Here is a 56,763-nt window from a genome sequence, read left to right as displayed (position 1 = left end):
GCAGCACCGTCCGCTCCCGCCGGTCCAACTCGGCGGCCAGGGAGGGTTCGAGGCCGGTCTCGTCGCCGAGCGGCAGATGGACGAGGACGGCCAGCCGCAGCCGTTCCGCTTCGGGGACGACGATCTCGGGGACGCCGCAGGCGACGAGCCCGTCCAGCAGGACGACCGTCCCGTCCGGCAACTCCCGCAGGGTGCGGGCGAGTTCGGCGCGGTCGGCGGCCCCGGGCCGCGGCCAGTCGCCGCCGACCGCGTGCTTGTGCACCTGCCAGCCGAAGCCGGGCAGGTCCAGACTGACGCGCCGGTCGTAGGCGTTGCCGCCGCTCGGCGCGGCCGGGTCGTCGACGCCGCCCGGCATGACGAAGTGCACGCTGCGCAGGGACATGGGGATGATCTCGGCGTTCTTGATCGCGGAGTGCTGTACGGGGACGTAGTCGAGCCGGGCCCGGTCCATGGTCGTGTCGGTCACAGCGCACGCTCGTAACTCGCCCAGGCGATGTGCGACTCGTGCAGGGTGACGGTGATGCCGGCGATGCCCCGGGCGCCCTCGCCGAGGGCGCCCTTCTCGATCCGCGCGGCGAGCCGGTCGGCGATCACCTTGGCGAGGAACTCGGTGGAGGTGTTGACGCCGGCGAACTCGGGCTCGTTGTCGAGGTTGCGGTAGTTCAGCTCGCTGACGACGGCCCCGAGTTCCTGGGTGGCGAGTCCGATGTCGACGACGATGTTGTCGTCGTCCAGCTGTTCGCGCCGGAACGTGGCGTCCACCAGGAACGTCGCTCCGTGCAGGCGCTGCGCGGGCCCGAAGACCTCGCCGCGGAAGCTGTGGGCGATCATGATGTGATCGCGGACGGTGACACTGAACAACGGACGACCCTCCAGGTGCGGCGCGTCTGGTCCCCCTGCTGCTCCCTGCCGGGGGATGCCGTGTAGTACGGCTCTTCGCTTCCCCGTGTTCAGCCGCCTCTCACTCTTTTCTCAGGTCAGGGGTACCGGATCCGGTGGCAGAGGGCCGGAATGGCGCCGTCTGCCAGCTTCGGCAGTACCCCGGGCAGCTCCTCGAACACGCTTTCCCCCGTGATGAGCGCGTCGAGCGCGGGATCGGCGAGCAGTTCCAGCGCGAGGGCGAGCCGGTCGGCGTAACTGCGGCCGGCCCGGGCCGGGGAGACGGTGCCGACCTGGCTGCCGCGGATCGTCAGCCGCCGGGAGTGGAAGGCCTCGCCGAGCGGGAGGCTCACCTTCCGGTCGCCGTACCAGCTCAGTTCGACGACGGTGCCCTCGGTGGCGAGGAGTTCCAGGGCGCGGGCCAGGCCCTGTTCGCTGGCGCTGGCGTGGACGACGAGGTCGCGTTCGCCGGTGGCGTCCGCGGGCAGCGCGAAGTCGACGCCGAGGGCCTGGGCGGTCCTGGCGCGGGCGGGGTCGGCGTCGACGAGCTGGACGCGGACGCCGGGGAAGCGGGCCAGCAGGGCGGCGACCGAGCAGCCGACCATGCCGCCGCCGACGACGGAGATCCGGTCGCCGATCATCGGCGCCGCGTCCCACAGGGCGTTGACGGCGGTCTCGACGGTGCCGGCGAGGACGGCGCGTTCGGCGGGCACGGTGTCGGGGACGACGGTGACGGCGCCGGCCGGGACGACGTACCGGGTCTGGTGCGGGTACAGGCAGAAGACCGTACGGCCGACGAGCTCCTGCGGGCCCTCCTCCACCTCGCCCACGTTGAGGTAGCCGTACTTCACGGGGGCGGGGAAGTCGCCCTCCTGGAAGGGCGCGCGCATGACGGCGTACTGGCTCTGCGGCACCCCGCCGCGGAAGACGAGTGTCTCCGTGCCCCGGCTGACCCCGGAGAACAGGGACCGCACGAGCACCTCACCCTCCCCGGGCTCCGGCAGCGGCACCTCCCGTATCTCTCCGTGACCCGGACGGCCGAGCCAGAACGCGCGGGCGAGGCGCTTCATCGGCTTCCTCCTGAACGATCGGGAAGTGGTTCACGTACCGAGGTGTGCACAGGCCGCGCACAGTACGCGGCGTTGATCGACTCTGTCACATGGCCGGAGGGTGTGCGGTGGCCCTGAACAACACTTACGACGCGAGGCTGGTCCAGCAGGAGACCGCTGTGGGAGCGGGTCTGCAGATCCTGTTGCTGGCCCTGCTCGGCACGGCGATCGGCATGGGGCCGGCGGGCTGGGTGACCGGCCTCGTCTTCGCCGTCGCCACCTGGGCGGTGCTCTCCAGGGCCCTGCACCGCACCCGACCGCGGTCGTTCGGCCCGGCCAACCGGGTGACCCTGGGCCGGGCGACGCTGGTGGGCGGGGTGACGGCGCTGGTGGCGGACTCCTTCGAGAGCTCGCCGCCGGTCACCGTCTTCGTCGGCCTCACGGCCGTGGCGCTGATCCTGGACGGCGTGGACGGCAAGGTGGCCCGGGCCACCGGCACGTCGACGCCGCTGGGAGCCCGCTTCGACATGGAGGTCGACGCGTTCCTGATCCTGGTGCTGAGCGTGTACGTGTCGATGACCCTGGGCCCGTGGGTGCTGCTGATCGGCGCGATGCGCTACGCGTTCGTCGCCGCGGCCCGCGTGTGGCCGTGGCTGAACGCGCCGCTGCCGCCGAGCACGGCCCGCAAGACGGTCGCCGCGCTGCAGGGGGTCTGCCTCCTGCTGGCCGCCTCCCGCTATCTGCCGTACACGGCCTCGCTCGCGGTGGTCGTGCTGGCGCTGGGCTCGCTGGTGTGGTCCTTCGGCCGGGACGTCCTGTGGCTGCGCCGCACCTCCCGGGTCCGGGAGGGCGAGGTCGAGGAGATGCTGGACGGCCTGGCGGCGGTGAAGGAGCCGGTGGCGTCCTGAACGGCGTCAGCCCTCCAGGGAGTAGCGGTACACGGACGACTCCCGGACCGTGAACCCCAGCCGTTCGTAGAGCCGGTTCGCCGCCTCGCGGCCGGGCCGCGAGGTGAGATCCACGGTCCGCGCCCCCGCCTCCCGGGCCAGCCGCAGCGCCTGGCGCATGAGCAGCCCGGCGACTCCGTGACCGCGGGCCGCCGCGTCCACGACGACGTCCTCGATCCGGGCCCGCAGCCCGGACGGCACCGGGAACATCACCAGGGTGAGCGTGCCGACGACGACGCCGTCGGCCCGGGCGACGAGCACCGTGTTCGCGTCGAGGGCCAGGACACGGCCGAGGGCCGCCCGGTCGAGGGGCGCGGCGGACCGCGACAGCTGCGGCAGCAACCGGCCGAAGGCGTCGACGAGTTCCGGGTCTGCTTCCTTGACGGTCTGCACCTCGATGTCCATGGCGTGGACCCTATCGGCGCGGCAGGAGCACGGCCGCCGCGGCCGGTACGGCGGCCGCCAGCAGCGAGGTGGCCGCCGGGGGCAGTGCGCTGTCGAGGAGGGTGCCCGTGGCCGCGCCGCCGGCCAGGACGACCAGGCCGGCGAGCGAGGACAGCGCGCCCGTGTACAGGCCGAGGCGGCCGTCGTCCGCGAGGTCGGGCAGCCAGGCGCGGGTGGCGGGGGCGACGAGCATCTGGCCGAGGGTGAGCAGGATGACGAACCCGGCGCCGTGACGAGGCCCCCTCCCGTCGCCATCAGTGTGAAACCGGCCGCGATCAGCAGCAGGCCGCCCGTCAGGCACCGGCGCGGGGTGAGGCGGGCCGCCGCCCAGCGGGTGACGGGGAGTTGGGCGGTGACGACCAGCAGGGACGAGCAGCTGGTTGTAGGCGAGCAGGTGGGCGCCGTAGGCGCAACACAGCCCCAGGAAACGGGTGTTGCGTACGAGGAGCACCAACCCGCCCCTCACACGTGTGCGTTCGCGCCCCGGTATGTGCTGGGGCAGCAGCCGGGCGTGTCCGGCGAGGACGAGCCCGAAGATCCCCGCACCCGCCAGGCACACCCACGCGGAAATCCACCGCCAGCAGCACCGCCCCCAGCAGCGGACCCGCGAACGCCCCCGCCTGCCCGGCGACGGTGAACAGCGCCGGCACCCGGGTCCGCGGCCCGCCGCCCGTCTCCTCCAGTGCCACCGCCTGCCGGGCGACCTCCGGCTCCACGGCGGGCGAGAACAGCGCCGCCGCGAACCCGACGAGCAGCACCGCCCCGATGACGGCCCAGGTGGAGCGCGCGTACCCGAGCCAGGCGAACCCGGCGATCCGCAGCGCGCACCCGGCGAGGACGACGGGCCGGATGCCGTAGCGGTCGGCGAGCATCCCGCCCACCACGAACAGCCCCTGCTGGCTGAAGGTCCGCAGCCCGAGGACGAACCCGACCAGCCACCCGGCCATGCCGATCGCGCCCTCCAGATGCTCGGAGAGGAACGGCAGGACGGCGAAGAAGCCGACGTCGAAGGTGAGTTGGCTGAGGACGAGCAGCCGCAGCAAAGGGGTGAGGCGGGTGCGGTGTGCCGTCGCCGAGGCGGTCGTCATACGACGGCCACCGCCCGCCCGCGTCGCCGTCGCACTCCCCCACCCAGGCTCACCGCCAGCGCGCCGAGCAGGGCGAGGACGGCGGCCGGGGCGAGGACGGCCCAGGGTGCCCGCTCGGCGTAGGGCTGGTTCTCGGCGAGGAGCAGACCCCACTCCGGTGACGGCGGCTGGGCGCCCAGGCCGAGGAAGGCGAGCGAGGCGAGCGCGAGGGCGATGCCGGGCAGGCGCAGCAGGGCGTGGCGGACGACCGGGGGCAGCACGGCGGGCAGCAGTTCGTGGCGCAGGAGGTGACCGCGGCCGGCGCCCAGGCCCCGGGTGGCGGTCAGGTGGAGCGCGGCGCGCTCCTGCCGCAGCAGCGCGGAGGTGTGGGCGGCCAGCGGCGCCCAGGCGACAACGGCCACGGCGAGTACGGGGGTTGCGGGGCCGTTGCCCGCGACAGCGGTGACGAGGAGGGCGCCGAGGACCGGTGGCAGGGCGTTGACCGTGTCGGCGAGCGGCCCGGACACCCGCGGTACGAGCCCCAGCAGGACGCCCGCCACCAGCGCCGCCGTCCCGATCGCGAGGGCGAGCAGGAGGGTGTCGAGGGCGCCGTGTGCCACCCGGGCCAGCAGATCCCGGCCGAGGGCGTCGGTGCCGAACGGGCGGGCCCAGGAAGGGGGTTGCAGGCGCCGGGCGGTGTCCAGGGCGAGCGGGTCGCGGGGCAGGCCGAGCGCGACGACGGCGAGCAGGAGGCCGCCGTACAGGAAGGGCCGTCCCCGGGCGGGCGGGGTCGGCCGGTGCAGGGACGGCAGGGCGCCGTCGGGCAGGGCGGGGCCGATCAGCAGGCGGGCCGCGAGCCGTGCGGCGGCCGTCGCGGCGGCGGCGAGCAGGAGGAGGACGAGGGTGCATGCCTGCAGGACGGGCAGGTCCTGGGCGAGGGCGGACCGGAGGGCGGTGCGGCCGAGGCCGGGGATGTCGAAGATCTGCTCCACGGCGACGGAGCCGCCGGTCAGCCCGACCGCGAACAGGCCGGCGTTCGGCAGCAGTCCGGGCAGGCAGCGGCGCACGGCATGGCGGGCGATGCGCCGAGGGGGCAGCCCGCGTGCGGCGGCGGCCAGCGCCCAGGGCTCGGCGAACGCGCCGGGCAGCAGGTCGTCGAGGAGCCGCCCGAGCACGGCTCCGGCGGGCAGTCCGAGCGCGAGCGCGGGCAGCACGGCCCAGCGGGGGCCGTACCAGCCGAGGGCGGGCAGCCAGCCCCACCGCACGCCCACGACGGTGGCGAGCACGGAGGCGGTGAGGAACTCGGGCAGGGCGGCGATCACGGCGGACGCGGTACCGGCCCTGAAGCGGGACCGCCGCTGGGCCACAAGGCCGGCGACCGGTCGTCGCGGGCCGTCTTCCCGCGTCCGCGCCGGCCACCCGGCGACACGGGCGCGTCGCCCGCCGCACCGGCGCAGGAGACGAACGAGCCGTGGGTCGTCGCCGATCGCGTGCCGGCGCAGCGTCGGGGCGCACACCAGGGCCGCCGTGGCGACGGCGGCGGTGAGGGACACCGCCATCAGCAGCAGGGACACGCCGAGCGCCTGGAGCACGGTGGGCGTCACCTCCGCACCGGAGATCCACGACCGCCCCATGTCGCCGCGCGCCAGCCCGCCGGCCCACTGCGCGAGCAGCCTCAACGGACCCACGTCAAGCCCGAGTTGGCCCCTGACGTCGGCGAGTACGTCGGGTGTGGCCGCACGGTCGGCCGAGCGGGCCCTGAGGACGGTGAGCGCCGGGTCGGTGCGCGAGAGCCAGGGCAGCAGGCCGACCCCGCACACGACGGTGGCGGCGAGCCCGGCGCGCCACAGCAGCGTGCCAAGGGTGTCTCTCATGTCAGCGGTGCGTCCCCATCCCGACGAGGGTGCGCTCGTACGGGTCGAGGAGCGCGCCGCGGACCGTGGCGGCGACGCCGGTGACCAGCCGCTGGTGGACCAGCGGGACGACGGCGTCGGTGGCGAGGACCGCCGCCTCGGCGGCCAGCGCGGCCCGCTGCCGCCCGGCGGTGTCGGCGGTGCCCTCGGCGCGGGCGACGGCCCGGTCGACGGCCGGGTCGCACAGCCGGGCCAGGTTGTAGCCGCCGTCGCAGGTGAAGTCGCTCGCCAGGACGGCGACCGGATCGCCGGTGTCGACGAGGGTGTTGCGGGCGAGGACGAAGGCGTCGAACCGTCCGGCCAGCGCGTCGCCCTCCAGCCGCGAGTACTCCCGCACGACCAGCCGTACGGTGAACCCCGCCCGCTCCAGCTGCTGCTTCAACACCTGCGCCACCTCGGGCAGTTCGGGCCGGTTGTCGTACGTGGCGAGGGTGATCCGCGTGCCGCCGGGCGCCGTGGCCCGGGCCCGCCCGGCCGGCTCCCGCCGCCCGCTCCCGGCCCAGGTGACGGCCGGCCCGTAGATGCCGTGACCGGCGTCGGCGTACCCCTCGTACACGCCCTCGGCGAGCACGGACGCGTCGACGGCCCGGCGGGCGGCGGCCCTCAGCCCGGGGTCCTTCATGGGCCCGGTGCGGGAGTTGAGGAGCAGGCTGGTGGTGCGGGTCGTGGCGGTCTCCCGGCGGGTGGCCTTGTCGAGGGTGGCGGCCTGCGCGACGGGGATCGCCTCGGCGAGGTCGACCTGCCCGGTGCGCAGGGCGGCCGCGCGGGCGGTGCCGTCGGCGACGAACGTCACGTCGATGCCGGGGGATCGCGCGAGGCCGCCCCAGTGGTCGTCGTAGCGGTCGAGGCGGGCGGAGGCGGTGCCGGTGACCTGGGTGAGCTCGAACGGCCCGGTGGCGGTGCCGACCGGATCGACGCGCCCGCCCTTCCCTCCGTACGCCTTCTTGGAGAAGACGGCGAGGCTGGGGCTGGACAGCCGCAACGGCAGGACGGGATCGGCCTGAAGGGTGTCGATCCGCACGGTCCTCGTGCCCTCCGCCCTGGCCGTGAGGCGCACGCCGGAGAGCGCGGCGGGGGCGGGCCTGGCCCGGGTGGCGTGGGTCAGGGCGGCGGCGACCGCGGCCGGGGTGACGGCGGTGCCGTCCTGGAAGGTGGCCTCGCGCAGGGTGAACAGCCAGGTGCGGTCGTCCGCGCGCCGCCAGGACGCGGCGAGCGCGGGGGTCGCGGCGCCGTTGCCGTCCAGGGCGGTCAGGCCCTCGGTGACGCCGAGCCGGCTGAGGAGGGTGGCGTCGTCGCCGTACGGGGACAGCCCCTCCGCGGGCGGAAAGGCGAGGGCGACGCGCAGCCGGGACCCGGAGCGGGTGGTGTCGCCACCGGACGCGTCCGGGGAGACGAAGCACCCGACGAGGCCCGGCGCGAGCGCCAGGGCGAGCAGCGGACGGAGGCGGCGCACGGCGGTTACCGCCCCATCGGTATCTCGAAGTGCACGATCCCCTGACCGCCGGGGTCCTCGCGCTCGTCGTGCACGGCCTTCCCGAGCGACCGCCAGAACGCCTCGGCACCCGCGACCGCCGGATCGGTGTGCAGATAGACGGCCTCGTATCCCCCGTCGGCGACCGCGAACGCGACCAGTTCCCCGACGAGCCGCCGCGCGAGCCCCCGCCTGCGGTGCCCGGGCCGGACGTAGACGCGCCGCAGCTGCGCGGTCCGCCCGGACGGGTAACGCGCGGCGAGGTGCCGGGGGTTGGGCGGATGGGCGGGCCCGCGCGAGTCGAGGGCGGCGGTGGCCACGACGTCACCGCCGGCCGGATCGAGCGCCACGAGAAGCGTGTGCCGCGGCGGCGCCAGATAGGCGCCGCCCGGATCGATCACGTCACCGTGCCAACGGGGCACGTACCCCGTACCGAAGTCCCGGTACAGGGTGTCGAGCATGACGGCCCGAGCACCACCGAGGTCGTCCGGGCCCGCGGCCCTGATGCAGTAGTCACGCACTTGCACATCATATGCATTTAACGTGTCATGCGGCCCGCCTCCCCCGCTCCCGGTGCGCCCGGACGATCTCCGCGTACCGGTGGCCGCTGCCCTTGATCGTGCGGGCCTGTGTGCGGTAGTCGACGTGGACCAGGCCGAACCGCTTGTCGTAGCCGTACGCCCACTCGAAGTTGTCCAGCAGCGACCAGGCGAAGTAGCCGGCCAGCGGGGCGCCCTTGCGGGTGGCGGAGGCGCAGGCGGCCAGGTGGTCGATCAGGTACTGCTGGCGTTCCGGGTCGTCGATCGTTCCGTCGGGGCGTACGACGTCGGGGTAGGCGGAGCCGTTCTCCGTGATGTACAGGCGGCGGACGCCGTACTCCTCGGTCAGGCGCAGCAGGAGCGTCTCGATGCCGCTCGGGTCGACCTCCCAGTCCATGCCGGTGCGCGGGACGCCCACGCGGCGCACCGCGCGGACGTGGGGCGCGGGGGCGGAGGGGTCGTCGGCGACCGTGGCCGGCATGTAGTAGTTCAGGCCGAGCCAGTCCAGGGGGGCGGCGATGGTCGCCAGGTCGCCGTCACGCTCGGGGAGTTCGACGCCGTACACCTCCCGCATGTCGGCCGGGAAGCCGCGGCCGTGCACCGGGTCCAGCCACCAGCGGTTGACGTGACCGTCCATGCGGCGGGCGGCCCGCACGTCCTCGTCGCGGTCGGTGGCCGCGTGGACCGTGGAGAGGTTGGTGACGAGCCCCACCTGGGCGGTGCCGGAGGCGGCGCGGATCGCCTGCGCCGCGAGGCCGTGGCCGAGGAGCAGGTGGTAGGAGGCGCGTACGGCGGCGGTGAGGTCGGTCAGGCCGGGGGCCATCCGCCCCTCCAGGTGGCCGATCCACGCCGAGCAGAGCGGCTCGTTGAGCGTGGCCCAGTGGTGCACCCGGTCGCCGAGGCGTTCGGCCACGACGGAGGCGTACTCGGCGAACGCGAGGGCGGTCTGCCGCTCCGGCCAGCCGCCGCGGTCCTGCAGGACCTGGGGCAGGTCCCAGTGGTAGAGGGTGACGGACGGGGTGATGTCCGCCGCCAGCAGGCCGTCGATCAACTCGTCGTAGAAGGCGAGGCCCTTGGGGTTCACCGGCCCGTCGCCGCCCGGCAGCACGCGGGGCCAGGCGATCGACAACCGGTAGGCGTTCACGCCCAGTCGGCGCATCAGGCCGATGTCCTCACGCCAGCGGTGGTAGTGGTCGCAGGCCACGTCGCCGTGGTCGTTGCCGTCGACCTTGCCGGGGGTGTGCGAGAAGGTGTCCCAGATCGACGGGGAGCGGCCGTCCTCGGCGACGGCTCCCTCGATCTGGTACGCCGATGTGGCCGTGCCCCACAGGAAGTCGGGCGGGAACGCGGCGAGGTCGATGCGGTCGGACACGGAAGTCCCTTCGGTATCAGCGGAGTCGGTCACTTGACGGCACCGGCCGTCAGCCCGGCGACGAGGTAGCGCTGCAGCAGCAGGAAGCCGGCGACCACGGGCACGCTGACGACGAGCGAGGCGGCCATGATCTGGTTCCAGTACACGTCGTTGAGGGTGGAGTAGCCCTGGAGGCCGACGGCGAGGGTGCGGGTGGTGTCGTTGGTCATGACGGACGCGAACAGGACCTCGCCCCAGGCGGTCATGAAGGCGTAGACGGCGACCGCGACGATGCCCGGGATCGCGGCCGGTACGACCACCCGCAGCAGCGCGCCGAGCGGGCCGCAGCCGTCCACCAGGGCGGCCTCGTCCAGGTCTCTCGGCACGGAGTCGAAGTACCCGATCAGCATCCAGATCGAGAACGGCAGGGAGAAGGTGAGGTAGGTCAGGATCAGTCCGCCGCGCGAGCCGAACAGGGCGATGCCGGTGGCGTTGCCGATGTTGACGTAGAGCAGGAACAGCGGGAGCAGGAAGAGGATGCCCGGGAACATCTGCGTGGACAGCACGGTGACGGTGAAGACGCGCTTGCCGCGGAAGTCGTAGCGGCTGACGGCGTACGCGGCGAAGACCGCGACCACCACCGAGCACACGGTCGCCGAGACGGCCACGACCAGCGAGTTCACGAAGTACCTCGCCAGCGGGACGGTCGACCAGATGTCGATGTACGGCCGGATCGTCAGACCGCTGGGCAGCCAGCGGAACTTGCCCGTGACGTCGGCGAGCGGCTTCAGCGAGCTGGAGACCATCACGTACACCGGCACCAGCACGAAGCCGGTGAGCAGGGTGAGGAAGACCCGCCGGGACCACAGGAAGGAACTCGGCGGCGCCATGGGCGACTTAGACATCGGCGGTCCTCCGTCCGCGCGAGGTGAGCACCAGGTACACGCCCGTGACGAGGAGCAGGAACAGCAGCAGGAGCACGGACATCGCGGATCCGGTGCCGAAGTTCCAGGTGACGAAGGAGGCTTGGTAGATGTGGACCGAGATGAGGTCCGCGGCCTCCGGAGCCGACTTGCCGAACAGGACGTACGGCGTGTTGAAGTCGTTGAACGTCCACAGGAACAGCACCAGGACCAGGACCTGGTTGACCGGGCGCAGGGACGGCAGGGTGATGCGGCGCAGCTGCTGCCACAGGCCGGCGCCGTCGAGGGCGGCGGCCTCGTACAGCTCCCGGGGGATGTTCTGGAGTCCGGCCATGACGATGAGGAAGGCGAACGGCCAGCCCTTCCACACGGACACGGTCAGCAGGGCGTAGAAGCTGTTGTCGCCGATCAGCCAGAAGGACGGTTTGCCGGTGAGGTGCAGCTGGTCGTGCAGGACGTGGTTCACCAGGCCGTTGTCGTGCTGGAACATGAACACCCAGGTGATGACGGCCGCGTAGACGGGCAGGGCGTACGGCACCAGGAACAGCGCGCGCAGCAGGCCGCGGCCGCGGAAGGTGTCCTGCATGTAGACGGCCGCCGCGGTGCCGATCAGCCAGCACAGGCCGACCGAGAGCAGGGTGAAGCCGACGGTGACGAAGAAGGAGTGCAGCAGGGCCTCGCCGACGGGGGCGTCGAAGTCCACCGACACGCGGTAGTTGTCGAAGCCGGCCCAGGGCGCGGTGCCCCAGTCGCGGATGTAGAACTGGGTGAGCTCCTTGAAGCTCATCACGATGCCGATGACCATCGGCACCAGGTGGACCAGGAGTTCCAGCAGCAGGGCGGGCAGCAGGAGCAGGTACGGCAGGCCGACGCGGCGGATCCGCCCGGTGCGGCGGCGCCGTGGCCGCGCCGCCGCACCGGGGGAACTCCCCCTCAGTGGCTCCTCGAGGGTCGTGGTGGTCATCGTGCTCACTTCGCCGGCATCTGCTGCTGGGCCTTCTCCAGCGCGGACTTCACCGAGTCGGTGGTGATCGCGCGTCCGGCGGCCGCGTCGGCGAACAGGCTCTTGACGGCCGTGCCGACCGCGGTCTCGAACTGCGACTCGTCGGCGACCTGCGGCAGCGCGGCGGCGCTGGTGGCGAGGGTCTGCTTGAGGACGGCGTTGGCGGGGGTGTTGAAGGCCGCGTCCTGCTGCGCGGACTTGACCGGCGGGATGGAGCTGTACGCCGTGTTGAGGATCTTCTGTTCGGCGTCGCTGGTCATGAACTTCACGAACTTCGTGGCGCCGTCGAGGTTGTCGGTGTTCTTGAAGACGGCGAGGTTGATGCCCGCCACCATCGAGTTGACCTGGGTGCCGGTGCCCGGGGTGCCGGACTGCACGGGCACGGGCGCGATGCCGTACGCGCTCTCGTCCATGCCCTGCGACTTGAGGTTGGCGGAGGCGGACTGCCACAGCAGCATCGCCTGCCTGCCCTTGGCGAAGTCGCTCACCGACTGGTTCTGGGCGTACTCGGCGTCGCCGGTCGGGATGACCTTGTCCTTGGCCATCAGGTCGACGTACTGCTTGACCGCGTCGACCACCTTGGGGTTGGTGAAGTCGGGCTTGCCGTCGGCGGTGAAGAAGTCGCCGCCGTGCTGCTTGGCGAAGACGAAGACGTGGTGGATGTTCTCCGAGAGGTTCGAACCCTCCGCGCCCAGCGGTGACTTGCCCTTCGCGGCGATCTTCTTGCCGTCGGCCACCAGCTCGTCCCAGGTGGCCGGGGGCTTGGAGATGCCGGCGTCGGCGAAGATCTGCTTGTTGTAGTAGAGGGCGTAGGCCATCGAGTACAGCGGGACGGCGGCCGGGTCCTTGTCCGTGGCGCCGGTCGAGCCGAGGGCGGAGTCGACGAAGCGGTCCTTGCCGCCGATCTTGGCGAAGTTCTTCGCGTCCCACGGCAGCAGCGCGCCGGTGGCCTGCAGGGAGGCGCTCCAGGTGTTGCCGATGTTCAGCACGTCCGGGCCCTGGCCGGAGGTGGTCGCGGTGAGGATGCGGTTGAGCAGGTCGGACCAGGGGACGACCTCCAGCTTCACCTTGATGCCGGTCTGCTTCTCGAACTTGTCGAGTTCGGGCTGGAGGACCTTCTTGTCGATGGCGATGCTGGCGCCCTGGTTGGAGGCCCAGTAGGTGAGCGTCTTGGGGGAGTCGTCGGACCCGCCCGTGGACGAACCGCCTCCGCAGGCCGAGGCGGCAAGGGCGAGTGACATGGTGACGGCGCCTACGGCCGCGGCTCGGATGCTGCGCATGGCTCCCGGTGTCCCTTCGGGGATTGCACTCATGGCTTAATTTAGGACGTGAGTTAAACCTCAAGGGATGAGCGCGTCAAGAGGTTGGGCAACCCTTGGGCAATCCGGTCGCAGCTCTTGACGCGCACGTTCGGGCAGTTGAAGCATGCACCGCCAAGAGAGCGCTCCCAGACCCCCGCCTCGTTCACTTCCTGAACAGGAGAGCCGCCCCATGCCCCTGCCCGACATCGGCCGCAGAACCGTCCTCGGCGCGGCCGCCGCGGCCGCCCCCGCGCTGCTCGCACTGCCCGCCCCCGCCTCCGCCGCCCCCAAGTCGCCCAGGAAGCCGCGCCTCCTCCCCGGTGGCGGCGACCTGGGCCCCGACGTGCTGGTCTTCGACCCGTCCACCCCGGACATCCAGGCCAGGCTGGACGAGGTGTTCGCGCGGCAGGAGTCGGCCCAGTTCGGCACCGGCCGCTACGCGCTGCTGTTCAAGCCCGGCACGTACCACGGCCTCAACGCCCGGCTCGGCTTCTACACCTCCATAGCGGGCCTGGGCCTGTCCCCCGACGACACCGTCATCAACGGCGACGTGACGGTCGACGCCGGCTGGTTCGGTGGCAACGCCACGCAGAACTTCTGGCGGTCGGCGGAGAACCTGGCCCTGGTCCCGGCGAACGGCACCAACCGGTGGGCGGTGGCCCAGGCGGCGCCCTTCCGCCGGATGCACGTGCGCGGCGGCCTCGACCTGGAGCCCACCGGCTACGGCTGGGCGAGCGGCGGCTACATCGCCGACAGCCGGATCGACGGCCAGGTGGGCCCGTACTCGCAGCAGCAGTGGTACACCCGGGACAGCGCGATCGGCAGCTGGCTCAACGGCGTGTGGAACATGGTCTTCTCGGGCGTCGAGGGCGCCCCCGCGCAGAGCTTCCCCAGCCCGCCGTACACCACCCTCGACACGACCCCGGTCTCCCGGGAGAAGCCCTTCCTGTACGTCGACGGCGCGTCCGCCTTCCATGTGTTCCTGCCGGCGAAGCGCACCCACGCCCGCGGTGTCACCTGGGGCAACGGCACCCCGCGGGGCACCTCGCTGCCGCTGTCGCGGTTCTACGTCGCCCGGCCGGGCGTCACCGCGGCCACCCTCAACCAGGCCCTCGCGCAAGGGCTTCACCTGCTGCTGACGCCGGGGATCTACCACCTGGACCGGCCGATCCAGGTCAACCGCCCCAACACCGTGGTGCTGGGCCTGGGTTACGCGACGCTCGTCCCCGACAACGGCGTCACCGCCCTGCGCGTCGCCGACGTCGACGGCGTGCGCCTGGCGGGGTTCCTCGTCGACGCCGGACCGGTCAACTCCCGGACACTGCTGGAGATCGGGCCGCAGGGCGCCTTCCGGGACCACTCGGCCAACCCCACCACCGTCCAGGACGTGTTCGTCCGCATCGGCGGCGCGGGCCCCGGCAAGGCCACCACCAGCATGGTGATCAACAGCCGGCACACCATCGTCGACCACACCTGGGTCTGGCGCGCCGACCACGGCGACGGCGTCGGCTGGGAGACCAACCGGGCCGACTACGGCATCGTCGTCAACGGCGACGACGTGCTGTGCACGGGCCTGTTCGTGGAGCACTTCAACAAGTACGACGTGCAGTGGTACGGCCAGCGCGGGCGCACGATCTTCTTCCAGAACGAGAAGGCGTACGACGCCCCGAACCAGGCGGCGATCCAGAACGGCCCGGTGAAGGGCTACGCCGCCTACAAGGTCGGCGACCACGTCACCGCGCACGAGGGCTGGGGACTGGGCAGTTACTGCTACTACAACGTCGACCCGACCATCGTGCAGCACCACGGCTTCGCCGCCCCCGACACCCCGGGCGTGCGCTTCCACGACCTGCTCGTGGTCTCGCTGGGCGGCAACGGCCAGTACGAGCACGTGATCAACGAGACGGGGGCTGCGACGTCGGGCACGTCGACCATGCCGTCCACCGTGGTGTCGTACCCGTGAGCCGACGGCGGCCCCGCCCGCGTGGGGCGGGGCCGCCGTCGGTCACCGTGCCGGTGCCGGCGCGTAGCCGGTGGGGCGGGCGGTGAAGGTGCCGCGGCCCTGGGTCCGGCTGCGCAACCGGGTTGCGTAGCCGAAGAGTTCGGCCAGCGGCACCGTCGCCGTCACCACCGCCGAGCCCGCCCGGGTGAGCGAGCCCGAGACCCGGCCGCGGCGCGCGGCGAGGTCGCCGAGGACGGCGCCGACGGCGTCCTCGGGGACGCTCACCGTGACCTCCGCGACCGGTTCGAGGAGGACCATCGCGCAGGCGCGCAGGGCCTCGCGCAGCCCCAGCCTGCCCGCGGCGCGGAAGGCGGTGTCCGAGGAGTCCTTCACGTGCGTCGACCCGTCGGTGAGGGTGACGCGCAGCCCGGTCACCGGATGCCCGGCGAGCGGCCCCTCGCCGAGGGCCTCCCGGCAGCCGGCCTCCACGGCGCGCACGTACTCCTGCGGCACCCGCCCGCCGACGACGGCCGAGCGGAACGCGAATCCCTCGGCCAGCGGCTCGACATCGAGGACGACATGGGCGAACTGCCCTGCCCCGCCGTCCTGTTTGACGTGCCGGAAGACGAAACCGGTCACCCCGCGGCCCACGGTCTCGCGGTGACTGACCGCGGGACGGCCGACGTCGACCTCCAGGCCGTACCCGCGCCGCAGCTGCTCCGCCGCGACCTCCAGGTGCAGTTCGCCCATGCCCGACAGCACCGTCTGCCCGGTCTCGGCATCCGTGCGGACGACCAGTGCGGGGTCCTCCTCGGTCAGCCGTGCCAGCGCCGAGGCCAGCCGGTCGGTGTCGGTGGACCTGCGGGCCTCGACGGCGACCGAGACCACCGGCTCGGTGACGCCGGGCGGTTCCAGCACGAGCGGGGCGCGCGGGTCGCACAGCGTCGAGCCGGCCCGGGCCGACTTCAGCCCGACCACGGCGACGATGTCCCCGGCCAGCGCACGGTTCACCTGGGTGTGGCGGTCGGCCTGGACCCGCAGGATGCGCCCGATCCGCTCGCTGCGGCGCGCGCCCGCGTCCCACACGGTGTCCCCCTTCCCGATCGTTCCCGAGTAGATCCGTACGTACGTCAGCCGTCCGGTCGGCGTGGCGTTCACCTTGAACGCCAGCGCCGCGAACGGCGCCGCCGGGTCGGCTGCCCGCTCCTGCTCCGTACCGTCGTGTCCGCCCCGTACGGCGGGGACGTCCAGCGGCGAGGGCAGGTAGGCCACGACGGCGTCGAGCAGGGGCTCGATGCCGCGGTTGCGGTAGGCGGAGCCGCAGAGCACCACCACGCCGTCGCCGCTGCGGGTCAGGTCGCGCAGGGCGGCGGACAGGGTGCCGGCGGACAGCTCGTCGCGGCCCACGAACTCCTCCAGCGCCGCCGGGTGCAGTTCGGCGACGGCCTCCTCCAGCAGCCTGCGGCGCCGCCGCGCCTCCTCGCGCAGGGCATCGGGCACCGGCACGTCCTCGGGCGAGTCGCTGCCCTCGGCCCAGACCAGCGCCCGCATGCGCAGCAGGTCGACGACACCGGTGAAGCGGTCCTCCGCGCCGATGGGCAACTGGACGACCAGCGGCGCCGGATGCAGGCGTTCCCGGATCGAGGCGACGGCCTCGTCGAGGTCGGCGCCCGCCCGGTCCAGCTTGTTGACGAACGCGATCCTCGGCACGCCGTGCCGGTCGGCCTGCCGCCACACCGACTCGCTCTGCGGCTCCACGCCCGCGACCGCGTCGAACACGGCGACGGCGCCGTCGAGGACCCTGAGCGAGCGTTCCACCTCGGCGGCGAAGTCGACGTGGCCCGGCGTGTCGATCAGGTTGATCCGGTGACCGTCCCAGGCGCAGCTGACGGCCGCCGCGAAGATGGTGATGCCACGGTCGCGCTCCTGCGGGTCGAAGTCGGTGACGGTGGTGCCCTCGTGGACCTCGCCGCGCCGGTGCGTGGTGCCGGTGGCGTACAGGATGCGTTCGGTGACGGTGGTCTTGCCGGCGTCGACGTGGGCGAGGATGCCGAGGTTGCGGACGAGGGTGAGCGTGTTGACGTTGGTGCGCACGGCCCAGGGCCTTTCGAGCGAGGTGAGCAGGGCAGCGCGATTCCCCGGACGACGACGGAGCGGGTGTGCTTCTCAGACGTGCGTCACGGGCATCCGGTACCGGCCGCGCAGCGGGCACCGGACGGCCGAGGACACCAGGATCACCTCGTACCGCGAGGAGGGGACGACGACGGCGGTGCGCTCACGCACGGCTCGGCCCCCCTCTTGATCGGTCTCGGTCGCTCTCACTGTAGGGAAACCGGGCGGGCCGGGCACCGCATTTTCCTCCCGGGCGGAGAGGGGGTTGCTCCTGCCCGCGAGGGTGTCCTTCGACCGGCATTCCGGCTTCAGCTCGCCAACATCCGGATGCCAGACGCCTCCCCGCACCAGGGCTCACCTTCATCGCGGCCGTCAACAGCCCCTGCGTGGGCGGCGGTTACGCCGTACGCCTCTCACCGCGCGGGCTCCCCGAGCGGTACGCCGGGTCCAGTCGGCCAGTTCCGCCCAGCGGCATCGCGCCGCCGGGCAGGACGTACTCGCCGAGGACGGTCATCAGCACGGACCGCGCACTCGTCTCCCCGGCCTCCCGGCGCCTTCACGGGCCGCCAACGGCGTCCGGGCCGGCCGACGCGAGGTCGGACGGCCCGGACGGGTGGGTCAGCTGATCGGCGGGGCGATCAGGCGATGTCGAAGCGGTCGGCGTTCATGACCTTGTTCCACGCGGCCACGAAGTCCTTCGCGAACTTCTCCTTGGCGTCGTCGCTGGCGTACACCTCGGCGACGGCGCGCAGTTCGGAGTTGGAGCCGAAGACCAGGTCGACCCGGCTGCCGGTCCACTTCAGCTCGCCCGTGGCGCGGTCGCGGCCCTCGAAGGTCTCCGCGTCCTCGGAGGTCGGCTTCCACTCCGTGCCCATGTCGAGCAGGTTGACGAAGAAGTCGTTCGTCAGGGCCTCGGGCGTCGAGGTGAGCACGCCGAGCTGGGACTTCTGGTAGTTCGCGCCGAGCACGCGCAGGCCGCCGACGAGGACGGTCATCTCGGGCGCGGACAGGTTCAGCAGGTTGGCGCGGTCGAGCAGGAGGTACTCCGACGGCAGCCGGTTGCCCTTGCCGCGGTAGTTGCGGAAGCCGTCCGCGGTCGGCTCCATCGCGGCGAAGGACTCGACGTCCGTCTGCTCCTGCGAGGCGTCCATCCGGCCCGGGGTGAACGGGACCTCGATCTGGACGCCGCCGTTCTTGGCGGCCTGCTCGATGCCCGCGGCACCGGCGAGCACGATCAGGTCGGCGAGGGAGATCCTCTTGCCGCCGCTCTGGGCGCTGTTGAAGGACTCCTGGACGCCCTCCAGGGTGCGCAGCACCGTGGCGAGCTCGTCGGGCTCGTTGACCTCCCAGCCGCGCTGCGGCTCCAGGCGGATGCGGGCGCCGTTGGCACCGCCGCGCTTGTCGCTGCCGCGGAACGTCGAGGCCGACGCCCACGCGGTGGTGACCAGCTGGGAGACGGTGAGCCCGGAGTCGAGGAGCTGCCGCTTGAGGGCGGCGACGTCCTCGGCGTCCACGAGCTCGTGGTCCACGGCCGGGATCGGGTCCTGCCAGATCAGCGTCTCCTGCGGCACCAGCGGGCCGAGGTAGCGCTGGATGGGGCCCATGTCGCGGTGGGTGAGCTTGAACCAGGCGCGGGCGAAGGCGTCCGCGAACTGGTCGGGGTTCTCCAGGAAGCGGCGGGAGATCTGCTCGTAGACCGGGTCGAAGCGCAGCGACAGGTCGGTGGTGAGCATGCGCGGCTCACGCTTCTTCGACGCGTCGTCCGCCTCCGGCACGGTGCCGGCGCCGGCACCGTCCTTCGGGCGCCACTGGTTGGCGCCGGCCGGGCTCTGGAAGAGCTCCCACTCGTACTTGAACAGCGTCTCGAAGAAGCTGTTGTCCCACTGGGTCGGGGTGGGCGTCCAGGTGACCTCCAGGCCGCTGGTGATCGCGTCGGCGCCCTTGCCGGAGGCGTAGGAGCTCTTCCAGCCCAGGCCCATCTCCTCCAGCGGGGCGGCCTCGGGCTCGGGGCCGACGAGCTCGGCCGGGCCGGCGCCGTGGGTCTTGCCGAAGGTGTGGCCGCCGGCGATCAGCGCGACGGTCTCCTCGTCGTTCATCGCCATGCGGCGGAAGGTCTCGCGGATGTCGCGGGCCGCGGCGAGCGGGTCCGGGTTGCCGTTGGGGCCCTCGGGGTTGACGTAGATGAGGCCCATCTGGACGGCCGCGAGGGGGCTTTCCAGCTCACGGTCGCCGGAGTAGCGCTCGTCGCCGAGCCAGGTGCGCTCGGGGCCCCAGTAGACGTCCTCGTCGGGCTCCCACACGTCGGCGCGGCCGCCGGCGAAGCCGAACGTCTTGAAGCCCATGGTCTCCAGGGCACGGTTGCCCGCGAAGATCATCAGGTCGGCCCAGGAGATCTTGCGGCCGTACTTCTTCTTCACCGGCCACAGCAGACGGCGCGCCTTGTCCAGGTTGCCGTTGTCCGGCCAGCTGTTGAGCGGGGCGAAGCGCTGCATGCCGGCGCCGGCGCCGCCGCGGCCGTCGTGGATGCGGTAGGTGCCCGCACTGTGCCAGGCCATACGGATCATGAGGGGGCCGTAGTTGCCGAAGTCGGCCGGCCACCACTCCTGCGAGTTCGTCAGCACCTCGTCGACGTCCCGCGCCAGGGCGTCGAGGTCCAGGGTCTGGAACTCGGCGGCGTAGTCGAAGTCGCCGTCCATGGGATCGGAGGCCGGCTGGTGTTTGCGGAGGATCGCCAGGTTGAGCTGGTTCGGCCACCAGTCACGGTTGCTGCCGCCCTCGGTCGGGTGGCTGAAGCGCCCCATGTGGACGGGGCAGCCGCCCGACTCTTCCTCGTTGATGTCGCCCACTACGGCGTCGTGGTCAGCCACGGGAATCCTCCCTGGTCAAAGGGTGTGCTCAGAAACTGGTGGGGGTGGAACAGCCGGGACACTGGCCCCAGTAGACGACCTCGGCCTCGTCGATCACGAAGCCCTGGTCGTCGGACACGGTCAGACAGGGCGCGGCACCGACGGCGCAGTCCACGTCGACGATGGCCCCGCACGAACGGCACACGAGATGGTGGTGGTTGTCCCCGACCCGCGCCTCGTAGCGCGCTGCGGAGCCGGGCGGTTCTATGCGCCGGAGCAGACCCGCCGCGGTCAGCACGCGCAGCACGTCGTAGACCGCCTGGTGGGAGACGCCACCGAGGTCTTCGCGCACGACGCCGATGATCGAGTCGGTGTCGGCGTGCGGATGACCGTGCACCGCGGAGAGCACCGCCATCCGAGGGCGCGTCACGCGCAGCGCGGCCTCGCGCAGCATGCGCTCGTAGTCCGTGGTTCCGGTCACACGCCGCAGTCTTGCTCCTTTTCTGGAACCAATCAAGTTCTGGAACGGATCGAGTGGAAGGGGCCGGATCTGTTCGACCACCGGAACCGGTGTGTACACCGGTCATTCGTCTGAGGGGCGCGATTACGCGAAGGGCCTCACCGGTCGGGCACAAGTTCGCCATAGTGGGTCCATGGGCACCACGACCGAGATAGTGCTGCGCGACCTGCGGGGCACCGTCGTCGGACACCTGCGCTTCCGCGCCTGCGAGGCATGCCGCACGGGCCGGATCATGGATGTGTGGATACGGGACTCACGGCAGCGCCAGGGTCTCGGCAGGGGGCTGGTCCACACGCTGCTCGGCCGCTATCCGGGCCATCGCTGGAGCACGACGCTGCAGACGGGCGCGGGGCGGTCCTTCTTCTCGGCGCTCACGGACGAGACGTCGGTGCCGTTCCCGCAGGGCGGCCCACTGTGCGAGCACCTGGCCGGCCGCCTCACCCGCGCGTGGCACCGCGCGATGGGTTGGCGAACCGTGTCCGGACACGCGAAAGACCCCTGCTGAACAGGGGTCTCCGACTGAACTGGTGTCCGAGGGGGGACTTGAACCCCCACGCCCGATAAAGGGCACTAGCACCTCAAGCTAGCGCGTCTGCCATTCCGCCACCCGGACGAGGTGTCCGCCGCCTTGCCGGGAGTGTTCCCCGCGGCGACACGGACAACAATACCAAGGTTTCGCAGTGCCTTTCACCTGCGTATCCGTCGGCCGGTCAGCGTGCCGGACCGTCCTCGGCGACGAGCACCCGCAGGGCCCTGACCAGGGCGGCGGCCGTCTCCTCGTCGAGCGGGGCGAGGAAGCGCCGCTCGACGAGGAGGCGTGCCTTTTCGGCCTGCCGCAGACACTCCTCGCCCTCGGGGGTCAGCTCGACGATGTTCCTGCGCCGGTCCCGCGGGCTGCGCCGGCGCCGCACCAGGCCGTGGTCCTCCAGGCCGTCGATCAGCGCCACCATCGTGGTCCGGTCGACGCCGAGCCGCGTGGCCACCTCCACCTGCGACAGCGGCTCCTCCCCCGAGAGCACCACCAGGACGGCCAGCTCGTGGCCGTCCACTCCGTACGGGGCGAGGGCCTCGGCCGACTTCCGGGCCAGCTTGGCCTGCGCGTGCTTGAGGAGGTAGCCGAGCCGGTTCTCCAGCGGCACGGGTCTCACGTCTGCTGCCATGTTCCGAACTGTAGCCGCGACTGATCGTCAGCTTGGCTGATGATTTAGTACGCTGACGGCCATGACGACTGGGAAACCCGTGCCGCCGGTGCGCTTCGGCATCAAGACCACCCCCATGCACGTGCCGTACGAGGACATCCGCCGCGTCTGGCGGGAGGCGGACGCCGTGCCGGAGATCGAGGACGCCTGGCTGTGGGACCACCTGCTGCCGGTCGCCGGGCCCGCCGACGGCGCGGTCCACGAGGGCTGGACCCTGCTCAGCGCGCTCGCCGCGCAGACCGAACGGCTGCGCCTGGGGCTGCTGGTGACGAGCAACCGGATCCGCCCGCCGGCCCTGCTGGGCAAGATGGCGTCCACCGTGGACGTGATCTCCGGCGGGCGGCTGGTGATGGGGCTCGGGGTCGGGGGCACGCACCAGCCGCCGGGCGCGGGCGGGATCGCGGGACCGAATCCGGCGATCGCGGAGTACGAGGCGTACGGGCTGACGCTGGTGCCCCCGGCCGAGGGGATCGCGCGGCTGGCGGAGACGGTCGAGATCCTGAAGCTGATGTGGACGCGGGACGTCTTCGACTACGAGGGCCGCCACCACCGGCTCAGGGGCACACTCAACGAGCCCAAGCCGGTCCAGCGTCCCGGCCCGCCGCTGCTCGTCGGCGGCTGGGGCACCCGGCTGCTGCGGCTGGTCGCCGAGCACGCCGACATCTGGAACGTGCCCGGGCCGCCGCACAACAGCGTGGAGTTCGTCGCCGAGCGCGGCCGGGTGCTGGACGCGCACTGCGCCGAACTCGGGCGCGATCCGCGGGAGATCACCCGGTCGGTGCAGGTGCTGGTGGCGTACGACGACCCGGCGGCGACGCGGGCGACGGTGCGGGCCCTCGTCGACGCCGGGGTGAACCACGTCGTGCTGAGTCTGCCGCGGCCCTATCCGGTGGGCGTGGCGGCATGGCTGGCCGAGGAGGTGATCGCCGGGTGGCGTACGGCGGATGCGGGCGCCGCCCGGCCCCCCGTCACGGCATGAGGTGGTAGTCGGGGAAGTTGCCGGGCAGCCGCTCCCCCGCCGGGCCCTGGGTCACCGCGCGCACCAGCAGCTCGCCGCCGACGAACGCGCCCCGCCAGGACGCGCCGAACCCGCCGAACAGCTCGTCGCGGTCGCCGCGGGAGCGCGGCGTGCCGTGGCCGACCTTGAAGGCGCGGATCTGCGGGGCCAGCCGCTCGAAGGTGGCCCGGTCGTCGGTGGACAGGGTGGCCACCAGCGCGCCGTTGGAGGCGTTCATCGCGGCCAGCAGCTCCGCCTCCGTGTCGACCAGGACGATCGTGTCGACCGGGCCGAACGGCTCCGCGTGGTGCAGCGGGGAGGACGGCGGCGGGCCCAGGAGCGTGACCGGCTGGACGTAGGCCGAGGTGTCCTGGCCGGGCAGGAACCGGGCCTCGTCCTCGCTGCCGCGGTGCAGCGGGACGGCGCCGCGGTCGACGGCCTCGGCGACCTGGTCGCCGAGCTCCTTCGCCTTGGCCGCGTTGATGACGGGCCCGAAGTCCAGCTCGGGGCAGGGGTCGTCGGGGTGCTCCACGGCCAGCGGATGGCCGACCCTGAGCGTGCGCACCGCCGGGAGGTACGCCGCCAGGAACCGGTCGAACAGCTGGCGCTGGACGACGAAGCGCGGGTACGCCGTGCAGCGCTGCTTGCCGTAGTCGAAGAGCTTGGGGATCACCGCCGAGAGCGCGTCCCAGTCGGAGTGGTTCCAGATGCCCCAGGTGTTGAGTCCCTCCTGTTCAAGGATGTGCCGCTTGCCGAGGTCGGCGACGGCCGTGGCCACCGCGGCGCCGGTGTCGCGGCCGCCGACGAAGGAGACGCAGCCGATCTCGGGCGCCCGCACCAGCGCCCTCGACAGCTCGCCCCCGCTGCCGCTGACGAGGGTGACAGGGAGCCCCTCGCGAGCGGCCAGCGCGCAGGCCAGGGTCAGACAGGCGACGCCGCCGTCGGTCGGGGTCTTGGCGATGACCGCGTTGCCCGCCAGCACCTGTACCAGCATGGCGTGAACGAGCACGCTCATCGGATAGTTCCAGCTGGCAATGTTGGACACCGGGCCGTCCAGCGGGACCCGGCCCGCGGTCATCTCGTCGATGCCGTCGACGTACCAGCGCACGCCGTCGATGGCCCGGTCGACGTCCGCCTGCGCCAGGCGCCAGGGCTTGCCGATCTCCCACACCAGCAGCAGGGCGAGCAGGGTGCGGTGTTCGGTGAGGGCGTCGAGGGTGGCCGCGACCCGGGCGCGGCGCTCTTCGAGGGGCACGTGCCGCCAGGCGCGGTGCTGGTCGAGCGAGGCGCGCACGGCCTGGTGGGCGGTGGCCGAGTCCAGGCGCGGCGGGCCGGCGACGGGGCTGCCGTCGACGGGGCTGGTGGCGGGCAGCGCCCGGCCGTCGGCCCGCCAGGCGGAGTCCCACAGGTTGAGGACGCGGTCGTCGCGGAAGGCCTCGGGGGCCACGGCCAGGCAGCGCTGCCAGGCGTCGGTCCAGGACGTGCCGGATTTGAGGGTGAGGGTGGATGCCATTCGGATGCTCCGCTTCCGGTGCACGGTCGGGGGCGGGGTGGGCATGGCTCACGTCAACTATGAGTGACCGGCGGCTGCTCCGCGAGACGGGCGAGTACGAGTCGCGCCGTCTCGGTCGGTGTGCTTCCCACGCGCACCCCCACCGCCTCCAGCGCCTCTTTCTTCGCCCGCGCGGTGCCCGAGGAGCCGGACACGATGGCGCCGGCGTGCCCCATGGTGCGGCCCTCGGGCGCGGTGAACCCGGCGATGTAGCCGACGACGGGCTTGGTGACGTGCTGGCTGATGTACGCGGCCGCGCGTTCCTCCGCGTCGCCGCCGATCTCGCCGATGAGGACGATCAGTTCGGTGTCGGGGTCGTCCTGGAAGGCGGCGAGGCAGTCGATGTGGCTGGTGCCCACCACCGGGTCGCCGCCGATGCCGACGCAGGTGGAGAAGCCGATGTCGCGCAGTTCGTACATGAGCTGGTAGGTGAGGGTGCCCGACTTGGAGACGAGTCCGATACGGCCGGGCTTGGCGATGTCGGCGGGGATGATGCCCGCGTTGGACTGACCCGGGGTGATCAGCCCCGGGCAGTTGGGGCCGATGACGCGGGTGTCCCTGCCCTTGGCGTACGCGGTGAAGGCGACGGTGTCGTGGACCGGGATGCCCTCGGTGATGACGACCGCGAGCGCGATGCCGGCGTCGGCGGCCTCGGTGACGGCCGCCCGGGCGAAGGCGGGCGGCACGAAGACGACGGTGACGTCGGCGCCGGTGGCGTCGACGCCCTCGGCGACCGAGCCGAAGACGGGCACGGCCCGGTCGTCGAAGTCGACGGTGCGGCCGGCCTTGCGCGGATTGACGCCGCCGACGACGTTCGTGCCGGCGGCGAGCATGCGCCGGGTGTGCTTCATGCCCTCGCCGCCGGTCATGCCCTGGACGAGGACCTTGCTCTCCTTGGTGAGGTACACGGCCATGTCGGGCTCCTTCAGCCGGCGGTGGTGGCGAGTTCGGCGGCGCGGCGGGCGGCGCCGTCCATGGTGGTGGCCTGCTCGACCAGGGGGTGGGCGCGCCCGTCGAGGATGGCCCGGCCGCGGGCGGCGTTGTTGCCGTCCAGCCGCACCACCAGCGGCTTGGTCAGCCGCACGCTCTCCAGGGCCTGCACGATGCCGTCGGCGACCGCGTCGCAGGCGGTGATCCCGCCGAAGACGTTGACGAAGACCGACTTCACGGCCGGGTCGGAGAGGATGACGGACAGCCCGTCCGCCATGATCCGGGCGGAGGCGCCGCCGCCGATGTCGAGGAAGTTGGCGGGCCGCGCGCCGCAGCCGGCGACCACGTCGAGGGTCGACATGACGAGGCCGGCGCCGTTGCCGATGACGCCGACCTCGCCGTCCAGCTTCACGTAGTTGAGGCCCTTGGCCGCGGCGGCCGCCTCCAGCGTGTCCCCGTGCTCCACCTCGTCGGCGCCCCAACGGGCCTGCCGGAAGCGGGCGTTGTCGTCGAGGGTGACCTTGCCGTCGAGGGCGAGGATCCGGCCCTGCCGGGTGCGCACCAGGGGGTTCACCTCGACGAGCAGCGCGTCCTCGCGCACGAGCACCTGCCACAGCCGCATGAGGACGTCGGCCGTCCGCGCCGGCAGCCCCGCCGCCTCGGCGATCTCGCCCGCCTTCGCCGAGGTCACTCCCTCGGCGGGGTCGACGGGGACGCGGGCGACGGCCTCGGGCCGGCCGGCTGCGACCTCCTCGATCTCCATGCCGCCCTCGGCGGAGGCGATGGCGAGGAAGGTGCCCGCCGCGCGGTCGAGGACGTAGGAGACGTAGAACTCGCTGTCGACGTCGACGGGTTGGGCCAGCATCACCTTGCCGACCCGGTGTCCCTTGATGTCCATGCCGAGGATCTGGCGTGCCGTGAGCTCCGCGGCGGCCGGGTCGGCGGCGAACTTCACCCCGCCCGCCTTGCCGCGTCCACCGGTCTTCACCTGTGCCTTGACGACGACCCGGCCGCCGAGCCGGCGGGCGATCTCGCGGGCTTCCTTGGGCGAGTCGGTGACCTCGGCCCTTGGCACCTCGATGCCGTGTTCCTCGAAGAGTTCCCTTGCCTGGTGTTCGTACAGGTCCATTCCGGCTCCTGTCTCGAAAGTGCCGCACGCCCCCTGGACACCACCCACCGGATGCGGGATAACAAGCTTCATACAGTATTCGTCGACTGTATGCAATGTACCGCGAGAGCGTTCCCACCCCCTACGAAGGGACAGGACTTCGCCATGCCCGACGACACCCAGGACGTGATTTCCGGCGGTCACCTCGTCGCCAAGGCTCTGAAGGCCGAAGGGGTCGACCGCATCTACACGTTGTGCGGCGGCCACATCATCGACATCTACGACGGCTGCGTCGACGAGGGCATCGAGGTCGTCGACGTACGACACGAACAGGTCGCCGCCCACGCCGCCGACGGCTACGCGCGCATCACCGGCAGGCCCGGCTGCGCCGTCGTCACCGCCGGCCCGGGCACGACCGACGCCGTCACCGGTGTCGCCAACGCCTTCCGCGCGGAGTCCCCGATGCTGCTGATCGGCGGCCAGGGAGCGCTGACCCAACACAAGATGGGGTCCCTGCAGGACCTGCCGCACGTCGACATGATGGCCCCGATCACCAAGTTCGCGGCCACCGTGCCCGACACGGCACGCGCGGCGGACATGGTCTCCATGGCCTTCCGCGAGTGCTACCACGGTGCGCCCGGGCCCTCCTTCCTGGAGATCCCGCGCGACGTGCTCGACGCGAAGGTCCCGGCCGCCACGGCGCGCGTGCCCGCGCCCGGCGCCTACCGCGCCTCCACCCGGTCCGCCGGCGACCCGGAAGCCGTCGAGAAGCTCGCCGACCTGCTCGTGCACGCCGAGAAGCCGGCCATCCTGCTCGGCAGCCAGGTGTGGACGACCCGCGGCACCGCCTCCGCCATCGAGCTGGTGCGCACCCTCAACATCCCGGCGTACATGAACGGCGCCGGCCGCGGCACCCTCCCGCCGGGCGACCCGCACCACTTCCAGCTCTCACGCCGGTACGCCTTCTCCCACGCCGACGTCATCGTCATCGTCGGCACGCCCTTCGACTTCCGCATGGGCTACGGCAAGCGGCTCTCCCCGGCCGCCACCGTCGTGCAGATCGACCTCGACTACCGCACCGTCGGCAAGAACCGCGACATCGACCTCGGGATCGTCGGCGACGCCGGGCTGGTCCTGAAGTCGGTGGCCGAGGCGGCCTCGGGACGCCTCAACGGCGGCGCCGCCAAGCGCAAGGAGTGGCTCGACGAGCTGCGCGCCGCCGAGCAGACCGCGATCGAGAAGCGGCTGCCGAGCCTGAGGTCGGACGCCTCGCCGATCCACCCCTACCGCCTGGTCAGCGAGATCAACGACTTCCTCACCGAGGACTCGATCTACATCGGCGACGGCGGCGACATCGTCACCTTCTCCGGGCAGGTCGTCCAGCCCAAGGCGCCCGGGCACTGGATGGACCCGGGCCCGCTCGGCACCCTCGGCGTCGGCGTCCCCTTCGTGCTCGCCGCCAAGCAGGCTCGGCCGGACAAGGAGGTCGTGGCCCTCTTCGGCGACGGCGCCTTCTCCCTCACCGGCTGGGACTTCGAGACCCTCGTGCGCTACGACCTCCCCTTCGTCGGCATCGTCGGCAACAACTCCTCCATGAACCAGATCCGCTACGGCCAGAAGGCCAAGTACGGCGTGGAGCGCGAGCGCGTCGGCAACACCCTCGGCGACGTCCACTACGACAAGTTCGCCCAGATGCTGGGCGGTTACGGCGAGGAGGTCCGCGACCCCGCCGACATCGGCCCCGCCCTGCGCCGCGCCCGCGAGTCGGGCAAGCCGTCGCTGATCAACGTCTGGGTCGACCCGGACGCGTACGCCCCCGGAACCATGAACCAGACCATGTACAAGTGAGGTGAACGCCCGTGACCGCCAAGGCACTTGAGGGCATCCGCGTCCTCGACATGACCCACGTCCAGTCCGGGCCCTCCGCCACCCAGCTGCTGGCCTGGCTCGGGGCGGACGTCGTCAAGCTGGAGGCGCCGACCGGTGACATCACGCGCAGGCAGCTGCGCGACCTGCCGGACGTCGACTCCCTGTACTTCACGATGCTCAACTGCAACAAGCGCAGCATCACCCTCAACACCAAGACCGAACGCGGCAAGGAACTGCTCACCGAGCTGATCCGGCGCTCCGACGTCATGGTCGAGAACTTCGGTCCGGGCGCGGTGGACCGGATGGGCTTCACCTGGGACCGCATCAAGGAGATCAATCCGCGGATCGTCTATGCCTCCATCAAGGGGTTCGGGGACGGCCCGTACACCAACTTCAAGGCGTACGAGGTCGTCGCGCAGGCCATGGGCGGGTCGATGTCGACCACCGGCTTCGAGGACGGACCGCCGCTGGCGACGGGAGCCCAGATCGGGGACTCCGGAACGGGTGTGCACGCCGTGGCGGGGATTCTCGCCGCGCTCCTGCAGCGCGAGAAAACCGGGCGTGGGCAGCGGGTCAACGTGGCCATGCAGCACGCTGTACTCAACCTGTGCCGGGTGAAGCTGAGGGACCAGCAACGCCTGGCACACGGGCCGCTCGCTGAATATCCCAACGACGACTTCGGCACGGAGGTTCCCCGGTCCGGGAACGCCTCCGGCGGCGGCCAGCCCGGCTGGGCGGTCAAGTGCGCGCCGGGCGGCCCGAACGACTACGTGTACGTCATCGTGCAGCCCGTCGGCTGGCAGCCGATCAGCCGGCTCATCGGCCGGCCGGAACTGGCCGAGGACCCCGAGTGGGCGACGCCGGAGGCCCGGCTGCCCAAGCTCAACAAGATGTTCCAGCTGATCGAGGAGTGGTCCTCGACCCTGCCCAAGTGGGAGGTGCTGGAGCGGCTCAACGCGCACAACATCCCGTGCGGGCCGATCCTGTCCACCAAGGAGATCATCGAGGACGCCTCGCTGGTCGCCAACGAGATGGTCGTCACCGTCCCGCACCCCGAGCGCGGCGAGTTCACCACGGTCGGCAGCCCGCTGAAGCTGTCCGACTCCCCCGTCGAGGTGACCAGTTCACCGCTGCTGGGCGAGCACAACGAAGAGGTCTACATCGGCGAGCTCGGCCTCGGCGACGAGGAGCTGCGCCTGCTCAAGTCGAACGGAGTGATCTGACGTGATGGCCGAAGACCGCGTCCTGCGGGTGCGCGCGCTGCTCGACGCCGTGCGGGCGGAGGGGCGGACCGCGCTGACCGCGCCCGAGGGCAAGGTGATCGCCGACGCGTACGGGATCGCCGTACCGGGCGAGGAACTGGCGAGGGACGTCGAGGAGGCCGTCGCCTGCGCGGCGCGCTTCGGCGGCCCGGTCGTGATGAAGATCGTCTCCCCCGACATCCTGCACAAGACCGACGCCGGCGGGGTGGTCGTCGGCGTCGAGGGCGCCACGGACGTACGGGCCGCGTTCCACAGGATCGTCGAGAACGCGCGGGCGTACGACGCCGACGCGCGCATCGAGGGGGTGCAGGTCCAGGAACTGCTGCCCCAGGGGCAGGAGGTGATCGTCGGGGCCGTCACCGACCCGACCTTCGGGAAGGTCGTCGCCTTCGGGCTCGGCGGGGTGCTGGTGGAGGTCCTCAAGGACGTCACCTTCCGGCTGGCGCCGGTGAGCGCCGACGAGGCGCTGTCCATGCTGGACTCGATCCGCTCGGCGGAGATCCTGCGCGGGGTGCGCGGGCAGGCGGCCGTGGACCGGTGGGCGATCGCCGAGCAGATCCGGCGGGTGTCCCAACTGGTCGCCGACTTCCCCGAGATCGCGGAGGTCGACCTCAACCCGGTCATCGCCACCCCGCAGGGCGCCGTCGCCGCCGACATCCGCGTCATCCTCGCCGAGCGGCAGCCGCCGCCGCGCCGGAGGTACACGCGCGAGGAGATCCTCGCCTCGATGCGCCGGCTGATGCAGCCCTCCTCGGTCGCCGTGATCGGCGCCTCCAACGAGCCGGGAAAGATCGGCAACTCGGTGATGCGCAACCTCGTCGACGGGGGCTTCGCCGGGGAGATCCACCCGGTGAACCCCAAGGCCGATGACATTCTGGGCCGCAAGGCGTACAAGAGTGTCACGGACGTTCCCGGTGAGGTGGATGTGGCGGTCTTCGCGATCCCCGCCCGGTTCGTGGCCTCGGCGCTGGAGGAGGTGGGACGCAAGAAGATCCCCAACGCCGTGCTGATCCCCTCCGGGTTCGCGGAGACCGGCGAGCACGAGCTCCAGGCGGAGATCGTCGCGATCGCCGAGCGGCACGGCGTCCGTCTGCTCGGCCCCAACATCTACGGCTACTACTCGACCTGGCACGACCTGTGCGCCACGTTCTGCACGCCGTACGACGTCAAGGGCCCGGTGGCGCTGACCTCGCAGTCGGGCGGCATCGGGATGGCCATCCTGGGCTTCGCCCGCACCACCAGGACGGGCGTGTCGGCGATCGTGGGCCTGGGCAACAAGTCCGACCTGGACGAGGACGACCTGCTGACCTGGTTCGGCGAGGACCCGCACACCGAGTGCATCGCGATGCACCTGGAGGACCTCAAGGACGGGCGCGCCTTCGTGGAGGCCGCTCGGGCGACCGTACCGAGGAAGCCGGTGGTGGTGCTGAAGGCGGGCCGTACGGCGGCGGGCGCGAAGGCGGCCGGCTCGCACACCGGGGCGCTCGCGGGCGACGACGCCGTGTACGACGACATCCTCAGGCAGGCCGGGGTCATCCGGGCGCCCGGGCTGAACGAGATGCTGGAGTACGCGCGCGCGTTGCCGGTGCTGCCCACCCCCCAGGGCGACAACGTGGTGATCATCACCGGCGCCGGCGGCAGCGGGGTGCTGCTGTCGGACGCGGTGACCGACAACGGGCTGTCCCTGATGGAGATCCCGCCGGACCTGGACGAGGCGTTCCGCCGGTTCATCCCGCCCTTCGGGGCCGCGGGCAACCCGGTCGACATCACCGGCGGCGAGCCGCCCTCGACGTACGAGGCGACCATCCGGCTGGGGCTTGAGGACCCGCGCATCCACGCGCTCGTGCTCGGCTACTGGCACACCATCGTCACTCCCCCGATGGTCTTCGCGGAGCTCACCGCGCGCGTGGTGGCCGAGTTCCGCGAGCGCGGGATCGTCAAGCCCGTGGTGGCCTCGCTCGCGGGCGACGTCGAGGTGGAGGAGGCCTGCCAGTACCTGTACGAGCGCGGGGTGGTGGCGTACCCGTACACCACCGAGAAGCCGGTCGCGGTGCTCGGCGCGAAGTACCGCTGGGCCCGCGCGGCGGGTCTGTTGGGGGGCGGTTCATGACGTGACCCGGATGCGGGGCCGGCCGGCAGTGCGGCCGGCCGGCCCCGGGACCCGTGCGCACACGAAAGGCATTGGACAGGGGGCGCTGGCCAGAACTTTCGACGCAAGGGGCACTGAACGATGGCAACAACCGACTATTCGGCCTCCGTCCCCTACAGGGAGGTGACGGACCGCAACGGCCGCGTGTACCGGATCGGCGAGACGGATGTCGATCTGATGGGCCGCACCCGCAAGTGGATGGTCGTCCTGCCCTGGGTGGGCATGATGGGCATCAGCTCCGCCGAGTACGCGTTCACGTCGGCGGAGGACACGCTGCACGAGGCACATCTGTGGAGCAGCGGACACATCTTCTGGCTGATGGGCGTCTGGGTCTTCTTCCAGGCGGCCGTGGCCTTCCCCGCCGGTCAGCTGCGCGAGAGCGGCAGGCTTCCCGCGCGGACGGCGATGATGATCGGCGCGGTCGGCACCCTGCTCGGCTATCTGTCGCTGGCGTTCGCGCCGAACGTGGCCGTCGCCTATCTCGGCTTCGGCATGTGCAGCGGCATCGGCGCCGGCCTGGTCTACGCGACCTGCGTGAACATGGTCGGCAAGTGGTATCCGGAGCGCAAGGGCGGCAAGACGGGCTTCGTCAACGGCGGTTTCGCCTACGGGTCCGTGCCGTTCGTCTTCCTGTTCACCTCGTATCTGGACCTGGGCAACTACCGGACCGTGCTCGCCACGGTGGGCGTCGGCCTGTGCCTGGTGGTCGCCTGCGCCGGCTGGTTCTTCAAGGACCCGCCGAAGAACTGGTGGCCGGCCCACGTCGACCCGCTGAAGGTCACCCAGGACCCGAAGATCCGCCGGGCGCTGGAGAAGAACCCGCCGGCGGTGAAGCAGTACACCCCGAAGGAGGCCGCCCGCACACCCGTCCTGTGGATGATGTGGTTCTGTCTGCTGTGCACGGCCGGCATCAACATCTTCGGCATCGCCTTCCAGGTGCCGTTCGGCAAGGACATGGGGTTCGCGGGCGGGATCGTGGCCACGGCGATGTCCCTGAAGGCGATCGTCAACGGCACCGGGCGCGGGGTCATCGGCTGGATCTCCGACCGTTACGGGCGCCGCCACACGCTGATCATCGTGTGCATCGTCCTCGGCACCGCCCAGTTCGGGGTGCTGGTCTCCGGCCAGATGGGCAGCATGCCCTTCTTCCTGTTCTGTTCCATGGTCTCCGGCTTCGGCGGCGGGGCGATCTTCCCGCTGTTCGCGGCCATGACGGCCGACTACTTCGGCGAGAACAACAACGCCACCAACTACGGAATGGTCTACAGCTCGAAGCTGATCTCCGGGCTCGTCGGCTCCGGCCTCGGCGCGGTCGTGGTCGGCGAATGGGACTACCACGGCGCGTTCGTGCTCGCCGGTTCCATCGGCCTGGCCTCCGCGGTTCTGGCGCTCTTCCTCAAGGCCCCGGGCCGGCCCAAGGTCCGGCACATCGTTCCCAACCCGCACCCGCTCGGCGAGGAGATGGCATAAGCATGACAGCAGATCCGCTCTCGGCCGACCCGGCAGCCGCAACCCGTCCCTACCGCGAGGTCACCGACTCCCACGGCCGCGTCTACCGCGTCGGCGAGACCGACCGGGACATCCTCGGGCACTCCCGCAAGCTCATGGTGTATCTCCCGTGGATCGCCATGATGGCCATCAGCGTCTTCGAGTACGCGTACGGCTCCGCGGAGGACACGCTGTCCCACGCGCACGGCTGGACGCAGTCCAACACCTTCTGGATCCTCAGCGTCTGGGTGTTCTTCCAGGCCGGCATCGCCTTCCCGGCGGGCTGGCTGCGCGAGAAGGGCATCCTGACCGCCCGCCGGGCCATGTACATCGGCTCCGGCATGTGCCTGATCGGTTTCCTCGCCCTGTCGCACCTGAGCAACGTCCTGCTGGCGATCCTGGGCTTCGGGGTGATCGGCGGCATCGGCGCCGGCCTGATCTACGCGACCTGCATCAACATGGTCGGCAAGTGGTTCCCCGAACGCCGGGGCGCACGCACCGGCTTCGTCAACGGCGGCTTCGCGTACGGCTCGCTGCCGTTCATCTTCATCTTCAACTACGCCTTCGACACGGGCAACTACCACCGGGTGCTCGACCTGATCGGCTGCTACATCATGATCGTGGTCTTCGGGTGCGCGATGTTCTTCAAGGACCCGCCGAAGAACTGGTGGCCCGCCGACATCGACCCGCTCACCTTCTCCGGCAACCCGAAGAACGCCGGCAGCCTCGCCAAGAACCCGCCCGCGGTACGGCAGTTCACACCCAAGGAGGCCATCAGGACCGGCATGCTGCCCCTGATGTGGATCTCCATCGTGATGACCGCCGGCGTGTCCATCTTCGGGATCTCCTTCCAGGTCGACTACGCCAAGGACGTCGGCTTCGGCCCGCTGGTGGCGGCGTCCTCGATGGGCGTGATGGCGGTCATCAACGGCGTCGGCCGGGGTGTGGTGGGCTGGCTGTCGGACAAGTGGGGCCGCAAGTCGACCCTGGTGTTCGTCATCGTCGTGCTGGGGCTCGCCCAGTTCGGCGTGATCCTGGCGGGCGAGATGAAGAGCGAGTGGCTGTTCCTGTTCTTCGCCTTCCTCTCCGGGTTCGGCGGCGGCGCGTTCTACCCGATGTTCGCGGCGCTGACGCCGGACTACTTCGGGGAGAACTACAACGCCACCAACTACGGCCTGGTCTACAGCGGCAAGCTCATCAGCGGCCTGTTCGGCGGCGGCCTCGGCTCCATGGTGGTCGCGGCCTGGGGCTACAACGGGGCGTACGCCCTGGCCGGCGGCGTCTCGATGGTCGCCGCGGCGATCGCCCTGCTGCTGCGGCAGCCGGGCCGTGACCGGGGTGCCGTGAGCGCCGCCCCACGGGCGGCGACGGCGAGCTGACGGCACGGACACCGGGCGCTCCCGCCCCGCCCGGCGGGGCCGCCCGGTGTCGGTGCTCCCCCTTACCATCGGCACATCGGTCCACGGTGGGCTGATCGGCTTGGGGGGGACCGTCCATGGACACCGCACCGGTGCGGGAACAGCAGCAGGCGGGGCGCAGGGTCACCACGCTGGAGCTCTTCTTCGACCTCGTCTTCGTCTTCACGCTCACCCAGCTCACGGTGCTGCTCACCGCCGACCTGTCGTTCGCGACGGCGGGCCGGGTCGCGCTGATCTTCGTGGTGCTGTTCTGGATGTACGGCGCCTACGCGTACCTGACCAACCAGGTGCCGCCCGACCGCCCCGCACGCCGGGTGCTGCTGATGCTGGGCATGGGCGCCTTCCTGGTGTGCGCGCTGGCCCTGCCGCGCGTCTTCGACGACACCGGTGTGGTGTTCGGCCTCGGCTTCCTCGCGGTCGTCGTCGTGCACACCGCGCTCTACACCCGCAGCCACGGCCGCGACGCGATCTGGTACGGCGTCCCGAACGGACTGGCGGCGCTGTCGGTGACGGCGGCGGGCTGCTTCGACGGGCTCGCGGCGGACGGGCTGTGGGTGCTGGCGCTGGTGCTGCAGTTCGTGACGCCGTTCCTCGCCGAGCACGGGCCGCGCCGGGCCGACGGGCGCAGCGCCGCCGCGATGCGGGTGCAGCTGGGCAGCCTGGACCCGGCGCACTTCGTGGAGCGGCACGGTCTGCTGCTGATCGTCGCCTTCGGCGAGTCGGTCGTCGCGATCGGCACCGGGATCGGCCGACTGCCGCTCACGCCGGGCCTGTTCGGCGGGGCCTTTCTCTCCCTCGCGCTCGCCGTCGCGCTGTGGTGGACGTACTTCGTGCGGGACGAGGAGCTCGCCGAGGCCGCCTTCCGTGCCACACCGCCGCCCGGACGCTGGCGCCTGGCGATGAACGCGTACTACTACTCCTTCCTGCCCATGCTGCTCGGCATCGCCTACCTGGCCGCGGGCGTGAAGAAGACCCTCGGCCACCTCACCGAACACCCGCCCGCCGGCCCCGCGTTGGCCCTCGCGGGCGGCGTGGCCCTCTTCCTCGCCGGAGACGTCGCCTTCCGCGCGGTCCTGCGGCTGTACCCCCTGCGCTTCCGCGCGAGCGCCGCCCCCGTCGCCCTGGCCACCGCCCTGCTCGGCGTCCGGGTCTCGGCCGCCGCCGAACTCCTCGCCCTGGTGGCCGTGCTGGTCGGCATGCTGACCGTCGAGGCGCGCTGGTGCGCCGCGGCGGCCGGGCGTCAGGACGTCGTGCGCGCGTGATACGAGCGCCGCGTGTGCTCCGTGTGTTCGCGCATCAGGGCCGTGGCGCGCTCCTCGTCCCGCTCGGAGATGGCCGCGATCAGCTCGCGGTGCTCGATCCAGGACTGCTGTCCGCGCTGCCGGGCGATCGGGGTGTAGTACCAGCGCACCCGGCGGTCGACCTGGGCGGCGAGTTCGGCGAGGACCGCGTTGCCGGCCAGTTCCATGACCTTGGCGTGGAAGCGGGCGTTCATGGCGACCGCGCCGTCCACGTCGTCGGCGGCGACGGCCTTCTCGCCCTCGGCGCACAGCTCGGTGAGCACCTTGATGCCGGCGCTGCCCGCGTTCGCGGCGGCGAGCCGGGCGGCCTCGGCCTCCAGCAGCGTGCGCACCGTCAGGAGCTGGTCGGCCTCCTCCTCCGTCGGCTCGTGCACGAAGGCGCCCTGCGCGGGCCGCAGATCGACCCAGCCCTCGGTGTTCAGCCGCTGCAGCGCCTCCCGCACCGGCTGCCGGGACACCCCGAGGTGACCGGCGAGTTCGCTCTCGACCAGATGCTGGCCGGGCTGCAGGGCCCGGGTGGTGATGAGTTCGAGCAGCGCCTCGTAGACGCGGTCGCGCAGCGGGCCGGGCCGTTCGAGCTTGGGCACCGCACCCTGCGGCAGTCCTGTCGACAACATCGGTCGGTCCCCCTCCTGGGCAGCGCGGGGCAACTGCAGACGGAAAGCCAGTATCGATTGTCTTTCGTCTACAGTCTACGGCGCACAACCGCCGGGCAGGCGGCCCATCGGCGGGAAGTCGCCGTCGTCACACGGCCGCTCAGGGACAGCGCACCACCTGCCCGGCGTACGACAGGTTCCCGCCGAAACCGAAGAGCAGGACGGGGTCGCCGGTGGAGATCGCGCCCTGCTCGACCAGCTTGGAGAAGGCGAGCGGGATGCTGGCCGCCGAGGTGTTGCCGGAGTCGGTGACGTCGCGGGCGACGACGGCGTTGACCGCGCCGAGCTTCTCCGCGAGCGGCTCGATGATGCGCAGGTTGGCCTGGTGCAGCACGACGGCGGCGAGGTCGGCGGGGGCGAGCCCGGCACGCTCGCAGGCCTGGCGGGCGATCGGCGGCAACTGGGTGGTGGCCCAGCGGTAGACGCTCTGGCCCTCCTGCGCGAACCGCGCCGGCTGCCCCTCGATGCGTACGGCGTGCCCCATCTCGGGCACCGAACCCCACAGCACGGGCCCGACGCCGGCCTCGTCGGCCGACTCCACCACCGCGGCGCCCGCCCCGTCCCCGACGAGGACGCAGGTCGTGCGGTCGCTCCAGTCGGTCACGTCGGACATCTTGTCCGCGCCGATGACCAGCGCGCGCGTCGAGGCGCCGGCCCGCACGGCGTGGTCGGCGGTGGCGAGGGCGTGGGTGAAGCCGGCGCACACGACGTTGACGTCCATCGCGGCGGGCGAGGGGATGCCGAGGCGGGCGGCGACCCGGGCGGCCATGTTGGGCGAGCGGTCCACCGCGGTGGACGTGGCGACCAGGACCAGGTCGATGTCGCCGGGCGCGAGGCCCGCCGCGGCGAGCGCCTTCGCGGCGGCGTGCGCGGCGAGTTCGTCGACGGGTTCGTCGGGACCGGCGATGTGGCGGGTGCGGATGCCCACCCGGGACGTGATCCACTCGTCGCTGGTGTCGACCATGCCCGCCAGGTCCTCGTTGGTCAGCACCCTGGCGGGCTGGTAGTGGCCGACGGCGGCGATGCGCGAGCCGTTCATCAGGTGGTCCCCCTGGTTCGCTCGGGTAGCGGGATCCACCAGTCTGATCAGTGACTCGCGGGTACGGCGGCAGGTGATGCCACAGGAATCGGGCGCCCGGGTTGTCGGCTTCCGTCAGACTCTCGGACGCCCGAACATTCACCCGGTGAACAGTTGCTTCGCCTTGAGCACCAGTTCGTACAGCCCGTACGCCAGGGGTGCGCACACCCACAGCCAGGCGAAGCCGATCAGGGCACGCCTGTCAGGCGGGCTCTGACTGCTGTCGTTCGGCATCGACGGCCTCCCTCGGTGCGGGGATGTGGTGACGGGCGTGGACGGGCCGGACGAACTCGTTGGCGACGAAGCCGACGACGAGCAGCCCGATCATGATGACGAAGGAGAGGCCGTACAGGGAGGACCCGTGCTTGCCCGCGTCCTTCTGGTGGTCGGCGATCCAGTTCACGATCAGCGGTCCGAGCACGCCGGCGGTGGACCAGGCGGTGAGCAGCCGCCCGTGGATCGCGCCGACCTGGTGGGTGCCGAAGAGGTCCTTCAGATAGGCGGGGATGGTCGCGAACCCGCCGCCGTAGAAGGAGAGGATCACCATCGCGCACAGGATGAACAGCGGCTTGGAGGAGTCGCCGAACAGGGCGATCAGCGCGTACATGACGGCGCCGACGCCGAGGTAGACGCGGTAGATGTTCTTGCGGCCGATCAGGTCGGAGGTGGACGACCAGCCGATGCGGCCCGCCATGTTGGCGGCGGACAGCAGCGCCACGAAGCCCGCGGCGGCGGTCGCGGAGACGGCGTCGGAGGTGCCCGAGAAGAAGTCCGTGATCATCGGGGCGGCCTTCTCCAGGATGCCGATGCCGGCGGTCACGTTCATGCAGAGCACCAGCCACAGGCACCAGAACTGCGGGGTGCGGATGGCGCTGTGGGCGGTGACCTGCACGCCGTCGAGGGCGCTGGGCGCGCTCCGCACCGGCCGGTCCGTGCGCGGCACCCGCACCAGCAGCACGCCGAGCGACATGAAGACGGCGTACGACAGTCCGAGCACGAGGAAGGTCTGGGCGATCCCCGAGGAGTCGGTGCCGAAGGACTCCAGCATCTGCGCCGACCAGGGCGAGGCGATCAGCGCGCCGCCGCCGAAGCCCATGATGGCGATGCCGGTGGCCATGCCCGGCCGGTCGGGGAACCACTTGATCAGGGTGGAGACGGGCGAGATGTAGCCGATGCCGAGGCCGATGCCGCCGACGACGCCGTAGCCGAGCACGATCAGCCAGAACTGCTCGCTCCAGGCGCCCAGCGCGGACAGCAGCAGGCCGCTGGAGAAGCAGACCAGCGCCACGGTCATCGCCCAGCGCGGGCCCCTGCGCTCCACCAGCGTGCCGCCGAACGCGGCCGACAGGCCGAGCATCACGATGGCGAACTGGAAGGGCAGCGCGCTCTCGGTGCCGTCGAGGTCCAGCGCGGACTCGAGCGGCGGCTTGAAGACACTCCAGGCGTAGGCCTGGCCGATGGAGAGGTGGACGGCGAGAGCGGCGGGGGGAACCAGCCAGCGGCTCCAGCCGGGCGGTGCGACGGGGGGACTCATGATCCCGAACGGTAGGTAAGGACAAGGCGGTTGAGAAGCCGCCGCGTCGACCGTATGCGATGAGCGGTACGCCATGCGCGCCGAACGGTTGCTGCCGGGAGCCTTGTCGAGCCTTCTTCCATACTGTAGACAATATTCAGTCGACACCTCGCCCGGTTCGGCCATCTCCGCGGTATCCCTCGAACCGAACGGAGCTCCCTCGCATGAAAGTCGCAGTCCTCGGCGCCGGTGCCATCGGCGCCTACGTCGGCGCCGCGCTCCACCGTGCCGGCGCCGACGTCCATCTCGTCGCCCGTGGACCGCATCTGGCGGCCATGAGGCAGCACGGAGTACGCGTCGTCTCCCCGCGCGGCGACTTCACCGCGCGCGCCCACGCCACCGACGACCCGGCCGAGATCGGCCCGGTGGACTACGTCTTCCTCGGTCTGAAGGCCAACTCGTACGCGGCGTGCGGGCCGCTGATCGAGCCCCTTCTGCACGACGCCACCGCCGTGGTCGCCGCCCAGAACGGCATCCCGTGGTGGTACTTCCACCGGCACGGCGGCCCCTACGACGGCCACCGTGTCGAGAGCGTGGACCCGGGCGGCGCGGTCAGTGCGGTGCTCGCGCCCGAACGGGCCGTCGGCTGCGTGGTCTACGCGGCCACCGAACTCGAAGGCCCGGGAGTCGTACGCCACCTCGAAGGCACCCGGTTCTCCGTCGGCGAGCCCGACCGCAGCGTCTCCCGGCGCTGTCTGGCCTTCAGCGAGGCCATGGTCGCCGGCGGCCTGAAGTGCCCGGTGGAGCCGGAACTGCGCAACGACATCTGGCTCAAGCTGCTCGGCAACATCTCCTTCAACCCGATCAGCGCGCTGGCCCGCGCCACCATGCGGCAGATGTGCCGGCACGGCGGCACCCGCAAGGTCATCGAGACCATGATGGCCGAGACGCTCGCCGTCGCCGAGGCCCTCGGCTGCGAGGTCGGCGTCTCCATCGAACGCCGTCTCGCCGGCGCCGAACGCGTCGGCGACCACCGCACCTCCACGCTCCAGGACCTGGAGCGCGGCAAACCGCTCGAACTCGACGTCCTGCTGGCCGCGGTCGTCGAGCTGGCGGAGATCACCGGCGTGGAGGTGCCCACCCTGCGCACCGTGCACGCCATCTCGGACCTGCTCGCGCTGAGGAGCGCCGCATGAGGAAGCGTGAACCGAAGACCTACACCCGCCTGACCCACCCCCTGGTGCGGGACTCCCGCGACGAGCCCTTCCGGCGGGCGAGCTGGGAGGAGGCCCTGGACCGCGCGGCCCGCGGCCTCGGCCGCAACCGCGGCGCGTTCGGCATGTTCTCCTGCGCCCGCGCGACCAACGAGATGAACTACGTGGCACAGAAGTTCGCGCGGGTCGTGATGGGCACCAACAACGTCGACTCCTGCAACCGCACCTGTCACGCCCCGAGCGTGGCCGGGCTGTCCGCCGCCTTCGGATCCGGCGGCGGCACCTCCTCCTACGAGGAGATCGAGCACACGGACGTGATCGTGATGTGGGGCTCCAACGCCCGCTTCGCGCACCCGATCTTCTTCCAGCACGTCCTGAAGGGGATCAGGAACGGCGCCCGGATGTACGCGGTCGACCCGCGCCGTACCTCCACCGCCGAGTGGGCGGAGAGCTGGCTCGGCATCAACGTCGGCACCGACATCCCGATGGCGCACGCGATCGGGCGCGAGATCATCCACGCGGGCCTGGCCAACGAGGCGTTCATCGAGCGCGCGACCACCGGGTTCGAGGAGTACAGGAAGCTCGTCGAGCCGTGGACGCTCTCCCTCGCCGAGAAGGTGACCGGCGTACCGGCGCGCGCCATACGGGAGTTGGCCCACGCCTACGCCCGCGCCGAGCGCGCCCAGCTGTGCTGGACCCTCGGTATCACCGAGCACCACAACGGCACGGACAACGTCCGCGCGCTGATCAACCTCTCCCTGCTGACCGGCCATGTGGGCCGCTACGGCAGCGGGTTGCAGCCCCTGCGCGGGCAGAACAACGTCCAGGGCGGCGGCGACATGGGCGCCATCCCCAACCGGCTGCCCGGCTTCCAGGACATCCTCGACCCGGACACCCGGCTGAAGTTCGAGTCGGCCTGGGACACCGTCATCCAGCCGCACTACGGGCTGAACCTGACGGAGATGTTCGAGGCGATGGAGGAGGGCACGCTGCGGGCCGTCTACTGCATCGGCGAGAATCCGGCGCAGTCGGAGGCGGACAGCGAGCAGGCCGTACGGCGCATGGAGCAGCTGGACTTCCTCGTCGTCCAGGACATCTTCCTGACGAGGACGGCCGAGCTGGCGGACGTCGTCCTGCCCGCGACGGCCGGCTGGGCGGAGACCGACGGCACCACCACCAACAGCGAACGGCGGGTCCAGCGCGTGCGCCGGGCGGTCACCCCGCCGGGCGAGGCACGCGAGGACATCGACATCATCTGCGAACTGGCGGCCCGCCTCGGCCACGACTGGAAGTACGCCGACGCCGAGGCGGTCTGGAACGAGCTGCGCTCGGTCTCCCCGGACCACTACGGCATGACGTACGCGCGCCTGGAGGAGCACCAGGGCATCCAGTGGCCGTGCCCGAGCACCGACGCTCTCGAACCGACCTACCTGCACGGCCGGTTGTGGGAGACGGACCCGGCCAGGCGCGGGCTGCCGGCGCCCTTCGGGATCGTCCGGCACGACCCGCCCGTCGACCTCACCGACGAGGAGTACCCGATCCGGCTGACCACCGGACGGCGACTGGACTCCTACAACACCGGTGTGCAGAGCGGCGGTTTCGCCTCCCCGCTGCGGCGCGGCGAGTACATCGAGCTGTGCCCGGAGGACGCCGAGCGCTACGGGGTGGTCGTCGGCGAGCAGGTGCAGGTGTCCTCGCGGCGCGGGTCGGTCGTGGCGCCGGTGTGGATCGACACGGCCCTGCGGCCCGGGCTCGCCTTCATGACCATGCACTTCCCCGACGAGGTGGACACCAACCAGCTGACGATCGAGGCCAACTGCCCGATCGCGGGCACGGCGGAGTTCAAGGCGTCGGCGATCCGGATCGAGAAGCTCCCCGTCGCGACCATCGTGAGGTGACGCAGTGGACCTGCACTTCGGCGACAGCAAACCGACGGACGAGGAACGGGCCGCGGTGGACGCCCTGCTGGGCCCTCCCGAGTCCTCCTGGGAGGGCGCCGACCGCTCCGACGCCGACCTGCGCTGGGCGCGCGGCGGGCGGGCGGCCCGCGACCGGCGCGAACTGCTGTTGCCGGGGCTGCACGCGATCAACGACCGGGTCGGCTGGATCAGCGACGGCGCCCTGGACTACCTGTGCCGCCGGCTGACCGTGCCGCCGGCGGAGGCGTACGGGGTGGCCACCTTCTACTCCATGTTCTCCGTCAGACCGCGCCCGGCGACCGTGCTGCACGTGTGCACGGACCTCGCCTGCACCGCGGCGGGCGCCTCCGAGGTGTGCGCCGGCATCGAGGCACGGCTCGGTCCCGGCGTCTCGGTGGAGCGCAGCCCCTGCCTGGGCCTGTGCGAGCGGGCTCCGGCCGCGCTCGCCATCAAGGCGGGCGATCCGGTGCGTACGGCGGTGTCGGCACCGGCGACGGCCGAGGCGGCCGTCCTCGCCGCGAGCGCGCCCGACTCCGCGCCCGAGGAGCCGCCGGCGGCGCTGGCGATCCCCCAGGCCGGCGACCCCGCCCTCGTCCTGCTGCGCCGCGTGGGCGTGGTCGACCCCGCGAGCCTCGACGACTACCGCGCCCACGGCGGCTACAGCGCCCTGCGCCGGGCCTTCGCGCTCGGCCCCGCCGGCGTCATCCGCGAGGTCACCGACTCCGGCCTGGTCGGGCGCGGCGGCGCCGCCTTCCCCACCGGCCGCAAGTGGCAGGCCACGGCGTCGCAGCCCGACCACCCGCACTACCTGGTGTGCAACGCCGACGAGTCCGAGCCGGGCACCTTCAAGGACCGCGTGCTGCTGGAAGGCGACCCGTACGCGCTGGTCGAGGCGATGACGATCGCGGCGTACGCGACCGGCGCGCACCGGGGATACGTCTACCTGCGCGGCGAGTACCCGCGGGCCCTGCGCCGCCTGGAGCACGCGATCACGCAGGCACGCGCGCGTGGCTTCCTCGGCGACGACGTCCTCGGCCAGGGCTACGCCTTCGACATCGAGATCCGGCGCGGTGCGGGCGCCTACATCTGCGGCGAGGAGACGGCCCTGTTCAACTCCATCGAGGGCTACCGGGGCGAGCCGCGCTCCAAGCCGCCGTTCCCGGTGGAGAAGGGCCTGTTCGGCAAGCCGACGGTCGAGAACAACGTCGAGACGCTGGTCAACGTCCTGCCGATCCTGACCATGGGAGCACCGGCGTACGCGGCGATCGGCACCGGGACGTCCACCGGCCCCAAGCTGTTCTGCGTCTCGGGCAGCGTGGACAGGCCCGGCGTCTACGAGCTGCCGTTCGGGGCGACGCTGGGCGAGGTGCTGGAGCTGGCCGGGGTCCGCCCGGGCCTGCGGGCGGTCCTCCTCGGCGGAGCCGCCGGCGGCTTCGTACGGCCCGACGAACTCGGCATCCCGCTCACCTTCGAAGGCACTCGCGCGGCCGGGACGACGCTCGGTTCGGGTGTCGTGATGGCCTTCGACGACACCGTGCCGCTCCCCCGGCTGCTGCTGCGCATCGCGGAGTTCTTCCGCGACGAGTCCTGCGGGCAGTGCGTGCCGTGCCGGGTCGGGACCGTGCGCCAGGAGGAGGCGCTGCGCCGGATCGCCGAGCGCACCGGCGCGGCGGCCGCCGACGACGTCGCACTGCTCAGGGAGGTCGGCCGCGCGATGCGGGACGCCTCGATCTGCGGTCTGGGACAGACCGCCTGGAACGCCGTGGAATCCGCCATCGACCGTCTGGGGGCGTACACATGACCGTGACACCGCTGGGGATCCCGCGCCGGCTGCTGGAGTTCACCCTCGACGGCCAGGAGGTCAGGGTTCCGGAGGGCGCGACGATCCTCGACGCCTGCCGGGCGGCCGGAAAGGACGTGCCCACCCTGTGCCAGGGGGACACCCTCCGGCCCAAGAACGCCTGCCGGGTCTGCGTCGTCGAGGTCGAGGGCTCCCGTACGCTCGTGCCGGCCTGTTCGCGCAGGGCCGAGCCCGGCATGGTCGTCCGCACCGACAGCGAACGCGCCCGGCACAGCCGCAGAATCGTCCTGGAGCTGCTCGCCTCCTCGGTCGACTTGTCGACGACTCCACAAGTCGCCGAATGGATCAAGGAGTACGAGGCGAAGCCGGACCGTTTCGGCCCGGACGCGGCCCGGCTGAACGAGGAGCCGAAGGTCGACAACGACCTGTACGTGCGCGACTACGACAAGTGCATCCTGTGCTACAAGTGCGTCGACGCCTGCGGGGACCAGTGGCAGAACACCTTCGCGATCTCCGTCGCCGGACGCGGCTTCGACGCGCGGATCGCCGTCGAGCACGACGGCCCGCTGACCGAGTCGGCGTGCGTCTACTGCGGCAACTGCATCGAGGTGTGCCCCACGGGAGCGCTGTCGTTCAAGTCGGAGTTCGACATGCGGGCGGCGGGTACCTGGGACGAGTCCAGGCAGACGGAGACGACCACGGTGTGCGCGTACTGCGGAGTGGGCTGCAACCTGACGCTCCACGTGCAGGACAATGAGATCGTCAAGGTCACCTCCCCGCACGACAACCCGGTGACCCACGGCAACCTCTGCATCAAGGGCCGCTTCGGCTACCAGCACGTACAGAACCGGGACTGAGGCACACATGGGACGAGTCACGGAACGACGCAAGGTGATCCGCATCCGGGACGGCGCGGTCTCGTCCCGCCCGGACACGCTGGTCGCCGAGGAACCGCTGGAGATCCGGCTGAACGGCAAGCCGCTCGCGATCACCATGCGCACCCCGGGCGACGACTTCGCGCTGGCGGCCGGCTTCCTGGTCAGCGAGGGCGTGCTGGCCGAGCAGGGCGACCTGCGGAACATCGTGTACTGCGCGGGCGCCACGGTGGACGGCTCGAACACGTACAACGTGGTGGACGTGAAGACTGCGCCGGGTGTCACCGTCCCCGACATCACCCTCGAACGGAACGTCTACACGACGTCCTCCTGCGGCCTGTGCGGCAAGGCGAGCCTCGACGCGGTGCGCACGACGGCCCGCTGGCCGATCGCCGACACTCCCCCGGTCCGGGTCGAGCCCGGCCTGCTCGCGAGCCTCCCCGACCGGCTGCGCGCGGCCCAGCGGGTCTTCGACCGGACCGGGGGCCTGCACGCGGCGGCCCTGTTCGGCGAGGACGGCGAGCTGCTGGACGTCCGGGAGGACGTGGGCCGGCACAACGCGGTCGACAAGCTGGTCGGCCGCGCCCTGCAGAACGGCGACCTGCCGCTGTCCCGAACGATCCTGCTGGTCTCCGGCCGGGCCTCCTTCGAGCTGGCGCAGAAGGCGGTGATGGCCGGCATCCCGGTCCTGGCGGCCGTCTCGGCGCCCTCCTCGCTGGCCGTGGACCTGGCCGCGGAGACCGGGCTGACCCTCGTGGGCTTCCTGCGGGGCGCCTCCATGAACGTGTACGCGGGCGAGGACCGCATCGCCCTGCGGACCGCGGCCGCCCAGGGGTGACCGCCTCCCCGCGGCACGGCGGCGGGGCCCCGACCGGCGGGGAGCGCCCCCTGCGCCGAGGGGCCCCGTCTCAGGTCCGGAACGCCGACACGAACGCCTCGACCAGCGGGGAGTGGCGGCCGGCGGCCCGGGCGAGGAGCACCTGGGCGGGTTCCGCGTCCGTCACGGGCACATAGGCGATGTCCGGGCGGGTGTACTGCGCGGCGACCGACTCGGGGACCAGGACGACGCCGTGTCCGGCGGCCACGCGCGCCAGCTGCTCCTCGACGGTGCGGATCGGGACGTCCTCCGCCGCCGCGTGGGCGTAGCGGGGCCGCGGTTCGCCGTGCAGGTCCGCCAGGGCGAGCTCGTCCTTGCCGGCGAGCCGGTGATCGGCGGGCAGCATCGCGAGCCGGCGCTCGGCGAACAGCGGCAGCAGGTCCAGGCCCGCCTCCCGCACCGGCGCGCGGACGAAGGCGACGTCGACGGTGCCGTCGAGGACCAGCTCCTCCTGGTCGTCCCACTCCACGCGGCGGGTCTCGATGTCGGCGCCGGGACGGACGGCGCAGAAGGCCCGCAGACCGCGGGAGAGCATGATCCCGGCCCGGAAGCCGACGACCAGCAGACCGGGCCGGTCGGCGGCCCGGCGCGCCCGGTGGCGGGCGGCGCCGGCGCTCGCCAGCAAGGGCCGCGCGTCGTCGAGGAACTGGCGTCCCGCCGCCGTGAGCGCCACGCCGTGACTGTCCCGTGCGAAGAGGGTGACCCCCAGGTCCTTCTCCAGGGCCCGGATCTGACGGCTCAGCACCGGCTGCGCGATGTGCAGCCGCTCGGCCGCGCGGCCGAAGTGCAGCAGTTCGGCGACCGCGAGGAAATAGCGCACCTTCCGCAGGTCGAGGTCCATGGACGGGTGTCCCTTCCGGTCGGCCTGCGGCGATGCCTTCAGGGTATCGCCGCCGCCGGAAGAGGTCTTGGACGGCCGTGCGGGGAGGGCCGCAGGCTGGGGGCGCAACGGCACTCCGGGGAAGGGAGCGGCACATGGGCCTGGCAGGGCAGCGGGTCGTCGTCATCGGCGGTACGACGGGCATCGGGCTGGGGGTCGCGGAGGCGGCCGCCCGGGAGGGGGCTGAGGTGGTGGTCGCCTCGCGCAGCAAGGAGAGCGTCGAGGGCGCCCTCGCACGACTGCCGCAGGGCGCGGAGGGACATCTCCTGGACGTGTCCGAGGAGACGCGGGTACGGGACTTCTTCGCACGGCTCGGCGCCTTCGACCACCTGGTGTTCACGGCCGGCGAGCCGCTGCGGCCGAAGCCGCTGCCGGAGGCGGACCTGGCGCAGGCACGGGGTTTCCTCGACACGCGGCTGTGGGGGACGTACGCGGCGGTGAAGTACGGGGCGCCGCTGATCCGGGAGGGGGGTTCGATCGTGCTGACGTCGGGCACGGTGGCGCGCAGGCCGCTGCCGGGGGCCAGCGCGGTGGCGGGCGTGGGCGGGGCGCTGGAGTCGCTGACCAGGGCGCTGGCCCTGGATCTCGCGCCGCTGAGGGTCAACGCGGTGGTGCCCGGAACGGTGCGCAGCGCACTGTTCCGGGACCTGCCCGAGGCGGAGCGCGAGGCCCTGTACGCCTCGGCGGCGCGCCGGCTGCCGGTGGGCCGGATCGCCGAGCCGGCCGATGTCGCCGAGGCGTACCTCTATCTGATGCGGTGCGGCTTCAGCACCGGCTCGGTCGTCCTCGTGGACGGCGGTGCCGTCCTGGTCTGAGGCCCGGACTCAGCCCCGTACGAACCGCACCTGCGCCGCCGTCACGACCGTCCCCAGCCGGGGGAAGTCCAGCCGTACCGACGCCTCGTGTTCGGCGGCGGTGAACGCGGCCATGGCGTCCTCGACGAAGACCAGGTCGTAGCCGAGGTCGCCGGCGGCGCGGGCGGTGGACTCGACGCCGAGGTTGGTGGCGATGCCGCCGAACACGACGGTGGTGACGCCGCGTTCGCGCAGGAGGCCGTCCAGGCCCGTGCCCTGGAAGCCGCCGATGGTGCGTTTGACGACCTCCAGGTCGCCGTCCCGGGCGAGGCCCGCCGCCAGTGCGCTGCCGGGCGGCTGCTCGGCGACGCCGGGCCGCTCGACCCGGACGAGGACGACGGTCGCGCCCGCCGAGCGGAACGCGGCCGCCAGCTCCTCGGCGGTGGACAGGACTTCGGTGCCCTTTCGGGGCTCCAGGGGCAGCGCGACGATCCGGTCCATCAGATCGACGAGCACGAGGGCGCTGCGCGCCGGGTCGAGGGCGAGGGGTGCGGTCATGACAGAACGTTATCGGTCGTCAGCCGTCCGTGCCGGAGATCCGGATCAACAGGCCCGTGAACTGGTCGCGTTCGGCCGGCGAGAGGGGCGCGAGGAGCTCGTCGTTGGCCGCGCGGGCGGCCTTCTCGCAGCGCGCGAGGAGCCGGGCGCCCTCCTCGGTGAGGGACACCGCGTTCTTGCGGCGGTCCTTGGGGTCCGGCGCGCGTACGACGAGGCCGGCGGCCTGGAGGTCGTTGAGGACGCCGACGAGGTCCTTGGGGTCGAGGTGGACGCCTCGGCCGAGGTCCGCCTGAGCGACGGGGGCGAGGTCACGGACGGCGGAGAGCACCACGTGGTGCCACATCTTCAGCCCCTCGGCGGCCAGCGCCCCGGCCACCAGGGCGCGTCCGCGGGCGGCCGCGCGGCCGAGCAGCCAGCTGGGCAGGGAGCGGATCGCGGCGAGCGGGGCTTCGGGCATGAGGGGAGTCTAGGCGAAAAGTCGTTGGTGTTCCCCATGAAAGGCGATACCGTTGGGACTCCCAACGAGTTCTGGAGGTGCGATGCGCCGCGTCCGCTACGACCGCACCGGTGGCCCCCTGTTCCTGGAGGAGACCCCCGTGCCCGCACCCGGCCCCGGCGAACTCCTCGTCCGCTGCGAGGCCGTCGGCGTCACGCTTCCCGTCGTCCGCAAGGTCACCGAGGCCGCCGAACCGATCCCGCTGGGCGGGGAGGTCGCCGGGGAGGTGGTGGCCGTCGGGCAGGGGGTCGCTCGTTTCCGCCCCGGCGAGCGGGTGACCGGGCTGGTCTTCGGACACGGATACGCCGACTTCGCCCTGCTGGGTGAGGCCATGGCCTCGCCGGTGCCGGATTCCGCGTCCGCCGTCGACGCCGTCGCCCTGGTCCGCAGCGGGCTGGTCGCCCTCGGCGCGCTGGAGGCGGCCCGCCCCGAGCGCGGCGAGGCGGCGCTCGTGACGGCCGCCGCCAGCGGGGTCGGGCATCTGGCGGTGCAGCTGGCGCGGACCCGGGGCGCCGGCCGCGTGGTGGGTGCCGTCTCCGCCCCGGAGAAGGCCGGATTCGTGCGCTCCCTCGGCGCCGACGATGTCGTCGTCTACGGCGACGAGAGCTGGGGCGAGCCGGTCGACTACGTCCTGGACGCGGTGGGCGGCGAGCTGCTCACCCCGGCCGTCGGCGCGCTCGCCCCGGGCGGGCGGCTGGTGGCGTACAGCTCGGGCGGCGGGACCGTCCGGGCGTACGACCTTCTCGTGGGCGCGAAGTCGGTGACCGGCTTCCAGCTGGCGCGGATCGCGCGCGGACGGCCGGAGGTGTACGAGCGCTGGCGCCGTGAACTGTGGCGGCTGTTCGCGGACGGCGCGCTGAGGCCCGCCGTGCACGGGGAGTTCAAGCTGGAGGAGGCGGCGAGGGCGCATGCGGCGGTGGAGTCCCGGAGCAATCTCGGCAAGGTCGTACTCCGTCCGTGAAACCGACACGTGCACGGTCCTTGTGAGGGTTGTGGGACTGAAATACCGTCAGCTGAGCGTACCCAGGACGTGGGATGTCCGGATGTTCAGACACCTGAAGGGCGGGTCCCCCCACCATGCCGTCGACGCTTGGCGCACGTCTGAGATCCCCCCTGACCGCGGTGCTCACCGCCGCCACCCTCCTCGCCCTGCCGGGCACCGCGCACGCGGGAGCGACCGCGCACAGCGCCGAGTTCGAGCAGCAGGTGCTGTTCAAGGCCGGCCAGGACCCGGGGTACGCCTGCTTCCGCATTCCGGCGGTCGTGCGGAGCGCGCACGGCACGCTGCTGGCGTTCGCGGAGGGGCGGGTGCTCAACTGCGGGGACGCCGCCGACATCGACATCGTGCTCAAACGCTCCGAGGACGGGGGCCGGACATGGGGTCCGCTCCAGGTCGTGAACGACGGCGGCGGTGACACGCACGGCAACCCGGCGCCGGTCGTGGACCGGGAGACCGGCCGGGTGCTGCTGGCCGAGACGTACAACACGGGCCGTACGGACAGCGGCAGTTGCACGGTGCCGTGCGATCGCACCCCGCATCTGCAGTACAGCGACGACGACGGGCTGACCTGGTCGAAGCCGCGTGACCTGAGCGCCGAGATCCTGCCCGCCAACTGGAACTCCTGGTACGCCACCGGCCCCGTGCACGGCATCCAGCTCACCCGCGGCGCGCACGCCGGGCGGCTGCTGTTCGGCGTCAACACCGAGACGTGGGACGGCACCCGGGTGACCGCCAACCACGCGGCGCTGATCGTGAGCGACGACGGCGGCGACCACTGGCGCGCGGGCGCCACGGACTCGTGGCCGATCGCCGCCGACGGCACCTTCCGGCAGAAGCCGTCCGAGGTCACGCTCGCCGAACGCGCCGACGGCTCCGTCCTGGTCAGCGGCCGGGAGCAGGACGGCACCGACCTCGGCCACCGCACCCAGGCCGTCAGCGCGGACGGCGGCGACACCTTCGCCGCCCCCTTCCGGGACCTGCCCGACCTCTACGCGCCCCAGGTGCAGGGCGCGCTGCTGTCGCTCGGCGACCGCCTGCTGCTGTCCTGCCCCGGCGACCCGGACCGCCGGCGCACCATGATGATCCGCTCCTCCTACGACGGCGGGACCACCTGGGACAGCGTGGACCGCGGCACGGTCGTGACGACGGACTGGTCCGGCTACTCCGACCTGGTGGCCGTCGACGACGACACGGTGGGGCTGCTGTACGAGGGCGGCGCCGTCGACGCGCGCGACGAGATCCGCTTCGCCCGCTTCACCGAGGACTGGCTCCGGCCGCGCCGCGGCCCCGACCCGACGACCGCCGACCTCGCCCCCGGCGCCCCGCCCGTGGCCGTCCTCGGCGGCGCCCAGGCGACGGACGGGGCGCTCTCCTTCGACGGCGTGGACGACGCCGTACGCCTGCCCTACCGGGACCAGCTCCCGCTGGGGACGAAGGACTTCACGGTGTCGCTGCGGTTCAGGTACACGGCCGCCGGCGGGGAGCAGCCGCTGCTGTGGATGGGCGGGACCGGCACCAGTCAGCCCCAGGTGTGGCTGCGCGGCGAGCCCGCGAACAACCGCCTCCAGGGCCTGATCACCGTGCGCGACGGGGTGGCGGCACCGCAGTCGGCGTACGTGCGCACCACGGGCGCCTACAACGACGGCCAGTGGCACCACGTCGTGCTGCGGCGCGGCGGCGGCCTGCTCACCCTCGTCGTCGACGGCACGGCGCTCAGCACGCCCGACGTGCCCGGCTCGGTCAGCCGCAACTCGCCCTTCGGCGTGCACATCGGCCAGCGCATGGACAGCAGGGCCTACTTCACCGGTGCGATCGACGACGTGCACGTCTGGGACCGGGCGCTCGGCGACGCCGAACTCGCGAGCCCGGACACGGCGGTGGCCAACACCGTCCTGTGGCTGCCCATGGACCAGGTGAGCGCCGCCCAGTAACGTCCCCAAGCGTGCCCGACGACGCCCGAGCACGACAGCGCACGGGAACCGGCCTCGGTCTGCTGCTGACGCTGGTTCTCGGGGCGGTGCTGCTCACCGGCCTGCCCCGGCACGGTGCGGGGCCGGGCGGCTGCGCTGCCCACGCGGTGGTCTCCGCCACGCCGGACACCTCCCTCACCGCCGAGTTCGCCCGCTACGGCGACGACGCCGGCCGCACCGACGACTGGACCGGCGGCGACGGCACCCACTCGGTGCGGCTGCCGGACGGGCGGGTGCTGTGGCTGTTCTCGGACACCTATCTCGGGCAGGTGCACGCGCCGCCCAACCCGGTCGGCGAGTCGTACGCCTGGCGGGACACCAGCGCGCCGCTGGTGCGCAACTCGGCGGTGGTGATGGACCGTTCGGGACGGCTGCGCAGCACCCTGCCCGCGCCGCTGTTCCCCGATCCGGCGCCGGACCAGTGGCGCTGGCCGGTCGCGGCCCGCGTGGAGCCGCGCGCTCCGGGGTCACCGGAGAAGGTCGTCCGGGTGCTGTTGTGGGTGCGTACCGCGGGGCAGTCGCCGTGGATCTACGGGGTGCCCACGGCCACCGAGGTGGCCACCCTGTCGCTGCCCGACCTGCGGGTGGAGTCGATCGTGAAGGTTCTCGACCAGCAGCTCGTCGGCGACCCCTCGCGGCGCGTGCTGTTCGGGACGACGCTGGTGCAGGAGGGCGGCTGGACGTATGTGTTCGGCGGGGACGACCGGCAGGCGGCGTCCCGGCCGGCCTCCTCGGCGTATGTGGCGCGGGTGCCGGAGGGGCGGCTCGGCCGGCCGTCCGCCTGGCGGTACTGGGACGGCACGGGGTGGAGTCTGCGGCCGCGGCCGCTCGGCGGGGCCCGGGTGGGCAGCGCGTACTCGGTGGTGCGCACCGGGGAGACGTACATGCTGTTCACCATGGCGGCGGGCGCGCGGGGGCTGACCACCGTGACCTCGTACTGGGCCTGCTCCCCTGCCGGGCCGTGGCACGGCCCGGCGAAGGGCTTCACGGCCTCGCTGCCGCGGTCCGGGGTGGCCGCGTACAACCCTCAGGCGCAGCCCGCCGTGTCCCGGGGCGCCGGCGACGGCGGGCGGCTGGTGCTCAGTTACGACGTCAACTGGCTGGAGACGACCGGGGCCTCGGCCGGCATCAACGCGAACGTGGCCCTGTACCGACCGCGGTTCGTGACGCTGCGGGTGGCCCGGACGGGGTGAGTTGCCCGGGGGCGTCGTGCGCGCGGCGCCTGGCGATCACCGCGCAGACCATCAGCTGCATCTGGTGGAAGAGCATCAGCGGCAGCACGGCCAGCGAGGCGTGCGCGCCGAACAGCACGCCGGCCATGGGCAGTCCGGAGGCGAGGGACTTCTTGGAGCCGGCGAACTGGATGGCGATGCGGTCCTCCCGGCCGAAGCGCAGCGCCTTGGCGCCGTACCAGGTCAGGGCCAGCATCACGGCCAGCAGCACGGCCTCCACGACGAGCAGGCCGCCGAGCCGGGCCGGGCTCACCTGGTGCCAGATGCCCTGCACCATGCCCTCGCTGAACGCGGTGTAGACGACGAGCAGGATCGAGCCGCGGTCGACGAGCCCGAGCACCTTCTTGTGCCGCGCCACGAAACCGCCGATCCAGCGGCGCAGCACCTGCCCGGCGAGGAAGGGCAGCAGCAGCTGCAGGACGATCTTGACCAGGGAGTCGGCGCTGAAGCCGCCGCCGCTGTTGCCGAGCAGGGCGGCCGCCAGCAGCGGGGTGACGACGATGCCGACCAGGGAGGAGAAGGAGCCGGCGCAGATCGCGGCGGGCACGTTGCCGCGGGCGATGGAGGTGAAGGCGATCGACGACTGGATGGTCGACGGCACCAGGGTGAGGAAGAGCAGGCCCTGGTAGAGGGGGTGGGTCAGGAAGACCGGGACGAGTCCGCGGGCGGCCAGACCCAGCAGCGGGAAGACGACGAACGTGCAGGCGAGGACGGTGACGTGCAGCCGCCAGTGGCGAAGCCCGTCCAGCGCCTCGCGTGTGGACAGCCGGGCGCCGTAGAGGAAGAAGAGGAAGGCGATGGCGGCGGTGGAGGCACCGGAGGCGACGTCGGCCGCCGTCCCGCGGGCCGGGAAGAGGGCCGCGAGCCCCACCGTCCCGAGCAGCAGCAGGATGTAGGGGTCGACCGGCATCCAGCTCGGCCATCGCAGGCGTTTCACGGTGCTCCACTTGCTTGTCGCGGTCGGCGGTACGGGGACGGGGTACCCCCTCTCCATCGTCCTCCTCCCACGGCTGATCGGGAATCCGTCATACCACTCTCACTGTCATCACCGTTCGCGATAACCGGCTAGGGTGTTCCCCGTGTACGACCCCGCTCACCTGCGCACTTTCCTGACCGTGGCCCAGACCCTGAGCTTCACGCAGGCCGCCCGGCGGCTCGGGCTGCGCCAGTCGACGGTCAGCCAGCACGTGCGGCGCCTGGAGGACGCGACGGGACGCACCCTTTTCTCCCGGGACACGCACTCCGTGGAGCTGACGGAGGACGGCGAGGCCATGCTCGGCTTCGCCCGCCGGATCCTGGAGGTGCACGAGCAGGCGACCGCGTTCTTCACCGGCACCCGGCTGCGCGGCCGGCTGCGGTTCGGCGCCTCGGAGGACTTCGTGCTGACCCGGCTGCCGGAGATCCTGGAGGGTTTCCGGCACGAGCACCCGGAGGTCGACCTGGAGCTGACGGTCGAGCTGTCGGGCACGCTGCACGAGCGGCTGGCGGCCGGCAAGCTCGACCTGGTGCTGGCCAAGCGGCGCCCGGAGGACCCGCGGGGCGAGCTGGTCTGGCACGACGAACTGGTGTGGATCGGCGCGGAGCGGCTGCGGCTGGACCCGGACCGCCCGGTGCCGCTGATCGTGTTCCCGCCGCCGGGCATCACCCGCGCCCTGGCCCTGGAGGCCCTGGAGCGGCAGGGCCGGGCGTGGCGCATCGCCTGCACCAGCGGCAGCCTCAGCGCCCTGATCGCCGCCGCGCACGCGGGCCTGGGCGTGATGGCCCACTCCCGCGGCGTGATCCCGCCGGGCCTGGTCCGCGTCCCCGACCGCTTCGGCCTGCCGGAACTGGGCCGCGTCGACTTCGTCCTGGTGCACGGCCGCCGCCGTACGGCGGCCCAGGGCGCGGCGGACGCGCTGGCGACGTCGATCCTCGCGGCCGGCGCCCGCTTGCAGCGCAGGCGGCCCGCCTAGGACGCCGCCGCGAGGCGTGGCCCTTCGAGCGGACGACGGGACGTTCGCCACGGGCCCTAGCGGGGTGCCTGCCGGTACGTCAGTTGTTTGATGCGGCGCAGGTACGGTGCCGCCTCCACGTGCTGCACGCCCTGGAGGCCGCCGAGCGGGCCGCTGAGGTAGGCGTACAGGCCGGCGGTGTCCTGGAACACGGCGGTCGCCATGAGGTTGGAGGCACCCGCGGTCGCGGTGACGAAGGCGATCTCGTCGTGGGCGGCCATGGCCTCGCCGACGGCGTGCAGGGCGGAGGGGGCGGTGGTGATCCACAGCGCGGCGGAGAGCGGGCGGCCGAGGAGCTCGGGGTCGTACTCGACGTCGAGGTAGATCGCCCCGGACGACACCAGCGCGGCCAGCCGGCGTTTGACGGCGGACTCGGAGCGGCCGGTGGCGCGCTGGAGTTCGGGGTAGGTGGCGCGGCCGTCCCGTTCCAGGGCGGCGACCAGGGGCTCGTCCTCGGGGGCGATGCGGGGCGGGCCGGTGACCGGCACCGGTTCGGCGCGCAGCGCGGCGATCTCGTCGGGAGCCAGCGCCCGGAACTTCTGCAGCCAGCCCGAGGGGCCGCCGAAGAAGCGGTACAGCAGTTGGTGGGCCCGGATCTCCATGACGCTCGGGGTGCGCGGCAGCTTGGCCAGCAGCAGGTCGTCCCGCTCGCCGGGGGTGCGCGGCCGGGTGCCGCAGATCAGCTCGGTGCCGCCGGAGGCGAGCGCGATCCAGTTGGTGTCCGGGCGTTTGGCGAGCGCGTCGGCGATGGCCAGCGCGGTGTCCGGCACGCACCGCAGCCGCAGCATCCACTGGTCCAGGCCCAGCGGTTCGGGATCGCGGACGGCCACCACCCGCAGCCCGCCCTCGGCGCACAGCCGCCGGTAGCGGCGTGCCACGGTCTGGTCGGAGACGCCGAGCACCTCCCCGATCCGGGCGAAGGACGCGCGCGCGTTCACCTCCAGCGCCGCCAGCAGCCGCAGGTCCAGCCGGTCGAGGGTGTGGCATTCCAGGGCCATGCGGTGCTCTCCTGTCGGATTCCGGCGACGACCCGGCCGTTTCTCCTGCGATCGGCCGCGTGCCGTCCATCGTACGGAGGCATACGCGTCCGACGGACACGGAGCCCACGGACACAGAGCACAGGGAGTTGAGGACATGCGTACATGGGGGCCGCTGACGGCGGTGTGCCTGGGCACGTTCATGTTGTTGCTGGACGTGACGATCGTGGTGGTGGCGCTGCCGGACATGGCGCGCTCGCTGCACGCGTCGCTGAGCGATCTGCAGTGGGTGGTCGACGGCTACGCGCTCGCGCTGGCCGCGCTGCTGCTGGGGGCGGGGGCCGCCGCCGACATCCTGGGGCGGCGCCGGGTGCACGTCGCGGGCGTGGCGCTGTTCGCGGCGGCCTCGCTGTTGTGCGGGCTGGCCCCGGGGCCGGGGACGCTGGTCGCTGCCCGGGCCGTGCAGGGGGTGGGCGCGGCGGCGATGTTCGCGACCACGCTGCCGCTGCTCGGCTCGGTCTACCAGGGGCGGCGGCGGTCGGCGGCGCTCGGGGTGTGGGGCGCGGTCAGCGGCGGGGCCGCGGCGGTCGGGCCGGTGCTCGGCGGGCTGCTGACGGAGGGGCCCGGCTGGCGGTGGATCTTCTTCGTCAACCTGCCGGTGAGCCTGCTGGCGGTCTGGCTGACGCTGCGCGTGGTGCCGGAGTCGCGCGGGCCGCGGGGCATGCGGGTGGACTGGCTGGGGATGGTGACGTTCGCGGGCTTCGCGGGCGGGACGACGTACGCCGTGGTGCGGGCCGGCGAGGACGGCTGGGGCTCGTCGGTGACGCTCGCCTCCTTCGCGCTGGCCGCGCTCATGCTGGTGGGCTTCGTGCTGGTGGAGCGGCGGGCCGCCCATCCGCTGCTGGACCTCGCGCTGCTGCGCAAGCCGGCCTTCGTGGGCGTGATGGTGGGCGCGCTCGCCTTCAACGGCGTGGCGTTCGGCGTCATCCCGTACACCTCCATCTGGCTGCAGACGCTGCTGGGCATGAGCCCGGTGCGCGGCGGGCTGACGCTGCTGCCGATGACGGTCGCCGCGATGGTGGTCGCGGTGCTGGTCGGCAGGCTGCTGCACGGGGTGCCGGCCCGGATCACCGTGGGCGGCGGACTGCTGCTGATCGGTTCGGGGTGTGTGTGCCAGGCCGTCCTCGGCGCGGGCTCGGACTGGACGGCGCTGCTGCCGGGGCTGGTGCTGGTCGGCGTGGGCACCGGGTTCGTGTCGCCGACGGTCGCCGGCGCGGCGCTGGCGGCGGTGCCGGCCGAGCGGTCGGGCATGGCGGGCGGTGCGGTGAACACGGTCCGGCAGCTGGGGTACG

General features: G+C 72.3%; 48 protein-coding genes, 1 tRNA gene and 1 pseudogene (2 of these 50 running past the window's edge). 21 read left to right on the top strand and 29 right to left on the bottom strand.

Annotated features, from left to right (window positions below; all coding sequences use genetic code 11):
• From ACYF6T_RS09595 to ACYF6T_RS09585, 3 genes are all read right to left on the bottom strand, one after another.
• A protein-coding gene (locus ACYF6T_RS09595) for a glycosyltransferase family 4 protein (RefSeq protein ID WP_461695116.1) crosses the window boundary here: on the bottom strand, positions 1–466 show its beginning. 716 nt of this gene lie to the left of the window's left edge; only the first 466 of its 1,182 coding nucleotides appear in the window; the start codon lies at positions 464–466; its stop codon lies off the left edge, out of view.
• Entirely contained in the window at positions 463–861 is a 399-nt protein-coding gene (locus tag ACYF6T_RS09590; RefSeq protein WP_461695114.1) for a 6-pyruvoyl trahydropterin synthase family protein, read from the bottom strand. Before ACYF6T_RS09590 ends, ACYF6T_RS09595 begins: the two co-directional genes overlap by 4 nt.
• A 116-nt stretch (positions 862–977) precedes the next feature.
• Entirely contained in the window at positions 978–1,949 is a 972-nt protein-coding gene (locus ACYF6T_RS09585; RefSeq protein WP_461695113.1) for a zinc-dependent alcohol dehydrogenase, read from the bottom strand.
• A gap of 107 nt (positions 1,950–2,056) precedes the next feature.
• Between ACYF6T_RS09585 and ACYF6T_RS09580 the strand changes: the two genes are divergently transcribed.
• Positions 2,057–2,836, top strand: coding sequence for a CDP-alcohol phosphatidyltransferase family protein (locus ACYF6T_RS09580; RefSeq protein ID WP_461695111.1), 780 nt, complete (start codon positions 2,057–2,059; stop codon positions 2,834–2,836).
• Positions 2,837–2,842: 6 nt separating this feature from the next.
• Here ACYF6T_RS09580 and ACYF6T_RS09575 read toward each other — a convergent pair whose 3' ends face one another.
• From ACYF6T_RS09575 to ACYF6T_RS09535, 9 genes and pseudogenes are all read right to left on the bottom strand, one after another.
• Positions 2,843–3,280, bottom strand: a complete 438-nt coding sequence (locus ACYF6T_RS09575) for a GNAT family N-acetyltransferase (RefSeq protein ID WP_461695109.1) — start codon at positions 3,278–3,280, stop codon at positions 2,843–2,845.
• Between the two features lie 10 nt (positions 3,281–3,290).
• Positions 3,291–4,407 (bottom strand): annotated as a pseudogene (locus ACYF6T_RS09570) (MFS transporter).
• Complete coding sequence (locus ACYF6T_RS09565; RefSeq protein ID WP_461695107.1) at positions 4,404–6,260, bottom strand: ABC transporter permease subunit; 1,857 nt, start codon at positions 6,258–6,260, stop codon at positions 4,404–4,406. Before ACYF6T_RS09565 ends, ACYF6T_RS09570 begins: the two are co-directional and overlap by 4 nt.
• A gap of 1 nt (position 6,261) precedes the next feature.
• A complete protein-coding gene (locus ACYF6T_RS09560; protein ID WP_461695106.1) occupies positions 6,262–7,752 on the bottom strand; it encodes an ABC transporter substrate-binding protein in 1,491 nt (496 codons plus the stop codon).
• 5 nt (positions 7,753–7,757) lie between these two features.
• Positions 7,758–8,291 carry a GNAT family N-acetyltransferase gene (locus tag ACYF6T_RS09555; RefSeq protein ID WP_461695104.1) on the bottom strand — a complete coding sequence of 178 codons (534 nt, stop codon included), beginning with the start codon at positions 8,289–8,291 and terminating at the stop codon, positions 7,758–7,760.
• A 25-nt stretch (positions 8,292–8,316) separates the two neighbouring features.
• Entirely contained in the window at positions 8,317–9,681 is a 1,365-nt protein-coding gene (locus ACYF6T_RS09550) for a GH1 family beta-glucosidase (protein ID WP_461695102.1), read from the bottom strand.
• Positions 9,682–9,710: 29 nt separating this feature from the next.
• Entirely contained in the window at positions 9,711–10,550 is an 840-nt protein-coding gene (locus ACYF6T_RS09545) for a carbohydrate ABC transporter permease (protein WP_461695187.1), read from the bottom strand.
• Between the two features lie 7 nt (positions 10,551–10,557).
• Positions 10,558–11,547: a carbohydrate ABC transporter permease gene (locus ACYF6T_RS09540; protein WP_461695101.1), complete on the bottom strand. Its 990-nt coding sequence runs from the start codon at positions 11,545–11,547 to the stop codon at positions 10,558–10,560.
• Positions 11,548–11,552: 5 nt separating this feature from the next.
• Complete coding sequence (locus tag ACYF6T_RS09535) at positions 11,553–12,866, bottom strand: ABC transporter substrate-binding protein (RefSeq protein ID WP_461695100.1); 1,314 nt, start codon at positions 12,864–12,866, stop codon at positions 11,553–11,555.
• A 211-nt stretch (positions 12,867–13,077) separates the two neighbouring features.
• On the opposite strand from ACYF6T_RS09535, the gene ACYF6T_RS09530 reads away from it, so the two are divergent.
• Positions 13,078–14,850 carry a coagulation factor 5/8 type domain-containing protein gene (locus tag ACYF6T_RS09530; RefSeq protein WP_461695099.1) on the top strand — a complete coding sequence of 591 codons (1,773 nt, stop codon included), beginning with the start codon at positions 13,078–13,080 and terminating at the stop codon, positions 14,848–14,850.
• Positions 14,851–14,892: 42 nt separating this feature from the next.
• Here ACYF6T_RS09530 and fusA read toward each other — a convergent pair whose 3' ends face one another.
• From fusA to ACYF6T_RS09515, 3 genes are all read right to left on the bottom strand, one after another.
• The gene (gene fusA, locus ACYF6T_RS09525; protein ID WP_461695097.1) at positions 14,893–16,923 is read right to left on the bottom strand and encodes an elongation factor G; all 2,031 of its coding nucleotides are present in this window, start codon (positions 16,921–16,923) and stop codon (positions 14,893–14,895) included.
• Positions 16,924–17,579: 656 nt separating this feature from the next.
• The gene (katG, locus tag ACYF6T_RS09520) at positions 17,580–19,808 is read right to left on the bottom strand and encodes a catalase/peroxidase HPI (protein ID WP_461695096.1); all 2,229 of its coding nucleotides are present in this window, start codon (positions 19,806–19,808) and stop codon (positions 17,580–17,582) included.
• Positions 19,809–19,836: 28 nt separating this feature from the next.
• Complete coding sequence (locus tag ACYF6T_RS09515; protein ID WP_461695186.1) at positions 19,837–20,241, bottom strand: Fur family transcriptional regulator; 405 nt, start codon at positions 20,239–20,241, stop codon at positions 19,837–19,839.
• 199 nt (positions 20,242–20,440) lie between these two features.
• On the opposite strand from ACYF6T_RS09515, the gene ACYF6T_RS09510 reads away from it, so the two are divergent.
• On the top strand, positions 20,441–20,812 hold the full coding sequence (locus tag ACYF6T_RS09510; RefSeq protein ID WP_461695094.1) for a GNAT family N-acetyltransferase: 372 nt from the start codon (positions 20,441–20,443) through the stop codon (positions 20,810–20,812).
• Between the two features lie 20 nt (positions 20,813–20,832).
• On the opposite strand, the gene ACYF6T_RS09505 is transcribed toward ACYF6T_RS09510, so the two are convergent.
• Positions 20,833–20,920, bottom strand: a tRNA-Leu gene (locus ACYF6T_RS09505).
• 97 nt (positions 20,921–21,017) lie between these two features.
• A complete protein-coding gene (locus ACYF6T_RS09500; RefSeq protein ID WP_461695092.1) occupies positions 21,018–21,467 on the bottom strand; it encodes a MarR family winged helix-turn-helix transcriptional regulator in 450 nt (149 codons plus the stop codon).
• Between the two features lie 61 nt (positions 21,468–21,528).
• Between ACYF6T_RS09500 and ACYF6T_RS09495 the strand changes: the two genes are divergently transcribed.
• Positions 21,529–22,485, top strand: a complete 957-nt coding sequence (locus tag ACYF6T_RS09495) for an LLM class flavin-dependent oxidoreductase (protein WP_461695091.1) — start codon at positions 21,529–21,531, stop codon at positions 22,483–22,485.
• Here ACYF6T_RS09495 and ACYF6T_RS09490 read toward each other — a convergent pair.
• From ACYF6T_RS09490 to sucC, 3 genes are read right to left on the bottom strand one after another with little or no spacing between them, the layout of a single operon-like run.
• A complete protein-coding gene (locus tag ACYF6T_RS09490; protein ID WP_461695089.1) occupies positions 22,475–24,016 on the bottom strand; it encodes an aldehyde dehydrogenase family protein in 1,542 nt (513 codons plus the stop codon). The genes ACYF6T_RS09495 and ACYF6T_RS09490 overlap by 11 nt on opposite strands.
• A gap of 53 nt (positions 24,017–24,069) precedes the next feature.
• Positions 24,070–24,969: a succinate--CoA ligase subunit alpha gene (sucD, locus tag ACYF6T_RS09485; protein ID WP_461695087.1), complete on the bottom strand. Its 900-nt coding sequence runs from the start codon at positions 24,967–24,969 to the stop codon at positions 24,070–24,072.
• An 11-nt stretch (positions 24,970–24,980) separates the two neighbouring features.
• The gene (sucC, locus tag ACYF6T_RS09480; protein WP_461695085.1) at positions 24,981–26,114 is read right to left on the bottom strand and encodes an ADP-forming succinate--CoA ligase subunit beta; all 1,134 of its coding nucleotides are present in this window, start codon (positions 26,112–26,114) and stop codon (positions 24,981–24,983) included.
• 144 nt (positions 26,115–26,258) lie between these two features.
• Between sucC and ACYF6T_RS09475 the strand changes: the two genes are divergently transcribed.
• The 6 genes from ACYF6T_RS09475 (at position 26,259) to ACYF6T_RS09450 (ending at position 35,541) form a co-directional block, all read left to right on the top strand.
• The gene (locus ACYF6T_RS09475; RefSeq protein ID WP_461695083.1) at positions 26,259–27,941 is read left to right on the top strand and encodes a thiamine pyrophosphate-binding protein; all 1,683 of its coding nucleotides are present in this window, start codon (positions 26,259–26,261) and stop codon (positions 27,939–27,941) included.
• Between the two features lie 11 nt (positions 27,942–27,952).
• On the top strand, positions 27,953–29,185 hold the full coding sequence (gene frc / locus ACYF6T_RS09470) for a formyl-CoA transferase (protein WP_461695081.1): 1,233 nt from the start codon (positions 27,953–27,955) through the stop codon (positions 29,183–29,185).
• 4 nt (positions 29,186–29,189) lie between these two features.
• A complete protein-coding gene (locus tag ACYF6T_RS09465; RefSeq protein ID WP_461695080.1) occupies positions 29,190–31,334 on the top strand; it encodes an acetate--CoA ligase family protein in 2,145 nt (714 codons plus the stop codon).
• A 120-nt stretch (positions 31,335–31,454) separates the two neighbouring features.
• Entirely contained in the window at positions 31,455–32,843 is a 1,389-nt protein-coding gene (locus ACYF6T_RS09460) for an OFA family MFS transporter (protein WP_461695078.1), read from the top strand.
• 2 nt (positions 32,844–32,845) lie between these two features.
• Positions 32,846–34,240, top strand: coding sequence for an OFA family MFS transporter (locus ACYF6T_RS09455; protein WP_461695076.1), 1,395 nt, complete (start codon positions 32,846–32,848; stop codon positions 34,238–34,240).
• Positions 34,241–34,356: 116 nt separating this feature from the next.
• Complete coding sequence (locus ACYF6T_RS09450; RefSeq protein WP_461695074.1) at positions 34,357–35,541, top strand: low temperature requirement protein A; 1,185 nt, start codon at positions 34,357–34,359, stop codon at positions 35,539–35,541.
• On the opposite strand, the gene ACYF6T_RS09445 is transcribed toward ACYF6T_RS09450, so the two are convergent.
• The 4 genes from ACYF6T_RS09445 to ACYF6T_RS09430 all read right to left on the bottom strand — a co-directional run bounded on the left by ACYF6T_RS09445 (position 35,520) and on the right by ACYF6T_RS09430 (position 38,848).
• Complete coding sequence (locus ACYF6T_RS09445; protein WP_461695072.1) at positions 35,520–36,197, bottom strand: GntR family transcriptional regulator; 678 nt, start codon at positions 36,195–36,197, stop codon at positions 35,520–35,522. The genes ACYF6T_RS09450 and ACYF6T_RS09445 overlap by 22 nt on opposite strands.
• Before the next feature lie 139 nt (positions 36,198–36,336).
• Positions 36,337–37,275 carry a beta-ketoacyl-ACP synthase III gene (locus ACYF6T_RS09440; RefSeq protein ID WP_461695070.1) on the bottom strand — a complete coding sequence of 313 codons (939 nt, stop codon included), beginning with the start codon at positions 37,273–37,275 and terminating at the stop codon, positions 36,337–36,339.
• Between the two features lie 138 nt (positions 37,276–37,413).
• On the bottom strand, positions 37,414–37,548 hold the full coding sequence (locus ACYF6T_RS09435) for an MFS transporter small subunit (RefSeq protein ID WP_461695069.1): 135 nt from the start codon (positions 37,546–37,548) through the stop codon (positions 37,414–37,416).
• The gene (locus ACYF6T_RS09430; RefSeq protein ID WP_461695068.1) at positions 37,517–38,848 is read right to left on the bottom strand and encodes an L-lactate MFS transporter; all 1,332 of its coding nucleotides are present in this window, start codon (positions 38,846–38,848) and stop codon (positions 37,517–37,519) included. The genes ACYF6T_RS09435 and ACYF6T_RS09430 overlap by 32 nt, the downstream gene beginning before the upstream one ends.
• Positions 38,849–39,051: 203 nt before the next feature.
• Between ACYF6T_RS09430 and ACYF6T_RS09425 the strand changes: the two genes are divergently transcribed.
• From ACYF6T_RS09425 to fdhD, 5 genes are read left to right on the top strand one after another with little or no spacing between them, the layout of a single operon-like run.
• Positions 39,052–40,023, top strand: a complete 972-nt coding sequence (locus ACYF6T_RS09425; protein WP_461695067.1) for a 2-dehydropantoate 2-reductase — start codon at positions 39,052–39,054, stop codon at positions 40,021–40,023.
• Positions 40,020–41,939: a molybdopterin oxidoreductase family protein gene (locus ACYF6T_RS09420; RefSeq protein ID WP_461695065.1), complete on the top strand. Its 1,920-nt coding sequence runs from the start codon at positions 40,020–40,022 to the stop codon at positions 41,937–41,939. Before ACYF6T_RS09425 ends, ACYF6T_RS09420 begins: the two co-directional genes overlap by 4 nt.
• A 4-nt stretch (positions 41,940–41,943) precedes the next feature.
• Entirely contained in the window at positions 41,944–43,761 is a 1,818-nt protein-coding gene (locus ACYF6T_RS09415; RefSeq protein WP_461695064.1) for an NAD(P)H-dependent oxidoreductase subunit E, read from the top strand.
• Positions 43,758–44,618 carry a 2Fe-2S iron-sulfur cluster-binding protein gene (locus ACYF6T_RS09410; protein WP_461695063.1) on the top strand — a complete coding sequence of 287 codons (861 nt, stop codon included), beginning with the start codon at positions 43,758–43,760 and terminating at the stop codon, positions 44,616–44,618. The genes ACYF6T_RS09415 and ACYF6T_RS09410 overlap by 4 nt, the downstream gene beginning before the upstream one ends.
• Positions 44,619–44,625: 7 nt before the next feature.
• Positions 44,626–45,474: a formate dehydrogenase accessory sulfurtransferase FdhD gene (fdhD, locus tag ACYF6T_RS09405; RefSeq protein ID WP_461695061.1), complete on the top strand. Its 849-nt coding sequence runs from the start codon at positions 44,626–44,628 to the stop codon at positions 45,472–45,474.
• A gap of 70 nt (positions 45,475–45,544) precedes the next feature.
• Here fdhD and ACYF6T_RS09400 read toward each other — a convergent pair whose 3' ends face one another.
• The gene (locus ACYF6T_RS09400) at positions 45,545–46,354 is read right to left on the bottom strand and encodes a LysR family transcriptional regulator (protein ID WP_461695060.1); all 810 of its coding nucleotides are present in this window, start codon (positions 46,352–46,354) and stop codon (positions 45,545–45,547) included.
• A gap of 134 nt (positions 46,355–46,488) precedes the next feature.
• Between ACYF6T_RS09400 and ACYF6T_RS09395 the strand changes: the two genes are divergently transcribed.
• Positions 46,489–47,208: an SDR family oxidoreductase gene (locus ACYF6T_RS09395; RefSeq protein ID WP_461695058.1), complete on the top strand. Its 720-nt coding sequence runs from the start codon at positions 46,489–46,491 to the stop codon at positions 47,206–47,208.
• Positions 47,209–47,217: 9 nt separating this feature from the next.
• Here ACYF6T_RS09395 and ACYF6T_RS09390 read toward each other — a convergent pair whose 3' ends face one another.
• Together ACYF6T_RS09390 and ACYF6T_RS09385 are read right to left on the bottom strand one after the other, a co-directional pair.
• Positions 47,218–47,745 (bottom strand): isochorismatase family protein, encoded by a 528-nt coding sequence (locus ACYF6T_RS09390; RefSeq protein WP_461695057.1) that lies wholly within the window; start codon positions 47,743–47,745, stop codon positions 47,218–47,220.
• Positions 47,746–47,764: 19 nt separating this feature from the next.
• Positions 47,765–48,202, bottom strand: coding sequence for a MarR family winged helix-turn-helix transcriptional regulator (locus ACYF6T_RS09385; protein ID WP_461695056.1), 438 nt, complete (start codon positions 48,200–48,202; stop codon positions 47,765–47,767).
• Between the two features lie 82 nt (positions 48,203–48,284).
• On the opposite strand from ACYF6T_RS09385, the gene ACYF6T_RS09380 reads away from it, so the two are divergent.
• The 3 genes from ACYF6T_RS09380 (at position 48,285) to ACYF6T_RS09370 (ending at position 52,404) form a co-directional block, all read left to right on the top strand.
• Entirely contained in the window at positions 48,285–49,202 is a 918-nt protein-coding gene (locus ACYF6T_RS09380) for a quinone oxidoreductase family protein (RefSeq protein WP_461695055.1), read from the top strand.
• A gap of 116 nt (positions 49,203–49,318) precedes the next feature.
• On the top strand, positions 49,319–51,172 hold the full coding sequence (locus ACYF6T_RS09375; protein ID WP_461695054.1) for an exo-alpha-sialidase: 1,854 nt from the start codon (positions 49,319–49,321) through the stop codon (positions 51,170–51,172).
• A gap of 11 nt (positions 51,173–51,183) precedes the next feature.
• A complete protein-coding gene (locus ACYF6T_RS09370) occupies positions 51,184–52,404 on the top strand; it encodes a hypothetical protein (RefSeq protein WP_461695052.1) in 1,221 nt (406 codons plus the stop codon).
• On the opposite strand, the gene ACYF6T_RS09365 is transcribed toward ACYF6T_RS09370, so the two are convergent.
• Complete coding sequence (locus tag ACYF6T_RS09365; RefSeq protein ID WP_461695185.1) at positions 52,340–53,353, bottom strand: bile acid:sodium symporter family protein; 1,014 nt, start codon at positions 53,351–53,353, stop codon at positions 52,340–52,342. The genes ACYF6T_RS09370 and ACYF6T_RS09365 overlap by 65 nt on opposite strands.
• A gap of 169 nt (positions 53,354–53,522) precedes the next feature.
• Between ACYF6T_RS09365 and ACYF6T_RS09360 the strand changes: the two genes are divergently transcribed.
• Complete coding sequence (locus tag ACYF6T_RS09360; RefSeq protein WP_461695051.1) at positions 53,523–54,395, top strand: LysR substrate-binding domain-containing protein; 873 nt, start codon at positions 53,523–53,525, stop codon at positions 54,393–54,395.
• 56 nt (positions 54,396–54,451) lie between these two features.
• On the opposite strand, the gene ACYF6T_RS09355 is transcribed toward ACYF6T_RS09360, so the two are convergent.
• Positions 54,452–55,432, bottom strand: a complete 981-nt coding sequence (locus tag ACYF6T_RS09355) for an Lrp/AsnC family transcriptional regulator (protein ID WP_461695049.1) — start codon at positions 55,430–55,432, stop codon at positions 54,452–54,454.
• 136 nt (positions 55,433–55,568) lie between these two features.
• On the opposite strand from ACYF6T_RS09355, the gene ACYF6T_RS09350 reads away from it, so the two are divergent.
• Positions 55,569–56,763: the 5' portion of an MFS transporter gene (locus ACYF6T_RS09350; RefSeq protein ID WP_461695047.1), read on the top strand. The gene runs 305 nt beyond the window's last position; 1,195 of the gene's 1,500 nt are visible here — the first part of the coding sequence; its start codon is at positions 55,569–55,571; its stop codon lies off the right edge, out of view.

It is taken from the genome of Streptomyces sp. 7R007 (assembly GCF_054850255.1).
This window is presented reverse-complemented; position numbering and strand designations above follow the sequence as displayed.

Excerpts from the sequence above, each read along its gene's own strand:
- ACYF6T_RS09395 (WP_461695058.1), top strand. The coding sequence starts at position 46,489 with ATGGGCCTGGCAGGGCAGCGGGTCGTCGTCATCGGCGGTACGACGGGC.
- ACYF6T_RS09530 (WP_461695099.1), top strand. The coding sequence starts at position 13,078 with ATGCCCCTGCCCGACATCGGCCGCAGAACCGTCCTCGGCGCGGCCGCC.
- ACYF6T_RS09365 (WP_461695185.1), bottom strand. The coding sequence starts at position 53,353 with ATGCCGGTCGACCCCTACATCCTGCTGCTGCTCGGGACGGTGGGGCTC.
- ACYF6T_RS09540 (WP_461695101.1), bottom strand. The coding sequence starts at position 11,547 with ATGACCACCACGACCCTCGAGGAGCCACTGAGGGGGAGTTCCCCCGGT.
- ACYF6T_RS09430 (WP_461695068.1), bottom strand. The coding sequence starts at position 38,848 with ATGAGTCCCCCCGTCGCACCGCCCGGCTGGAGCCGCTGGCTGGTTCCC.
- ACYF6T_RS09380 (WP_461695055.1), top strand. The coding sequence starts at position 48,285 with ATGCGCCGCGTCCGCTACGACCGCACCGGTGGCCCCCTGTTCCTGGAG.
- ACYF6T_RS09500 (WP_461695092.1), bottom strand. The coding sequence starts at position 21,467 with ATGGCAGCAGACGTGAGACCCGTGCCGCTGGAGAACCGGCTCGGCTAC.
- ACYF6T_RS09375 (WP_461695054.1), top strand. The coding sequence starts at position 49,319 with ATGCCGTCGACGCTTGGCGCACGTCTGAGATCCCCCCTGACCGCGGTG.
- ACYF6T_RS09355 (WP_461695049.1), bottom strand. The coding sequence starts at position 55,432 with ATGGCCCTGGAATGCCACACCCTCGACCGGCTGGACCTGCGGCTGCTG.
- ACYF6T_RS09400 (WP_461695060.1), bottom strand. The coding sequence starts at position 46,354 with ATGGACCTCGACCTGCGGAAGGTGCGCTATTTCCTCGCGGTCGCCGAA.
- ACYF6T_RS09585 (WP_461695113.1), bottom strand. The coding sequence starts at position 1,949 with ATGAAGCGCCTCGCCCGCGCGTTCTGGCTCGGCCGTCCGGGTCACGGA.
- ACYF6T_RS09465 (WP_461695080.1), top strand. The coding sequence starts at position 29,190 with ATGGCCGAAGACCGCGTCCTGCGGGTGCGCGCGCTGCTCGACGCCGTG.
- ACYF6T_RS09475 (WP_461695083.1), top strand. The coding sequence starts at position 26,259 with ATGCCCGACGACACCCAGGACGTGATTTCCGGCGGTCACCTCGTCGCC.
- ACYF6T_RS09440 (WP_461695070.1), bottom strand. The coding sequence starts at position 37,275 with ATGAACGGCTCGCGCATCGCCGCCGTCGGCCACTACCAGCCCGCCAGG.
- ACYF6T_RS09445 (WP_461695072.1), bottom strand. The coding sequence starts at position 36,197 with ATGTTGTCGACAGGACTGCCGCAGGGTGCGGTGCCCAAGCTCGAACGG.
- ACYF6T_RS09410 (WP_461695063.1), top strand. The coding sequence starts at position 43,758 with ATGACCGTGACACCGCTGGGGATCCCGCGCCGGCTGCTGGAGTTCACC.
- fdhD (WP_461695061.1), top strand. The coding sequence starts at position 44,626 with ATGGGACGAGTCACGGAACGACGCAAGGTGATCCGCATCCGGGACGGC.
- ACYF6T_RS09565 (WP_461695107.1), bottom strand. The coding sequence starts at position 6,260 with ATGAGAGACACCCTTGGCACGCTGCTGTGGCGCGCCGGGCTCGCCGCC.
- ACYF6T_RS09390 (WP_461695057.1), bottom strand. The coding sequence starts at position 47,745 with ATGACCGCACCCCTCGCCCTCGACCCGGCGCGCAGCGCCCTCGTGCTC.
- ACYF6T_RS09515 (WP_461695186.1), bottom strand. The coding sequence starts at position 20,241 with ATGCTGCGCGAGGCCGCGCTGCGCGTGACGCGCCCTCGGATGGCGGTG.
- ACYF6T_RS09545 (WP_461695187.1), bottom strand. The coding sequence starts at position 10,550 with ATGGCGCCGCCGAGTTCCTTCCTGTGGTCCCGGCGGGTCTTCCTCACC.
- ACYF6T_RS09535 (WP_461695100.1), bottom strand. The coding sequence starts at position 12,866 with ATGCGCAGCATCCGAGCCGCGGCCGTAGGCGCCGTCACCATGTCACTC.
- ACYF6T_RS09420 (WP_461695065.1), top strand. The coding sequence starts at position 40,020 with ATGAGGAAGCGTGAACCGAAGACCTACACCCGCCTGACCCACCCCCTG.
- ACYF6T_RS09510 (WP_461695094.1), top strand. The coding sequence starts at position 20,441 with ATGGGCACCACGACCGAGATAGTGCTGCGCGACCTGCGGGGCACCGTC.
- ACYF6T_RS09495 (WP_461695091.1), top strand. The coding sequence starts at position 21,529 with ATGACGACTGGGAAACCCGTGCCGCCGGTGCGCTTCGGCATCAAGACC.
- sucC (WP_461695085.1), bottom strand. The coding sequence starts at position 26,114 with ATGGACCTGTACGAACACCAGGCAAGGGAACTCTTCGAGGAACACGGC.
- ACYF6T_RS09575 (WP_461695109.1), bottom strand. The coding sequence starts at position 3,280 with ATGGACATCGAGGTGCAGACCGTCAAGGAAGCAGACCCGGAACTCGTC.
- ACYF6T_RS09460 (WP_461695078.1), top strand. The coding sequence starts at position 31,455 with ATGGCAACAACCGACTATTCGGCCTCCGTCCCCTACAGGGAGGTGACG.
- ACYF6T_RS09385 (WP_461695056.1), bottom strand. The coding sequence starts at position 48,202 with ATGCCCGAAGCCCCGCTCGCCGCGATCCGCTCCCTGCCCAGCTGGCTG.
- sucD (WP_461695087.1), bottom strand. The coding sequence starts at position 24,969 with ATGGCCGTGTACCTCACCAAGGAGAGCAAGGTCCTCGTCCAGGGCATG.
- ACYF6T_RS09490 (WP_461695089.1), bottom strand. The coding sequence starts at position 24,016 with ATGGCATCCACCCTCACCCTCAAATCCGGCACGTCCTGGACCGACGCC.
- ACYF6T_RS09435 (WP_461695069.1), bottom strand. The coding sequence starts at position 37,548 with ATGCCGAACGACAGCAGTCAGAGCCCGCCTGACAGGCGTGCCCTGATC.
- ACYF6T_RS09450 (WP_461695074.1), top strand. The coding sequence starts at position 34,357 with ATGGACACCGCACCGGTGCGGGAACAGCAGCAGGCGGGGCGCAGGGTC.
- ACYF6T_RS09425 (WP_461695067.1), top strand. The coding sequence starts at position 39,052 with ATGAAAGTCGCAGTCCTCGGCGCCGGTGCCATCGGCGCCTACGTCGGC.
- ACYF6T_RS09455 (WP_461695076.1), top strand. The coding sequence starts at position 32,846 with ATGACAGCAGATCCGCTCTCGGCCGACCCGGCAGCCGCAACCCGTCCC.